This is a genomic window from Arthrobacter sp. zg-Y1219, from assembly GCF_030125545.1.
In the GTDB taxonomy this organism is placed as follows: domain Bacteria; phylum Actinomycetota; class Actinomycetes; order Actinomycetales; family Micrococcaceae; genus Arthrobacter_B.
Window position 1 is genome coordinate 230,269 of the sequence record NZ_JASKLY010000003.1, and the last position, 57,671, is coordinate 287,939.

A 57,671-nucleotide genomic window follows, 5' to 3' on the forward strand; every position below is an offset into this window, starting at 1 on the left:
CTGTGCTGGTGGCGGGTTTAGCGGCTGCGGCGGCCGCGGCTCTTGCCGCGCGAGGAAAGGGCCGAACGGACTCCGTAGCTGAAGGCCGAAACCTTGATCAGCGGAGACCCGACTGTTGCAGCCACCAGGGAGGACAGCGCGGAAATGTTGGCCGTGGCGTCCGAGACGTTGGAGGAAATGCCGTCCACCTTCTGCAGCTGCAGGTTGGTGGAGGACACCGTGGTGGTGACTTCCTCGATCAGCGGGGTGGTCTCGTTGCTGATGGTGCGAATGGCGCCGCGCAGTTCATCAAACACCTTGCCCAGCTTCCAGATCGGGACGGCCAGCAGCACTACCAGCACTGCGAACACACCGGCAGCAATCAGACCGGCAATATCTCCACCCGACATGGCACTCCTCTTGGGGTTGAATCTTGGGGTTGTAACTTGGACTTTCCGCTATGTACCTTACCTACTTCGCGGCTGCAGCACTTACTCGCCCCTGCGGGGCGTGCGCGGCCGGCAAAGGGGCCGCATAACCGAACAGCCCGCGGCGGGGGCCGCGGGCTGTTGCGATAAATCGAGAAAAACTCGAGATTAGCGTGCGTAGTATTCCACGACGAGCTGCTCTTCACAGGTCACGGGAACTTCCGAGCGCTTCGGGCGGCGCACAAGGCGGGCCTGCAGCTTGTCCAGGGAAACATCCAGGTAACCGGGAACGGCGGGCAGGACGTCGCGGTGGGCGCCGGCAGCGGCAACCTGGAACGGCGTCATGGTCTCGCTGCGCATGTGCACATGGATGAGCTGGCCTTCGGAAACGCGGAACGACGGGCGGTCCACGCGGGCGCCGTCAACCATGATGTGACGGTGCACAACAAGCTGGCGGGCCTGGGCGATCGTACGGGCGAAGCCCGAGCGCAGCACGAGGGCGTCGAGACGCATCTCGAGCAGCTCGATCAGGTTTTCACCGGTCAGACCGGCGGTGCGGCGGGCTTCCTCGAAGACACGGGTCATCTGTGCTTCGCGGATGCCGTACTGGGCGCGCAGACGCTGCTTTTCACGCAGGCGTACCGCGTAGTCGCTGTCCTGCTTGCGACGTGCGCGGCCGTGCTCACCCGGGGGGTAAGGACGACGCTCGAAGTACTTGGCTGCCTTGGGGGTCAAAGCAATGCCGAGGGCGCGCGAAGCGCGGGCCTGACGGCGTGCACGTGTGTTGTTAGCCACGTTCACCTTTCACTGTTTTGGCGGTTTGGCCACCGCAGCCCTGGTTTTCACCGGATACCGTGATGACTGATATGTAAGTACTGGCCTCCATTAGGGAGAGCTCGGGCCAACCGCTGCCTTCTGCTACAGACACGGCACCGGGCACAACTCCGCCGCTATCAGCTTCGAAGGGGGGTCCGGCGTCGCGCTTGCCAGTCAACCATCAATCCTAGCACGCTCACCGGGGGCGTTACTTTCCCCGGATGATCCCGCGCAGCCGTTCCAGCCGCGCCGAGATGTCCCGTTCAACACCGTTGCCCGTGGGCTCGTAGTAGTTGCGGCCCACCAGGTCATCCGGCGGATACTGCTGCCGGGCAACGCCGTGCGGTTCGTCGTGGGAGTAGACGTATCCCTTGCCGTGGCCGAGCTGCTTTGCTCCGGGATAGTGGGCATCCCGCAGGTGTGCGGGTATCCCCTGCCCGCGCCCCGCGCGCACGTCGGCGATGGCCGCATTGATGCCGTTGTAGGCGGCGTTGGACTTGGGGGCGGTGGCAATGTGCACCACTGCCTCGGCCAGGATGATCCTGCCCTCGGGCATGCCGATCAGCTGCACCGCCTGGGCTGCGGCCACCGCTGTCTGCAGCGCCGTGGGATCGGCCATTCCCACGTCTTCGGCGGCGGAAATCACCAGGCGGCGGGCGATGAACCGGGGGTCCTCCCCCGCTTCCACCATTTTGGCCAGGTAGTGCAGGGCGGCGTCCACGTCCGAACCGCGCAGGGACTTGATGAAGGCGCTGGTGACGTCGTAGTGCTGGTCGCCGGCGCGGTCGTAGCGCAGGGCCGCCACATCCAGTGCCTTTTCGGCGTCGCTGAGCGTGACCTCGGGGATGCCTTCGGCGTCGTCCCGTTCGGAATAGGCGACGCCGGCGGCGGCCTCCAGCGCGGTCAGTCCGCGCCGCGCGTCGCCGGCGGCCAGCCGCACCAGGTGCTCCAGCGCTTCATCGCTCAGGGTTACCCGTCCGGCGAGGCCGCGCTCGTCCTCCACGGCCCGCTGCAGCAGGGCGGCAATGTCCTCTTCGGTGAGCGGCTTCAGCGTCAGCAGCAGGGAGCGCGAGAGCAGCGGCGAGACCACCGAGAAGGACGGATTTTCCGTGGTGGCGGCCACCAGCACCACCCAGCGGTTCTCCACCCCGGGCAGCAGCGCGTCCTGCTGCGCCTTGTTGAAGCGATGGATCTCGTCCAGGAACAGCACTGTGGTGATGCGGTGCAGATCACGGTTGGTCAGCGCGTCATCCATCACCCGGCGGACATCCTTCACCCCGGCGGTGATGGCGGAGAGCTCCACGAACTTCCGGCCGGAGCCGCGGGCCACAACGTGGGCCAACGTGGTTTTTCCCGTGCCGGGAGGGCCCCAGAGCATGACCGACGACGGTCCGGCGGGGCCGCGGTCGTCGGCGGATTCCGCCAGGGTGCGCAGCGGGGATCCGGGTCCGAGCAGGTGCTGCTGGCCCACCACCTCATCCAGCGACCGCGGGCGCATCCGCACGGCCAGCGGGCTGCGCGGGCGCTTCCGGCCGTCGTCGCCGGCACCGGCACCAAACCCGCCGCCGTCGTTGTCATCGCGGGTATCGGTGTCGCCGTCACTGTCGCTGCTGAACAAATCACTCACTCCCCAAGGCTACTCGTGCCGTAGCGTTGACCGGGCCCGGCGACTGCCGGCGCTCTGCCCAACCGAACCAGCAGTCCCGCCAGGAGAATCGTCAAAATGCCCGTCACCCGCTCCACCTTTGTCTCCGCCGACCGGCTGCCGGGCTGGCTGGAACGGTTCGCCGCCGGCAACGGCGAACTGACCCTGACTCCGGAGCACGGCGGCCTGCATCTCCTGGCGGCCAACGGCACCGAAGCCGACCTGCTGGCGCCATGGCCGGACGACGGGCGGCCGGGGCGCGGTTCGAACGACGTCGAGCGCCTGGTCTCGCTGGCCGGCCAGTCCCGCACGCTGGGAATCGTGCTGCTGCGCCGCGGCGGTTTCGCCGTGGGGGTCGCCCGCGACGGCGTGCTGCTCGCCTCCAAGGCCGGCAGCCGGTATGTGCAGTCCCGGACGGCGGAGCAGGCGGCCCGGATTTTCGCCGAGCATCCGCCCGAGTACCTGGTGTTCGGCGGCGACCGGCCCCTGCTCGAGGTGCTGGCCCGCGAGCCGGTTTTTCGTCCCTGGAGCGCTCTGGCCCGGCTGCGTTTCCTGGACGTTCAGGATCCCAAAGCGGCGGCGCTGGCCAAGGCCGCGAAGGATGCGGCGTCGGTCTTCATCCGGATTTCGGTGCCGTAAGCTCGGCGCCCTGAACGGCGGCGGAGGCGGCGGCTTGAACAGCGGCGGGGCGGCGGCTCAGGCCGCTGCTGCCTCGTCAGTTCCCGGCGAGCCGGCGGACGATGTCCGCTGCCGGCTGCTCCGTGGCCAGCCGGTACCCCGTGCCGGCCCACAGGCTGACCCCGTCCGGATCCCCCGCCGCTGCTGCGGCGGCCCGCAGCGGAGCCGTGATCTGGTTGACGTACGGATAGGCGTCCGGCGCATCCGGATAGGCGCGCATGAAAGCGTTGGTCAGCCCGCGGGCCGGACGGCCGGAGAACGCCCGGGTCAGTGACGTTTCGGAAAACCGCCCGCCCTGCGCTGCTTCCCGCAGGGCCGCCCGGTGCACCGCGCTGGTGCCCGCTTCGCTGCTGAGCAGCAGCAGGGTTCCCACCTGGACGGCTGCAGCACCGGCGGCAGATGCTGCGGCGGCGTCCGCCGGTGCGGAGATTCCTCCGGCAGCGATCAGGGGCAGGTCGCAGGCCCTCCGGATCCCCCGGAGGAGCAGGTCCAGGGGAAGGTCGCCGGGAACTTTGGCGCTGTCCAGCGTTCCGCGGTGCCCTCCGGCCTCGGGCCCCTGGACACAGAGCACCCGGGCGCCGGCGTCGGCCGCGGCCTGGGCTTCGGCAGTGTCGGTGACGGTGACGACCGTGCAGATGTCCCGCCCGGCGAGTTCCGCCAGGATCTCCGGGTCCGGCAGTCCAAAGGTAAAGGACACCGCCGGCACCCGTTCCTGCAGGACCAGTTCCAGTTTGGCGGGCCAGCCGTCGTCGTCGTCGGGGTCCAGCAGCCCGGGTTCCGCTGCGGTTCCGGCAGCGAGAAGGTTCCGGAAGGCCAGTGCCGCTGCCAGCTTTTCGCCGGCGGTGGTGCCGTCATCGGGGGTGCCGGGAGCGGCGCGGTAGGTGTTGGCGCGGTCCGGAACAAAGAGGTTCACGCCAAACGGCGCCTGGGTGAGTCTCCGGGTGCGGGCGATTTCCGCTGCCACGGCGGCTGAGCTTTTGTAGCCGGCGGCCAGGAACCCCAGCCCGCCGGTGTTGCTGACCGCCGCGGCGAGTTCGGGCGTGGACGGCCCGCCCGCCATGGGCGCACCGATTACGGGCAGGGCAAGAGACTGAAGGCTGAACACGCTGCGCCTAGAGGGTGACGGTGCCGTCGATGGAGGTGACCGTGGACCCGCCCACCCAGATCTTGCCGTCGCGGGTGAACACGCGGACCCGGCCGGACCGCTGCACCGCGGTTCCCTGCGTGACCACATAGCGCTCCGGTGCCAGGGAGGCGCCGATCAGCCATTGGGCGAGGCCGGCGTTGAGGCTTCCGGTCACCGGATCTTCGGTGATGCCCAGGCCGGGAACGAAGGCGCGGACCTCAAAGTCGGTTTCGGCGTCCTCGGGCTGGGCGCCGATGACGCCCACGCGCAGGTTGCCCATGATGGTGGGATCCGGCTTCAGCGCCAGCACCGCAGCGGCGTCGGGCAGCAGAAGTCCGAGCCAGCCGGGGCCGTTGTCGATCCAGTTGGAGGCGAGGATCTGTGTGCGGTCCAGGTTCAGCGCACGCAGTGCCTGGTCCAGGACTTCGTCCTCCAAGGGGCCCGAGCGCAGCAGCGGCGGCGCGGCGAACGCGGCAATGCCTGCGTTGGCGTGAAGCGTTACGAGGCCAATCCCGCATTCCTGCACGACGACGTCGGGATAGCGGCGCTTGTTGCCGGCCTCCAGCCACGCGTGGCAGGTACCCAATGTCGGGTGTCCGGCGAACGGGATTTCTCCGCCGGGGGTGAAGATCCGCACCCGGTAATCGGCGCCGTCGCGGGTGGGAGGCAGCACGAACGTGGTTTCGGACAAATTCGTCCACCGCGCGAAGGACTCCATGTCGGAGTCCGAAAGTCCCTCGGCTTCCAGCACCACGGCGAGGGGATTCCCCAAATACGGCTCGCTGCCAAAAACGTCCACCTGTTTAAACCACCGCTGTTTCATGCCCAAACTCTATCCCTTCACCGTGGGGAGTTTTCATTCGCTGCGGGGAGTTTTGTGAAGCTGAGTTTTACGAACTAAGGCAGGTGTTTGCAGGCGTGCACCCGTGCCGCCTACGTTGGAAGAAGAATCAAGAGTTCCAGCCACGGGCCCTGGCCGGCTGGACGGCAACCCTCTCGCCGTAGCGGGGTGCTCCAGGTGACGATTCGGCCGCCCGGCAAAACTTCCCGGCTGCGGCAAGTACCGCGTTTGTGCCGACCCTGTTGTTAATCGTCGGTCCGGCGCTTAAGGCAGAGGAATCTCTTCGCATGTCTCTTGTTACCGATCTTCAGCCCGCGGCCCTGCGCCGTGCCTATTCGCGTTTCCCCTCCGGCATTGCCGCGTTGTGCGCTGTGGTGGACGGGCAGCCGCAGGGAATTGTTGCGTCATCCTTTACCGTGGGCGTTTCGATGGATCCTCCCTTGGTGATGTTCGCCGTGCAGAACACCTCCCGCACCTGGCCGGTGCTCCGGCCTGCGGCCAGGATCGGGGTGTCGATCCTGGGCTCCGACCACGAGGGGATCTGCAAGCAGATTGCGTCCAAGTCCGGGGACCGTTTTGCGGGCCTGAACCTGCACACCGACGAATCGGGTTCCCTTTTCCTGGACCGGGCAGCCCTGTGGCTCGAGTGCTCAGTGGAGAACGAGGTGCCCGCCGGGGACCACAGCGTCGTGCTGCTCCGCGTCCACGGCCACGCCTCGCATGACGATGCCCACGAGCCGCTGGTGTTCCACGGGTCGGCGTTCCGACACCTCAGCGTCGCGGAGTTTGCCTGAGCCGCGGCGCTGGAAAACCCGCGCTGACGCGTGCGAACTAGGGCCGCTAAAGTGACTGCATGATTGCACTCACGCACGCGCCTCATGACCTCGTGGTCGGAACCAGCGATGGTATCGATGTTCGCTTTGCAGGTGTTGAGTTCAAAGACGCGCCAGGCTTCGTCGGTGTCAGCGCCGGAGAGCCGGGCATCCATGTGCACCTCAGCGGAGTGCGTGGGAAAGAGACAATGTCCCGGGACGGCCGTTTCAACCGAGGACTCGAGGAGTGGTGGAAGCGGCGTGAAGCTGCAGGATCAGACCGATCTGAGAACCCGCCTCCGATGCCTGGCGTCGCCGTTTTTGAGGGGATCACCACGGTTGTATCTGATGATATTGGCACCGAGTACCGGCGGTCAGGAGGCCAGACGGCCGGCAGCGGTATGGAGTGGGACGCGCTCTGGGTCTACACACCGGCTCCACCTGCTGAGGCTCGGACGCTTCGACTCGAGTTCAGCGTCGGCGGGGAACTGACCGGAAAGTACTGCGAGTTCAGTCTCTCGGACCCCATCAGCGCGGACGGGTTAGCGAACCACGCTCCACATTGAGGATCCTCTACCGGATAAATACTTCCCGGGCCTTGGGAACTGGAGCATTTTGGAGAAGAAAAACGGGGGATCATGGACGTTGTCCTTCGAACACCAGGTGTAGACGAGCTCGGGGAGATCTGCAGCGTTTTGGGGAAGTGGCAGCACGACGGGGAACCGCTGCAGCTACACCCAGGCGATCTGGGCTGGTACTCCCTGCGAGGGCCAGCCGCCACTGCCGCTGCGACGCGCGTGTGGTCTCAGGGCGACACGAACCTTGCCATTGCCCTTCTCGACGGTCCCGAGCTGTTGCGGTTCGCCATTGATCCGACGCGGCGCCAAGACGCAGCCCTTGCCCTTCGCATCGTTGTTGACGTCAACAACCCGATGGCCGGAATCCTCGGCGCAGGAGCAGCAACTATCGAGGCGCGCGGTGCGGTTGCCTTGATTGAGCAGCTTGCGCAGAACGATTGGGCGCCCCACGAACCGTGGACACCGCTCCACCACGATCTGGCCGCATCTCCCAAGGCGTCGGGCTTCGTCATTGAGACCGTGGAACCAGGTCACACCGCTGAGTGGGTGGCTGTGCACTGGTCGGCCTTCCGAGGTACACCGATCCCGGACGGGCGCATCCAACATTTCGTGGACGGATGGCGTCTAGCTGCGGAAAGCCCCTTTCTCGACTTCGGGCGCATACTGTCCCTGCGATGCCGTGACGGTCAGGTCGTCGCCGTCGCCGCGGTGTGGTCGGCTGGCGAAGGGCGTCCTGGACTTATCGAACCGCTGGCAGTACATCAGGAACACCGCGGTCGCGGATACGGCACAGTCATGACAAAGGCGGCAGTCGACGAGCTCCGGCAAATGGGATCATCCAGCGCCGTTGTTTGCGCGGAGACCTCTAACGCGGGAGCCGTCGCCACCTACCTGGCGGCAGGATTCACAGCGCACCCGGAAGTCACCGACTGGCACCGAAGTGTCTGACGCCTGAGCGATGCCACCCAGAATAGCCCTGCCGCCCGGCCAGCCGGTCGCCGGTCCTTCACTGGGACAGGTCTTACGCTGACCACTAAGATCACTGTGACTTCCGGCGTGAACGCACATGAACCCGATGTGAGATGCTCATCTCCATGATTGTCCCGACACGCCTTCGACTCGCGGAAGTAAGCGACCTGCCTTTCATTTTCCGCCAGGAGCGCGAGTACATCGAGGCCATTGAACCGGATGCGTACCAGGGGTGGCTGGCAGCCCTGGACCTGAACCTCGCGTTCTGGATCGAGTACCTTCCCCAGACGCTCTTCTGCGTCGATGCAGACGGACATCCCCTCGGGTATGCGATGTGGAGCCTCGATGGTGACACCGCGACCCTGGTCTCGATCAATGTCATCGGCAGCCGTCGTCGCCAAGGACTCGGCCGGCTCCTCCTGGATGCGTTCGAACGGAGGGTCTGCCCAAGCGGAGCTCGCGTTGCGGAGCTCGGTGTTCACCGCACCAACCAGGCACGCCTGCTCTACCAGGGCGCGGGCTATGAGACCACGGGCCAGGACGGCGAGTATGTGTTGTTCAGCAAAATCCTCAGAGAATTCTGACTCCAGCAAAATACGGTTTAAATGCGGCTATCTGCGTTCGAGGGCTTCGGCGGCAAGTACCTCGCGGCGGCATACTTCCATTTCAAGCGCATCCTGATTGTCGTTAACGCGGAAGCTCACGCCGGTTTCCTGGAACCCAAGGCTGGCGTAGAGGCAGCGGGCCGGGGTGTTGTGAGCGTAGACGTGCAGTTTCATTTTCGGCAGGCCGGTGAGCCGGAAGCCAGCCCGTGTGGTGTGCTGCACCAGTTCTCGTCCCAGGCTTTGGCCCCTGCGCTGTGGATCCACAATGATGTAGCCCAATCTCATCATTCGGGCAGGCTGGTCCTCCACCAGCAGCGATGCATGGCCAGTCATCTCACCACTGTCAGGATCCACCGCGGACCAGTACCGTCGTTGCGGATTGCCCAGATAAGTGCGCAGTTGCTGGTCCGTGAGAGGCCAGGTGAACGTTGGCCCCGACCACAGCATCATTTCTTCCTTGGTACTTACCCAGGCGCGGAGCTGTGCAAGGTCATCGAAGGATGTCGGTCGAAACTTCACAACTTGATCGTAGGGGCAACCCGCATCCCTTCTGGCTCTTTGGTCCGCGAACCACGCTTCGTGTTCTCCAACCCCTTCCATATGAGGGGTCCCAATACATCCCATCCGGCTCCCCGTAGACGCTTAACGGTCCCCGCACCACCGGTCTGAACGGCATACCGGCAGAGACGCCCTCACAAATGGACTTAATGGACCGAAAATCCTCCGTCAACGGTGACCAACTGCCCGACGACGTAAGCCGACGCAGCGCTGGCCAGGAACACGGCCGCACCTGCGAAGTCCTCCGGCACACCATTTCGCCCGACGAGTGTACGCCGAGCCAGAGCTTGGACGGCAGCTGGGTCCGAGCTGAGCCGCTTATTCAAAGGGGTTTCCACGAAGCCGGGCACCAGTACGTTTGCGGTGACACCGTATGGTGCCCAAGCCTCGGATTGTGATCGGGCCAAAGCCTCGACTGCTGCTTTCGATACTCCGTAGGCACCACTTGACGCGAACGCTCGATGTGCCTGCTGAGAGCTGATGTGAATGATCCGGCCGAAACCGCGTTCCGCCATTCCGGGCGCCAGGCGCTGGCCGAGGATGAACGGCGCCTCGAGGTTTACCTGCATGGTCTCATCCCAGGTAACCTCGTCGAGCTCGGGCATCAGCGGGCGAAGATTGATACCGGCTGAGTTGACCAGGATGTCGACAGCACCGGCGGTATCGGCAAGAGTGCGTGCCCCCTTGCGGGTTGAGAGGTCCACGACGACGCCGTCGGCGGAGCCTCCTGCCCCGCGTATTTCCTCTACTGTCGCGTCGATCGCAGCGGCGGTCCGGGCCGCGATGAGTACGTGTGCGCCCGCTGCGCTGAGCGCGAGTGCAATTGCTTTGCCAATGCCTGAACTTCCTCCCGTCACGAGTGCCACTCGCTCATGCAGGCCGAAGAGACCACGGAGATACGTTGATGAGTCCATCGCATGAGCGTAGCGCCGGAGCATCGTGCTCTATGGACGTGGCCCCTTACCTGGCCCTGCCTGCCGGGCTGCTACCGGCGTCGCGAGTAGGGGTCTTAGCGCGGCGACCGATGAGGAACCATAGAAACGGACCGATTACAGGGAAGGCAAGCACCACGAGCACCCACACCGCCTGCGCGAGGCCGGTGAGATGGTGAGAGCGCGCAATGCCGATGAGAGCCATGACAAAGAGGAGCAGCGCGAGCACCCCAATTCCGAGAACGGTGAACTCCCACTGAGTGGGAACGACCGGGTTTGCGCCTTGAGCTGTCCATGCCAGCATTGCAGTCCCCCTTGTGTCCCGCGAGATACGGACGCCACCTCCACCCTAAGCACTGATCTCGAGCTTCTTAAGGGATCCTTCACCTCGTTGTACTCAGCGTGGGCTGCGTCCGGGGATTACTCTCGTTAAGCCCGGATACGTCTCCCCCCTGAGGCTCAGCGGCCAGCCTGTCCGCGCACGCGTACCGACTGTTGAGCATTGTCATCCCCAGATCGAACTCTTCTTCCCTGCCCTCCACAATTCGTGAACGGCTCAATTGCAGTTGACCCTCGGATCGGCCTTGTTCTGTGTGCCGGGATGAGCCGCCGGCATGACGATTCCGGTCACACGCCGATGACCATGGCCTCGGCAGGGAAACGACAAAAGGGCAAATTGAGTTAATGTGCTCATGACTCCCCCAAAGCACCTGTGGGCGATCCCCCTGGTTGCCAGAACCAAAACCGGATCACCCCCTGAGGGGCGATCCGGTTTTACGATATTCACGAAATAAAGCAGTGCACCGCAGGCGCGGCAGACCGAACTTACACGCGGTGCGTGCTGGCCAGTGGGCATGCCCACGTATCGACCCCGCCGCGGCCCACCTTGTTGATATAGGCGGTGACGTCCTTCAAGGATTGGCCAAACGCGGTTTCGGTATACCGCACCCCCAGCTGATCACAGTGCTGGCGGACCAGCGGGGCGACTTTTCGCAGATTCGGGCGGGACATGGAGGGAAACAGGTGGTGTTCAACCTGGAAGTTCAGTCCTCCCATAAAGGTATCCACCCACCGGCCTCCGGTGATGTTGCGGCTCATCAATACCTGACGCCGCAGGAAATCGATGCCCGCGTCCCGCGGCGCGATCGGCATGCCGATGTGGTTCGGCGCGAAGGCAATCCCCATATACAGCCCGAAAACGGCGAGTTGGACGCCGATGAACGCTGCGCCCTTGCCCGGTGAAAGCACGAGGAAGACCAGCACCGCATAACTGACCAGACGCACAGCGATGAAGCTAAGTTCCACCCACCGCCGCTTGATCCGACCCTTTCCCAGTACCCGCTTGATGCCCTGCACATGCAGGTTGACTCCCTCAAGCAGGAGTAGCGGGAAGAAAAAATAACCCTGTTTGGTGGCAAGCCAGCGCGTCAAACGGTTCGTGCGCGCTTCGGCCGCCTCGGGGGTGAATGCCAGCACGCCGGGAGCGATGTCCGGATCCACGCCGATTTTGTTCGGTGCAGCGTGATGCTTGCTGTGTTTTGCATTCCACCAGCCAAGGCCCATGCCGGCGAAGAGATTAACCACGATCAGTGAGACCCACTCATTCCACTTCGGTGACACGAAGATCTGCCGGTGTGCGGCGTCGTGGCCCAGAAACGCGATCTGTGTCATCAACAACGCCAGCACCACCGCTGTCACCATCTGCCACCACGTGTCACCGAGCAGGATAAAAGCCAGGGCCAGCACCAGGCCCATCAGGGTTAATCCGATCAGCTTGGCCCAGTAATAGCCGTAGTTCCGGCGCATATAGCCGGCTTCCTGAACCTGCCGGGTCAAAGCGGTGAAGTCGCTGAGATGCCGCTGGCGGGCCGGGCCAGCTGGCCGGTGTTTGCCTTTCGCACTCGAATCCACGCTGGTACCCGTCATAAGGGCGTCTTCCATAATTCACTCTCATATCGGCGGACAAAGTCCATGTCATATTAACGAACATCACCGGATCCGATCCTCCGCCTTTGGCTGGGAGCAGTCCGCATTCCGGCTGTTGTCCGGTCAGTCCTAAGCGTGCTTATCATATATGGAAGACGGCTTCCCCGTTTCATTGCCGGGGCAGAACGGTGTGCCGCGTCAGTTCATTTCAGTTCAATGCGTCAGTTCATTTCAGTTCAATTCAGCCGGAAGGACGCGTCTTTCGCTGCAGCGAGTTCGCTCTGGACCTGCGGCCAGCACGGTCCCTCCTGGCAGGCAGAAGATCGCCGTCGAACTCCACCGCTCCCCTTTGAATCCCCAGCAGTGGGCGTGCCGCGACTTAGCTGGCGCTCAACCGTTGCTCGCGTTTGCGTCCGGCCCGGGCAGCGAGGAACAACAAGGATCCGACCACTATGTAGGCGGCGGCGCCGAGCCAGATGGTCCCGGTTTGTTGTGTGAGGAGGGCGACGCTCGCAATGATCGCGAGGATCGGCACGAATCGGGGGGCTGTGAAGTGGTCGTGATCGACTTTGTCCTTTTTGAGGACGAGGACGCTGACGTTGGCAGAAAGGAACACCAGGAGCAGGAGCAGCACGGTGGTTTCGGCCAATGAGGAGACATTTCCGGTGAGGGTAAGGACGATCGTCAATGCGGCAACGACAACAATGGAGACCCAGGGGGTGCGACGGCCCGGCAGCACGCGGGCAAAGGCCCGAGGGAGCAGTTCCGCTTCCGCCAATCCGTAGCCCACACGGCTGGCCATCACCATGAACAGCAGTGCTCCGTTGGCAATGGCGACCAGGGCGATGAGGCTGAATAGTCCCGGCGGGATTCCGACTTCGCTGGCGGCAACAACCTCGAGGAGAGGTCCGGTGGACTCGGCCAAGTCACCCGGGGGCATGACGATGACCGCCCCGAGAGCGATGAGGAGATAGACGACCCCTGCGGTGCAGATGGCGCCGAACAGTGCGCGGGGGTATGCCTTGGACGGGTTGCGCACTTCCTCGGCCATGTTTGCTGCCGCCTCGAAGCCGAGGAAAGAGAAAAAGGCGACGATCGATGCGGCGAAGGCGCCTTGGAACGGCGGTACGTCCGGTGCGAACTCAAGCAGCCGGGATGGGTCTCCGTTGCCGGAGGCGAGGACGATGGCGGCGACGACGATGACGATGACGAGACCGGTTACCTCGATGATGGAAGCTACGAGGTTTGCGGTGAGGGACTCTCGGACGCCGCGAAGGTTGATCAAGGTCAGCAAGATGATGAACACGACCGCTGCGGGGGCGGCTGGCACGTCGAGGAGCACCGTCAGGTAATCGCCCGCGAAGGCGTTCGCCAGGGCAGCGGCCGTGGTGATTCCGGAGGCCATCATCAGGAAGCCGACGAGGAATGACACGTAGGGGATGCCAAAAGCCCGGTCGGCGTAGCGCGCGGCTCCTCCGGCGTGCGGGTACTTGGTGATCAGTTCCGCGTATGTCGCGGCGGTGAGCAGCGCGACGACCAGTGCGATCAGCAGGGGTATCCAGATCGCGCCACCGACATCGGCCGCCATGGTACCCACGAGGGTGTAGATGCCGGCGCCGAGGGTGTCGCCCACGATAAACGCGAACAGCAGCGGTGTACCAATTGCCCGCTTCAGCCCGGTTGGTGGTTTTGATGTGGTCGTGCCGGGATCTTTCGTCATTGGGCTATTGGATTCCGTTTGCCGTCCCTGCGCAACTACTTGGGCGAAATCAAGTGCACCAAAGGGCTACTTGGGCGAAATCAAGTGCACCAAAGGGCGTTGAGGGCAGGTAGGCGACCAGCATTTACCGGATCGCATGCCTAGAGTCGTTCACCCAGGAAGTGTTTCCGACAAGCCGGTGCCGGGTGAGTCGGACGCGGAGAGCCTCCGCCAAACAACCGATGTTGGTCGGAACTTCCGTGCCGGTGGGGATCCCTTGGCGGACACTTTCTCGGCCAGGACACCAGGCCTTGTTTTAAGAAGCGGGTGACTCGTGGGCGGCAAGTTCCTGGACCAATTCCATGCAACGCAGGCGGGCCGGAGAGAAGTCGTAGGGCATCATTCCAATGGCCTCGATGAGGCTCACGCGCTTTTCCCCTCTGCCGGCGCCTTGGCCGACCTCGTCCTCACCTTCATCAGCGGTAGCGGGGCGCAATGCCTCCCAAGAGTCGAAGAGCGCTTCGTCGCTCTGCGCCAGGCCGGAGTCCTCGATGACGGCTTGCAGCACCAGCTCGAAGGCGTGCCGTCTGGCAGCCACCTGTGCCACGCGGGGGTCATCGACGGCGACCGTGTCATCGAGTGCCTCTTCGGCGGCATCAACGCGGTCGGATTCCTCCCGCAGACCCGGGTGGGTGGCAAAGGCGATGTAACGGCCGGCATTGACGGCCGCACCGAGCGGGCCGAAGATCCGCTCCATGACCAGCAGGTTGTCCAGGTCCGCCTGGCGCAGCGACCCATCGGGCAGGCCCTTGAGGCGGCCGGTGACGAAGTCGGAGAGGAGACCCATCCTGCCATCCGGGGTGCGAATGCACTGCACGACCGTGTCGTCGTGGCCGCTGGCGGCACCGGCAAGAGCCGTGTCAGCAAAGGCGTCACGGATGTCGTCCAAGGCGATCCCGGCGTCGGCCATCTTCTGGATCCACAGCAGCCGGATCATGTCTTCGTAGCCGTATCGGCGGCGGTCGTCGCCGTCCCGCTCGGGGAGCAGGCCAATCTCGTGGTAGTCACGAATCACCCCCGGCGTGGTGCCAACGAACGATGCCGCATCATCGATCTTGACCTGACGCGGCGGAATAAGGGAGCCATGCATGAGCGGGCCTTCCTCAGTGGGACGGGACGTGAGTCCATCGAACCACATAATGCGACGGACGGCGCAACCCCAAATACCTCACCGCCGGAAGCTCAACCGCTCGGCTGATCCCCGGGGAAACATGATTGTTCTTTTTGCTCCTAGACGCAGAGGCCGACGATGTCCGTGGATTGGCGGACTGCCTTAGCAGGTAGGGTGCACTCGTGAACAAGTTCATTCCAAAGAATCCGGTTGGGGTGATCGCCGCAGGGCGGCGGCACTCAGCCGGCGTGAATTCAGATGGCCCAGTGGTGGCCTAAACCGCACCAGGATTTGAGCAACTGAGTTTTCGGGCGGACCACACGAGTCAACTCGGTTTATTCGTGGTCCACCTCGGCGGCGGTGATTGCCTTGTCCGTGAGGATCGGCATCATCACCAATAGGGCGAGGGTGAGTACTCCCATAATGCCAAACATGGCTTGGAGGCCCAGCCATTGGGCCAGCAGTCCCCCGGCAGCTGCCCCGATGGGCATGGTTCCCCAGGCTAAAAGACGGTAAGCACTGTTTACTCGGCCGAGTAGTCGGTTTGGGGCGATGCGTTGACGCAGCGACACTGTGATGACATTCCACACCACAATCAGTGTCCCGCCCACAAGGAGAATGGGCCCAAGTATGTAGGGGTTGTTGGTTAGTGCTGGTGCTCCGACGAACAGTGCGCAGCCGAGGATGGTGAGTGCCAGGGATTTGGATCGGCCCAGTTTCTCTTCCACTGATTCGGAGATGAACGAGCCGATGAAGGCACCGACGGCGGACGTCGTCAGAAGTAATCCGAAACCAACTTCGGATAGCCCCATTTCTGAACTAGGCCCTACGGCGAACAGAACGAGGACGGCGAAGGCCGCGCTGGACGCAAAGTTGAGGACGCCGGTCATTACTGCGAGTGTGCGAAGGATTTTCTGATTCCAGAGAAACCTCAGGCCTTCCCTGATATCGAACCGTAGTGTCGTCTTTTGTTCTCGTTCTACCCGAAAGCTGCCCGGCAATAGGAGTAGCCCGCCTACCGCTGCAAGCCACAGGGCTGCCGGGACAGCGAAACCTGCAACCACACCGATACCTATCAGCAGCCCGCCTAGTGGAGGGCCTATGAATTGGTTGGCGGTGAGTTCAGCGGCATAGAGCCGTCCGTTGGCGCGTGAAAGCTGACCTTTGGTCACAATTTGGGGCAGGATCGATTGCGCCGAGGTGTCGTACAGGGTTTCCGCCACCCCAACCGTTAAGGCGACCACGTACAGGGCCCAGATGGACCCGAGGTCGAGAAGGATCACAGCTATCAGCAAAGCGGGCAGGACAGCGCGGCTCAAGTTGGCCCACAGCATGAGCTTTCGTCGATCTACCCGGTCTGCCAGTGCTCCGGCAGTCAACGCGAAGAAAAGCCAAGGAAGCGTTGCGGTGACAGTGAGTCCGGCGATCAGCGTCGGAGATTGCGTGAGCTGAATCGCCATGAGCGGTAGCGCAATCTTGAACACCCCATCCGCGAGGTTGGAGAGTCCCGATGACGTCCAAAGCTTCCAGTAAGAAGCTCCGAGAGGTAAGCCGTCCGTCGTTCGCACTGGCGCTGCGTTAGGGGTCATGCTCTGAACCATCGCACGGTAATTTAGAAAGTTCAAGGGGGTTGATTTTGCTAAACAGCCCCTAGGATGAGTCCATGACCGACTCGAAGCGCCCGGACGCGAAACAGCAGAATCCCGCTGCCAACGCCCAAGAGATCAAGGCGCTGGCTCATCCGCTGCGCCTGAGAATACTTCGCTTATGCGGGCTCCATGAACTGACCAATAAACAACTCGCCGACCGTTTAGGCCACGACCCGGGAACCGTCCTTTACCACGTGCGGCAGTTGCTCGCCTCAGGATTCCTCGAACCCGCCGGCGTCCGCACAGGCGTAAGCGGTGCGCTGGAAAAGCCATATCGCTCGTCGGGGCGATCCTGGAGTCTGGACAGGGCGCTGCATGATGCAGGTCCGGACGACCCCCTCGCACCGCTCGACGCGGTGCGGGAAGAACTGACCGAAGCAGGTCCGGACGCACTCGCCAATCTATCTCGCTTCGTCCTGCACCTTTCGCCACAAGACGCCGAGGACCTCATCACACGGGTCTACACCGTGCTTAGCGAATACACGGACACCGATCAGCAGCGTTCCGATCAGCCTTCGTACGGAGGCATCTTCATCCTTCACAGAACAGCGGATCAGGCTGACGAGCAAAGCGAAGCAGGGAACGAAGCCTAAAACGGATTACACGAAACCTGCCCCGTAAGCCGATCCTCCAATGGGATGAGTGTGGTCGGCAGCCGACGGCCGTCATGAGGTCATACAATCGGCAGAATGACTGCTCTCACCCTTACGAAAGACCAGTACGACAGCGCCGTTTCCCTGTGGACGGCTACAGGTCTCACACGCCCGTGGAACGATCCAATGGACGACCTCCTCCGAGCGATGAACGGTGCGACGTCGACGGTCCTTGGGTACTCCCTAGATGGCGACTTGGTGGCCACCGCGATGGTAGGGCACGACGGTCACCGCGGCTGGGTCTATTACCTTGCGGTCGCACCAGACAGGCAGGAATCCGGCTTGGGGCGCATGATGATGGAGGCCTGTGAGCAATGGTTGGTTGAACGCGGCGCTGTAAAGGTGCAGCTCATGATCCGCACCAACAACAGTCCGGTTATCGACTTCTACAACCAGCTTGGATACGAGCTCTCAGACGTTCAGGTGAGGGCTAAGTGGCTGAACACAGATCATCCTGCCAACACAGATTCAGCTGCCCACTGAAGGAGATCCGTCAGCGGACGTAGGGATTCAGGGTTCTTGGCCGTAGTGGTTGGCCCTTGGGCGAACGAGCATTACTCCCGTGACGCAAATGATCGGCATAACAATCGCCAAAATGACGTGATCTCTTGTCGGTTCCTGCAGCACGACCAACATTATGGGTATGACGACAGCCGCGATGGATGCAGTGACAATCTGGACGAAAAAAATAGATTCTGGTGCGTCTCTGTTGTGCATGAATCCAGGGCTCTGGTTGGCGTACCGTCTGACTATGGTTGCCAGTTCTCGCTGAAGTTCCTTCGCCTGGTCGCGGGTGAGCCGCCAATCAAATCCGGCAGTAAACACCGGAAATACGGTCTAGTCGTTGCCGATGGGAGCACGGGTGGCCTTTGTCGGACCCGAGACCATTAGGTCGGCGACAGCAAGGTAATGTCTGCACTGTTTGTCTGCTTACAATCCGCAGACCAATTCTCTACACTGTAGACTCCAGGCGTAGACTTGCTGTCAAGCGAGGCTGCTTGTCATTCGATGAGCAGGCCCGATGCAAACGACCAGGACGGATCCTCGATGGCATCCCCGAAAGAACAACCCACCTCGACCGGGCCGCGGAAGGTACGGCTGAGCCGGGAGCTTGTACTCAAGACCGCCCTGGAACTGGTGGATGCCAACGGCCTGGAGGCCTTGAGCATGCGCCGGCTCGGCCAGGAACTGGGGTGCGATCCGATGAGCCTGTACCGGTACGCAGCGAACCGGGCAGCCCTGCTGGATGGTGTCACCGAGGCCGTAATGAATGAACTGTCCCTCTCTGCGGACGATCCAGACTGGCAGGTCCAGCTGCGCCGGATTGCCCATGACCTCCGGCTCCTGGCCCTGCGTCACCCCAATACGGTGCCGCTTCTGGTCACCCGGCCCCTGTCAACCCCGCTGGGCCTGCGCCCGCTGGGAACCCTGCGGCCGCTGGAGCAGATTCTGGGGCTGCTGATTGAGGCCGGCTTCGAACCAACCGATGCGCTGCACGTTTACCGCGCCTTCCATGGGTTCGTCTACGGGCATATTCTGAATGATTTTCAGGAACTGGTCGTGGACGCTGACGAAAACGAAGCAACCCTGCGCCTGGGCCTGCACCACTTGCCGGTGAAAGAGTTTCCTCGTCTGCGGGCGCTGGGGCCTGTCCTTGCCGAGTACGACGGCGCTGCGGAGCTCGATCAAGGACTGACTATCCTGCTCTCGGGCTTGGCGGAACAGCTCAAGGTCTGCGGGTCTGATGCAGTGCCGGCGGCTTCACAGCTGTGAGTCAAAACCAGATGTCACAGATCGCAGCTGACCTGCTGCGCGGCAGATAAGGAGCCCACCCGGTGGTTGCCCATCAGAGAACCGCAGCGGGCATGAACATTGCCGCCGCACGCTACCGTTTCAAGGAAAGCCTGTTCCTCTTTCCGGCCTTGGTTATGCTGGCCGGAATCGCGCTGGCACTTAGCGCCGCTGCCCTGGACAGAGCCCTCGGCCATGACACCGGTCTGCCGTTGACGCTGGCGATGAGCAGCAACGCCGCGACCTGGCTGCTGGCCACCGTGGCCGGTGCCATGATCACCACCGTAGGCGTCGTTTTCTCGCTGACCGTGGTCAGTCTGCAGCTGGCCAGCGACCAGTTTTCCCCGCGTGTGATGCGCTCGTTCATCCGTGACCGGTTGAGCCAGGGGGTTATCGGGCTTCTGGTGGGCACGTTCTTTTACTGCATCCTGATCCTGCCGACCCTCAGCGGGGAGCCCACCGACCCCGCACCGCGCATTTCCCTGACGGTGGCGGTTGTTCTGACGGTGGTGACCGTGGCAGGCATCATCGTGCATCTGGATCATCTGGCCAGGGGGCTGCAGGTCGGCAACCTGGCGCGGGTCATTGCCGCCGAAGGCCAATCCGTCGTTGCATCCCTGGACCGTGCGCCCGCCGGACTGCGTCCCGCGGACCCTGAAGATTTCCCTGTCCCGGAAGACGCCGCTGTCATCCCCTGCCCGGTCAGCGGATGGGTGAGCCAGCTATCGGCCGGCGGGTTGCTCAGGGCAGTTCCGGCCGGGACCAGGATCCGGGTGGAGACCCGGGTGGGCGCTTACATCCATGCGGGCGAGCCGTTGCTGACCGTGTGGCCGGCGCCGTCGGAACGCAGCCGGGAACACCTTGCCCGGTCCGTTGATGTCACCGATGCTCGGACCATGCTCCAGGACGTCGACTTCTCTGTTCGGCAGCTCGTGGACATTGGCCTTCGAGCCCTGAGCCAGGCCGTCAATGACCCCACCACGGCCGTGGAGGTTCTGCTCAGGCTGGGAAGCCTGCTGCGGGTGGTCCTGACTGCGCCGCTTGCGCCTCAGGCACTGACCGATGACGCCGGGCGGGTCCTGGTGCAGCCGTGGAACCTTGACCATAACGAATACATCGACCACGCCTTTGACCAGCTCCGCCAGAAATGCCTGGACCAGCCCGAGGTGGCCGGGGCCATGCTGCGGGTCCTGCGGATGCTCACCGCCCACGTTCAGGAACAGGGCTGCCCGGAACATGGGCCGGCCCTACAGCGGCAAATGCGGTTGCTTCTGGAATCTGTCCGAGACCAGCCGGGACTGCACCCCGAAGACCTCCGGCGCCTGGAGTCGCTGTCCTCGGACGAAACCGACCCCGCCGACCACAGCCGCTAGGCTGCCCCGCCGCTTTACCGGGTGCTCAAGCGAAGACGCCGCGATGGGCTTCTGCGGCATCGCACGGTCTTGACGGTGCCCGTGGAGCAGGTCACAGAGACACATCATGAGGATGCACCTCGTCCCTGATGCCCGTAAGCCGCTCCCCCCAACGGGACAACCAAAGCGATGACTTGGACAACAGCCTCGCCAGCGCCCCAATGGCTCTCCCCCACACACCACCAAAGCATCCGAGCAAGGAGCTCCAAGCCGCTTCGATGCGAGTCATTCTTCGGCAAACGGGTCGCTCGCCGTCGCGCTCGTGAGGTGTCAGTCGGCCGGAGAGCAGGCGGCTGCCTTCACCGGAAGTCAATCGCCGCGGCAAAACTACTTGTATTGATCCGGGCCGGGTCTTATATGACGCAGAGCATTCTTCAAACCCGTGCGTGGACTGGCCTGATTATGGTCCGCGGCTAAGGGATATGAGGCAGGAAATACGAGTACATGCAAATCAATATGTATTTTTCGTTTACCAAACCTTTACCTCCCGGATGAAAGCGACTAACGTCTTTCGGATTACTTCGAAAGGAAGTCGCCGAAATGATGAGACCGAGCAATGTCCGCGATCCTCCAGACACCGTCCGATCCGCTGGGACGCATGCGGGTTTTTCGATTCCACGGGCAGCGGTCCTACCCGCAATGGCACTGGCCCTGGTACTCGCAGGATGCAGCTCCCTGGACCAGCCCGGCGTTGCCGCCGGCAGCGACTCCCCCTCACCGGCTCCGGGAAATTCGGCGCCGGAGGCCGGGACGAACACACCCGCAAGCGGCGATCCCGACAAAGCGGAGCTTTTTCGAGCGGAAGACCCGGTCAGCATCGAGACCTATTTTCAAACGGAACCCCAGCTTCGACCGGAGAACGGAAGCGTCCTGCTTGAGGAATCCGCGACCGGGCCCAGCACCTTTGAGTTGCCGGACATGGAGCCAGGAACAACTTTCAAGACCTTCCTCACCTGCAACGAGGCGGAGGCCTATAAAGTCCAGTTCCTGGATGCTGAAGGTAAGCCCGTAACGTCAACCGGCGGGGACCGCTGCAATAGCCCGAACCTGGCATCCTACGAATATCCGGTGACCGCAGAGAGCATTCCGTCGACCGTGACCGTAAACGATGTGAATTCCGCTGAGTACTGGCTTGTGGTCTACAACATTACCGAACCTGAATAATCATTTGGATCAATAACCTGTCTGGAGATTGAACGATGAAAATTATTCCGAAAACTCTGATTGTCCTCGACCGCGGCTTTCATCTCGGCGGCAGCAGCACCGATGGCTTCCGCGGATGAGGGGCAGGCGCAACAAACGGGGCCGGCTTCGGAGCTGCCCCCGCGGTCAGTCCCGCCGTGTGCACCGCGGGCAGCGAAACCGCGGATGCATCGGCTGAGTACCAGGTTCAGGCCTATGAAACCTACGTGTCCAATCCGAATCAGCGTGTTTACGGAGCCGCGGGCGGGACGCTGCCCTTCGAGGTAGGCCAGCAGTCGAGCACCAGCATTGAAGTCAACGGTTCCACTACGGCCGAGGCCGGCGCTGTTTTCGCCAAGGCTTCAGCCACCTTGGGTATCGCCGTCAGCGCGTCATCCACCACCACCACACAGCAGGGATACTCCTGGCAGGTTCCTGCCGATCAGGCCCAGGGCTGGCTCGAGATGGGCGCCATGGGGTATCAGCTTGACTGGCAGCGGGGACATTACAACTCGCCGTGCATCTGGGTCCAGGATGCCAGCGGAAGCACCCTGAGCACGTCCAGCAATACCGCTTTCAGCCACAGCTAGTTCCGGCTTCCCCGAACGCAACCAGGAGCCGTACCGGACACACAAGCCGGCAGAACAAGAAAGTGCCCGGCCGCAACAGCGGCCGGGCACTTCTCATGTCACTGGACTCTTGGTCGGAAGACCTTAGGCGACGTCCTTCTTGGCTTCGGGCTTCTTGGCCTCAGGCTTGAAGTCCACGCCGGCTTCCTTGCGCTGCTGAGCAGTGATCGGAGCCGGTGCCGCGGTCAGCGGGTCGTAGCCGCCGCCGGACTTCGGGAAGGCAATGACGTCGCGGATGGACTCGGTGCCGGCCAGCAGGGCCACCACACGGTCCCAGCCGAAGGCAATGCCGCCGTGGGGCGGAGCGCCGTACTTGAAGCCCTCGAGCAGGAAGCCGAACTTCTCCTGCGCGTCCTCCTGCGAAAGGCCCATGACCTGGAAGACGCGCTCCTGCACGTCGCGCTGGTGGATACGGATCGAGCCGCCGCCGATTTCGTTGCCGTTGCAGACAATGTCGTAGGCGTAGGCCAGGGCCGATTCCGGATCCGTGTCGAAGGTGTCCATGAACTCGGGCTTGGGGGACGTGAACGCGTGGTGCACGGCCGTCCAGGCGCCGCCGCCCACTGCCACGTCACCGGCGGCGACTGCGGCCGATGCCGGCTCGAACATGGGAGCGTCAACGATCCAGACGAAGGCCCACTCGTTGGGATCGATCAGTCCGGTGCGGTGGCCGATCTCCACGCGGGCGGCGCCGAGCAGGGCACGCGAGGTGCTCTTGTCGCCGGCTCCGAAGAAGATGCAGTCGCCGGGCTTGGCGCCGACCTTCTCCGCGAGGTTTTCGCGCTCGAAGTCGGTGAGGTTCTTGGCGACGGGACCGGTCAGGGTTCCGTCCTCCTGGACCAGCACGTAGGCCAGGCCCTTCGCGCCGCGCTGCTTGGCCCATTCCTGCCAGGCGTCCAGGGTGCGGCGGGGCTGCGAGGCACCGCCGGGCATGACGACGGCGCCCACGTAGGGAGCCTGGAAGACACGGAACGTGGTGTCCTTGAAGAAGTCGGTCAGCTCGGTCAGCTCCAGGCCGAAGCGCAGGTCCGGCTTGTCCGAACCGAAGCGCGCCATGGCGTCGGCGTAGGTCATGCGCTGGATCGGGGTGGGGATCTCGACGTCAATCAGCTTCCACAGCGCCTTCACCACGGATTCGCCGAGCGCGATGATGTCATCTTCCTCGACGAAGCTGGCTTCAATGTCCAGCTGCGTGAATTCCGGCTGGCGGTCCGCGCGGAAGTCCTCATCGCGGTAGCAGCGGGCGATCTGGTAGTACTTTTCGAATCCGCCCACCTGCAGCAGCTGCTTGAACAGCTGCGGGGACTGCGGCAGCGCGTACCAGGAACCCGGAGCCAGGCGTGCCGGCACCACGAAGTCGCGGGCGCCCTCAGGGGTGGAGCGGGTCAGCGTGGGGGTTTCGATTTCAACGAAGCCCTCGTCGTGCAGCAGGTTGCGGGCGATCCGGTTTGCCTCGGAGCGCAGGCGCATGTTGCGGGCAGGAGCCGGGCGGCGCAGATCGAGGTAGCGGTGCTTCAGGCGTGCTTCCTCGCCAACTTCAACGTGCTCGTCGATCTGGAAGGGCAGCGGGTCTGAGGTGTTCAGCACAACCACCTTGTCCGCCATGACTTCCACTTCACCGGTGGCCAGCGACGGGTTCTCGTTGCCCTCCGGCCGCTTCTGCACAGTGCCGGTGATCTGCAGGACGTATTCGTTGCGCAGGCTGTGGAAGACGTCCTCTTCACGAACCACTACCTGGGCTACGCCGGAGGCATCGCGGAGGTCAAGGAAGGCAACCCCGCCGTGGTCCCGCCGTCGGGCCACCCAGCCAGCGAGAGTGACGGTCTGTCCAATATGCTCGGCCCTCAGGGAACCAAGGGCATGAGTGCGCAGCACAGCAGTCCTTTCAAGATTGCTTGCGGAAAACACTGTTCCCGCTCATTGTGAATACAAGGTCTCTTCATGAGTTTACCGGTGTTCACATCCTTTCCCAGCCAAGGGCACTGCCGCGCAGCCGTTCTGCGGTCGAGGCATGTCCCGGGCCCGACCGATCGGAGGGGCACGTGTCCGGAAGCTCCGCAGACAAACAGCCGTTGGGTGGCTTCGACGCCACGACCGTGGGAATCGGCTGCATGGTGGGCGGCGGTATTTTCGTTGTTCTGCCACCAGTTGCGGATGCCGCCGGCTTCGCCCTTTCCGCGTCGCTGGCCCTGGCCGCCCTGGTGGCCTACTGCTCGGCGGCCTCAACGTTCCTGCTCAGCGCCGGGCTGCGCAACGCCGGGCACCGCAATGAAGGCGGCACGGCGCGTTCGGCGGCGCGGGTCCTGATGGGTCCGCAGATGGGGTTTTTCACCGGCTGGACGCTGGTGTGCGCATTGGTTCCGTCGGCGGCGGTGCTGGCGCTGACCTTTGGCCTGTATGTGCTGCCCGAGTACGCCCGGCCGGCCGCCGCCGGAGCAGCTGTCGCGGCGACCGCCCTGAATCTTTTCGGCCTGGACCGCGGCACCTGGATCATCCGTTTCGTGCTGGCCTTCGTCCTGGGCGTGCTGGGCTTCGGCGTCGTGGTCGCCTTCAACGAGGCCGGCGGACAGGCCCCGGACCCCGGGGTGCTGGAGGAGGCGACGTCGACTGCCGGGCTGCTGCAGGGCGCGGGCTTCGCGTACTTTGCCTTCGCCGGCTATGCCCGGATGGCTGCCATGGGCTTCCGTGTCCGGGAGCCGGACCGCATCGTTCCCCGCGTCCTTCCGGCCATGGTCCTGGTGGCTCTGGGCCTGTACATCCTGGTGGGGCAGTCGCTGCTCGCCTGGTTCTCCGGGCCGGAGGCCCTGGCGGCCGCACTCACGCCGCTGCGCGACCCGGTGGCCGCGGTGGGGCTGGGCATCGGCACCGGCGCGGTGGCCATTGCCGCGGGTGCCGCCAGCCTCTCAGGAGCGTGGGTGCTGATTGAGGGAAGCGCACGCACCGCAGCGGCAATGGCCGACGACGGCGACCTCCCCCGCCCGTTCGGACACACCGGACGCTCCCGTCACGTCCCCTGGCCCGCTGCCGCGGTGGCCGGCGCCGTCGTCGTGCTCCTGGTGCTCACCGCGAGCCTGACGACGCTGCTGGGCCTGGCCTGTTTCGCCCTGCTGCTGCACGCCGCGATTACGAACATGTGCGGTTATGCCCTGGAGCAGCGGCGCTGGTACACCCCGCGGGCCGTGAACCTGGTGGGTTTGGCCGGTGCCCTGGTCACGGCGCTGAGCCTGCCGCCGCTGGTGATCCTGCTCATGCTGATCGTGCTGGGGTTCGGACTGGTGGTGCGGCTGACGATCCCCCGCGCCGCGGCACCCTAGGCGTCAGCCGAGTCCCGCGCCCTCCGCCAGGCCCGGATCAGGTCCAGCAATTCCACCTGGCGGGCCGGCGGGGCGAATGACGCTTCCACCGAGTTGACCGCCAGTTCCTGGAGCTGGTCCGTGGAAAGGTTGAACGTGTGCTCCAGCAGGCGGAAATTGTCGTCAACGTAGCCGCCGAAATACGCCGGATCATCAGAATTCACCGACACATTGAGCCCGCGGGCCAGCATCTGCGGCAGCGGATGGTCGGCCAGGGTGTCGACCGACCGCAGCCGGACGTTGGACAGCGGGCAGATGGTCAGGGGAATCCGTTCCCGCACCAGGCGGTCCACCAGGTCGGAATCGTCCAGGCAGCGGATCCCGTGGTCGATCCGGTCCACCAGAAGAAGGTCCAGGGCCTGGTCAATATAGTGCGACGGCCCTTCTTCCCCGGCGTGGGCCACACATTTCAGGCCGGCGTCCCGGGCCATCCGGTAGAGCTCGATGAAGCCCTCGGGCGGGTTGCCCAGTTCGGCCGAGTCCAGGCCGATTCCCAAAATGGGAGCGTCCAGGGCGAGCAGCCGGCGCAGGACGTCTTCGGCTTCGGCAGCCGGATGGTCCCGCAGGAACGCGGCGATCAGTCCCGATGAGACACCGAACTCCTCCATGCTTCCGGCCAGCACTCCGGCGACACCGTTGATGCAGGTTTCCAGCGGAACTCCGCGGAGCAGGTGCGCCTGCGGATCAACCATCATCTCCACATGGCGCACCCCGGCGGCCGCGGCCCGGCGCAGATAGGAACGGGTCATGTCGGCAAAATCGGCCTCGGTCCGCAGCACCTCCATGTTGGCGTAGTAGAGGTCCAAAAAGGACTGCAGGTCGGTGAACTCATACCGGCTCCGCAGCTCGGCGAGATCGGCATAGGGCAACCGGATGCCGTTGCGCTCGGCCAGCTCGAAAATCAGCTCGGGTTCAAGCGTGCCTTCGATGTGCAGGTGGAGTTCGGCGCAGGGCAGCGGGGCGGCGGAGGGGGAAAGCGACATGGTGCAACCCTAAAACAGATCAGGCCGGCGGTCGCCAGCTGCTGGCCTCAGGCGGACGGGACCCGGGTGACCTGCGCGGAAAGGTCCTCGGCAGGCGGCGTCCAGGTCTGCGGATCGGCCGGCACCTGGTCCCCGGAACGGATGTCCTTGACCTCGTGGGTGCCGTCCTCGCGGGTGAACCAGACAAATGGGATGCCGCGGCGGTCGGCATATTTGATCTGCTTGCCGAACTTTTCCGCTTTCGCGGCCACCTCTACCGAAATTCCGCGGCCCCGCAGGTCAGCGGCGATGTCCTGAGCGGCTGACCAGGAATCGTCATCCGCCAGGGTCACCAGGACGGCGGTGGGCACGCTGCGGTTCGCTTCGGCGAAGTTCTGGCTCAGGATGCGCATGACCAGGCGCGTCACCCCGATCGACAGGCCGACGCCGGGGAAGGTCCGGCTGCCCTTGGCCGCCAGCGAATCGTAGCGGCCGCCGGAGCAGATGGAGCCCAGGGCTTCATGGCCGACCAGCACCGTTTCATACACGGTGCCCGTGTAGTAGTCCAGGCCCCGGGCGATGCTCAGGTCCGCCACCACGCGGCCCGGAGCCCTCTTGACGGCTTCGGCGATGACCTGGGACAGCTCGTCCAGGCCCTCTTCGAGCAGGTCGTTGGAGACACCCAGCGCACGGACCTGCTCCACGAACGACATGTCCTCGGTGCGGATGGAGGCCAGATTCAGGGCGGCGGCGGCCTGTTCGGCGCTGGCACCCAGTTCCTCCTGCAGCAGCTCGGAGACCCGCGCGGCACCGATCTTCTCCAGCTTGTCGATGCTGCGCAGCACACCGGCGGTGTCCTGCAGGCCGATCCCCCGGTAGAAGCCCTCGGCCAGCTTGCGGTTGTTCACCCGGATCTTGAAGTCCGGGATGGGCAGGGCGCCGAGGGCTTCGGCAATCACCAGCGCCAGCTCGACGTCGTACCGGAACGGCAGGTCGCCGTCGCCGACGACGTCGATGTCCGCCTGCGTGAATTCGCGGGCGCGGCCCTCCTGCGGACGCTCTCCGCGCCAAACCTTCTGGATCTGGTACCGGCGGAACGGAAAGGCCAGGTGTCCGGCGTTCTCCACCACATACCGGGCAAAGGGCACGGTGAGGTCGAAGTGCAGCGCCAGCTGGTTCGGGTCTTGCTTGCCGGCGGCCTCGCCTTCTTCGGCCTGCAGCCGGCTCAGTGCATAAACTTCCTTGTCGATCTCACCCTTGCGCAGCAGCTGGCCCACGGTTTCCACCGCACGCGTTTCGATATTGGTGAAGCCGTGCAGTTCAAAGGTGCGCCGCAGGACGTCCAGGACGTGGAGTTCGACAAGGCGCTCCTGCGGCAGCCATTCGGGGAAACCGGACAGTGAGGCCTTGCGTGCCATGCGGGCGAGCTCCTTCTACGGATTTGGGGCGGCCTGCTGCAGGGAAATCGCCTGCCGGCGTGCCTAAACTAAGTGCGGCACTCATTTTAGGTCTTCCGCGCGCACCAAGGCGAACCGGACCGACTGCCACCGCCGGGCCGGCGCCGCCGGCACGGCCGCCGATGTTTCACCGTTCCGTCAGGAGAATCCGTGGCCGCCACCCGCCAAGACCGCGAAACCCGCCGGCGCATCGCCAGGATGCAGGCCAGACGCAACCTGCAGCAAAGCCACGGCAGGCGCCGCACCCGGGACAACCTCTTCGCCGGTGCGGCCGGCGCGCTGGTCCTCGCCCTTGCCGTGGCCCTGCAGGTTGCGTGGTTCTCGTCCAATCCGACGCCGGAGGAAACCCGGCTCATCGAGCAGCAGGCAGCCGCCGCAACTGCCGAGCCCACGCCTGAGCCAACCGAAAGCGCCGCGGGCATCCCGGACAAGTCGACCGCCGAGGGCCGGGTCTTTTCCGGAACCCTGGCCACCAGCGCCGGGAACCTCGATGTCGAACTCGACGGCGCCGCCGCCCCTCAGGCCGTGGCCGTCTTTGCGTCCCTGGCTGAGTCGGGGTTCTTCGCCGGCAAGACCTGCCACCGCCTGACCACGGCCGAAACCATGGGGGTGCTCCAGTGCGGTTCGCTCAACGGGGACGGCGCCGGCGACCCCAACTACCAGTGGGGGCCGGTGGAGAACGCGCCGGCCGACGGCGTGTATCCGGCCGGGTCCATCGCAGTGGCCCGCGCGGGTACCACGGACAGCCACGGCACGCAGTTCTTCCTGGTGTACAAGGACTCGATTATTCCGCAGGATACGGGCGGCTACACGATCATGGGTAAGCTAACCTCAGGGCTGGATGTTCTGGAATCGGTCGCCGCACAGGGAGCTGTGGAAAACGGCGCGGAAACCTCGGACGGCCAGCCGAAAACCCCGGTGACGATAGACTCGTTTACCCTGAAGTAAATGGCAGCGCGGGCTCGCACACTGCCAAACCTCGAGTGAAAGACTTTTAGCGGTGACAGACAGTCAGAAATCCGACGAAACAGTTTCCAGGCCCGTCCCGGAGGCTTCCGACACGCAACGGCCCGCAGCGCCCAGTCCGGCAGCCTTCGCCGCCCGGCACCCGGCGCCTGCCGCAGCTGCGGAGGGCGGTCCGGCCGCCGCTCCCAAGCCGATAGTTGCGGCACCACCGGTGCGCTCGACGTCCCTTGAGGAAGCGGCCCGCTTCGCCCGGGTTGAGGAAGACGGCCACGTTTTCCTGATTGTGAACGGCGAAGAGTTCCCGGTGGGCCAGTATCCCGATGCCAGCCGCGATGAGGCCCTCGCCTACTTCGTGCGCAAGTACGACGACGTCGCCAGCCAGCTTGCGCTGCTGGAGGCCCGCGTGCAGGCCAAGGCTCCCACCACCGACATGCTCAAGACGCTGAAGCACCTCGGTGAGCAGGTTGCCGAGCGCAAGATGGTCGGCGACGTGCTGGCCCTCGACGCGCAGATCGAGACCCTGCGGACGAGCATCAAGAAGGCCGAAGCCGCAGAACGGGCCGAGGCCGAAGCCGTCAAGGCCCGTGAGCTTGCCGCCCGCGAAGCGATCGTGGCCGAGGCCGAGGAAATTGCCGCCAAGGATCCCGCCACCATTCAGTGGAAGACCAGCAGCAACCGGATGAACGAATTGTTCGAGTCCTGGAAGGCGGCGCAGAAAAACGGCCCGCGCCTGGGCCGCAGCAACGAAGACAGCCTGTGGAAGCGGTTCCGTTCCGCCCGCACCGTCTTTGACCGCCACCGCCGTGCCTACTTCTCCCAGCTGGACAGCGAAAACACTGCTGCCAAGCGGGCCAAGGAAGCGCTGATTGTCCGTGCCGAAGAGCTGGCCACCTCCACCGACTGGGGCAACACGGCTGCCGAATACCGCCAGCTGATGGATGAGTGGAAAGCCTCCAAGCGCGCCAGCCGCAAGGATGACGATGCCCTGTGGGCGCGGTTCCGCGCCGCCCAGGACACGTTCTTTGCCGCCCGCCAGGCAGCCAACGAGGTCATCGATGAAGAATTCGCTGCGAACCTGACGGTCAAGGAGGAACTGCTCAAGGAAGCCCAGGGCATCCTTCCGGTCCGCGACCTCACCGCTGCCCGCAAGGCGCTGAACTCCATCCGCGACCGCTGGGAGGCGGCCGGCAAGGTTCCGCGTGCCGACATGGGGCGGATGGAAGCCGGAATCCGCAAGATTGAGGAAGCCGTCAAGGCCGCCGAGGATGAGCACTGGCAGAAGAGCAATCCGGAAACCAAGGCGCGGACCAACAGTGCCCTGAGCCAGCTCGAAGCCACGATCGCGTCCCTCGAGGAAGACCTGGCGAAAGCCGAGAAGGCCGGCAACGCGAAGAAGATCGCTGAAGCCCGGGAGGCCCTCGAAGCCCGCCAGCAGTGGCTGGCCATGCTGCAGAAGTCAGCCGAGGACTTCTCCTAGCACCCCCATCAAGGCCCTGCCGACCGTTTTCCACAACGGGCGGCAGGGCCTTTTGTTTTGCACGGACGTCGGCAAGGGTTGGTGCATGCCGGCAACGCTCTTTCCCTACCCCGGTGTGTTGCCGGCCGTCACCTCCACCGGCGGTGCATTGTTTTCAGCCGGAGGTGATTTTTCCAGTGTTGAGCTGCAGGCCATGGAAAAGGACGGTCTGCTGAAGCGGGTCTACGCTGACACCTACGTCCGCTGGGACCTGGAGCCCGACCCGGTGTGCCGCGCCGTCGCGGCGGCCAACTGCCTGTCCGAACGTCTTCGGGCACGAATCATGCTGGGACGCCTCACCGCCGCCTGGGTGTACGGCTGCGCGCCGGCACCGCAGCGGCTGCAGCTGCTGATTGACCACGGCCGCCGCACCACGGCGCTGGCGCCCTTCAGCATCGCCGTCCTGCATGAGGTGCGGCTGGGCCCTGAGGACGGCATGGACATCGCGGGCATCATGGTGACCACTCCCCTGCGCACCGCCATGGACCTTGCCCGCCACGGCCCCCGGGATCAGTCAGTCAGCGCCCTGCTGGCCATCGCTGCGGACCCCGTGCTCCGCTGTCCGCTCGGCCGCGTCCGCAGCGCGGTGGAGGCCGTTGCCCGGCTGCCGGGCAAGTCAACGGCGCTGCACCGCCTGGATGCCGCCATCGCGCTGGCGGCGTCGGGCCAGGTGCCGGAGCCCCGGTTGGCACCGCCGCCGGATCAGACGCGGCGCTGAGACCCGGTCGTGCGGTAGACGTCGAACACGCCGTCGATCTTCCGGACCGCACTCAGGATGTGGTCGAGATACTTGGGGTCGCCCATCTCGAACACAAACTTGGACATGGCCACCCTGTCACTGGAGGTGTTCACGCTGGCCGAGAGAATGTTCACGTGGTTTTCGGAGAGCACCCGGGTGACGTCCGACAACAGGCTCTTGCGGTCCAGGGCTTCCACCTGGATTTCCACCAGGAAGACCGAGGACTGCGTGGGAGCCCAGTCCACCGGAACAATGCGGTCCGGCTGGTCCCGAAGTTCGGACACGTTGCGGCAGTCGCTGCGGTGCACCGAGACGCCTGAACCGCGGGTGACAAAGCCAATGATCGGGTCCGGCGGCACCGGCGTGCAGCAGCGGGCCAGCTTCACCCAGACGTCGCCAACACCGCGCACCGTCACGCCGGAGTCGGAGAACTTGGGCCGGCGGGCGGCCGTTGAGACCGGGGTTTCCGCGAGGTCCTCTTCGGCGCCCTGATGCCCGCCCATGAGCGAGACCAGGTGTTCGATGACGTTCTGCGCCGAGGTGTGCCCGTCGCCGACCGCCGCGTAGAGAGCGGAGATGTCCTGGTGGTGCAGTTCCTGTGCCACCGTGACCAGGGCGTCGTGGGTCATCAGCCGCTGCAGCGGCAGGTTCTGCTTGCGCATGCCGCGCGTGAGCAGGTCCTTGCCCTTGTCGATGGCCTCTTCCCGGCGTTCCTTGGTGAACCACTGCCGGATCTTGTTCCGGGCCCGGGGGCTCTTGACGAAGCCCTGCCAGTCCTGGCTGGGTCCGGCGCCTTCCGCCTTGGAGGTGAAGATTTCCACCCAGTCACCGTGCTCGAGCTCGCTGTTCAGCGGCACCAGCTTTCCGTTGACGCGGGCTCCGATGGTCCGGTGGCCCACCTCGGTGTGAACGGCATAGGCAAAGTCCACCGGTGTGGAGCCGGCGGGCAGGGCCATCACCTCGCCCTTGGGGGTGAAGACAAACACTTCGCGGGCGTTGATCTCGAAGCGCAGCGAATCCAGGAACTCGTCCGGGTCCGAGGTTTCCTGCTGCCAGTCGACCAGCGACCGGAGCCAGCCCATGTCATTGTTTTCGGAACCGGCCGGCGTCTTGGAGCCGTCCTTGTACTTCCAGTGCGCGGCAACACCGTACTCGGCGCGGCGGTGCATGTCGTGCGTGCGGATCTGGATTTCCACCGGCTTTCCGCCGGGACCGATCACCGTGGTGTGCAGCGACTGGTACATGTTGAACTTCGGCATGGCGATGTAGTCCTTGAAACGCCCCGGCAGGGGGTTCCACCGCGCATGCAGGGCGCCAAGGGTCGCGTAACAGTCGCGCACCGAGTCAACGAGGACGCGCACGCCCATCAGATCATGGATATCGTCGAAGTCTTTGCCCCGGACGATCATCTTTTGGTAGATCGAGTAATAGTGCTTGGGCCGGCCGGTGATGGTGGCCTTGATCTTTACCGCGTGCAGGTCATCGGCGATCTGGGTGCGGACGGTGGAGAGGTACTTCTCGCGTTCCGGGGTGCGGTCCCCGACCATGCGCACAATCTCGTCGTACACCTTCGGATGCAGGGCGGCGAAGGAGAGGTCCTCGAGCTCCCACTTGATGGTGTTCATGCCGAGGCGGTGGGCCAGCGGTGCGAAAATTTCCAGCGTCTCGCGCGCCTTGCGGGCCGAGGATTCCTGCGAGACAAACCGCCAGGTGCGGGCGTTGTGCAGCCGGTCGGCAAGTTTGATGACCAGGACCCGAATGTCCTTGGCCATGGCCACAACCATCTTGCGCACCGTTTCGGACTGCGCGGCGTCACCGAACGTCACCTTGTCCAGCTTGGTGACGCCGTCCACGAGCATGGCCACTTCGGGACCGAAGTCGCGGCGCAGCTCGTCCAGGGTGTAGCTGGTGTCTTCCACCGTGTCGTGCAGCAGGGCCGCGGCCAGGGTGGTGCCGGTCATGCCCAGCTCGGCGAGGATGGTCGCCACCGCCACCGGGTGGGTGATGTAGGGATCGCCGCTCTTGCGCTTCTGCCCCTCATGGCTGCGTTCGGCCACCAGATAGGCCCGCTGGATCAGATCCAGGTCCTCTTTGGGATTGTTGACCCGGACTGTGCGGAGCAGCGGCTCGAGCATGGGCGAATACCCCGGACTGCTGCGGCCGGCCAGCCGGGCCAGCCGGGCACGCGTTGACGTCCGGCGCGCGGGCGCGGGGGCGGGCCGGGCGGCTGGAGCCTTGTCCGCGGACCCGGAACCGGCCGTCGGCTTGCCGGCAGCCGGCTGTCCGTCGGCAGCCGTGCCGGGCTTGGACGCCGGCGCTGTCTTGGGTGCCCGCGCCGGTTCCGGCGCGCGGGGCTGCCGGGGTGCAGCCGGAACCGGGGCTCCGGATCCTGCCGCGGCAGGTGTTCCCGGGGCCCTTCCTGCGCCAGCCTTGTCGGCTGGTGTCGCGCTCTCGCCCACTGCTGCCCCTTCTGTGACGTGTTCGACCTTTTCCACCCTAAGCGCTCCCGTTCCCCCACGTCACGGCGACGTCCGGCAAACTAGTCTTCGGCACAAGTCTATGCCCGTGCCGGTCACCGGTTAAACCACCGGTTCCGCACCCCGCCGCGAAAATGGGGGTACGGAACCGGTGTGCGGAACGGAGAATGCGGTCAGCTGCCGGCGGTCACTGCCGAGGCACCCGCGGGTGCTGCGGCAGCGGCTTCCTTGGCTTCCTGCGCGCGGCGTTCTTTCACGCGTTTGGCCTGCCGGACAATCTCCGGCTCGTTGCGGCGCAGCCAGGCATACATCGGAGCGGCAATGAAGACGGTTGCCACAGTGCCCAGGATGATGCCGATAAACAGCGCGAGGGACAGGTCCTTCAGCGTGCCGGCACCTAGCAGGAACGCGCCGATGAACAGCACCGAGGCCACGGGCAGAACCGCCACCACCGACGTGTTGATGGACCGCACCAGGGTTTGGTTCACCGCGAGGTTCACCTGTTCCATGAAGGTGCGCTTGGTGCTCTTGTCCAGGTTCTTGGTGTTTTCCCGAACCTTGTCAAAGACCACCACTGTGTCGTACAGCGAATAGCTGAGCACCGTTAGGAACCCGATGATGGCCGACGGCGTCACCTCGAAACCGCTGAGGGAGTACAGGCCCGCCGTGGTCACCATGACCACCAGCAGTGCGGTGATGGCGGCGACGGACATCTTCCAGGTCTTGAAGTACAGCCCCATCAGCACGGCAGCCAGGGCGACGAAAACCACCAAGCCGATCAGTGCCTGCCGGCTGACGTCCTCGCCCCAGCGCGGGCCGATGAACGTCGAGGTGACCTGGTCATCCTCCACGCCGTAGGCCTCGGCCAGGTTGTCCTTGACCTCCAGCGTCTGGTCGTCGGTGAGCTGCTCGGTCTGCACGCGCATGGTGCCCGGGGCGATGTTGATGATGCGTGCCTCGCTGGCAATATCGCCAACAGCCTCTTCGCCGGTGGCAATTTCGGTGTTCGCGGCCCCGGAGACGGTGAATTCGGATCCGCCGCGGAAGTCAATGCCGAGGTTGAAGCCGCCCTTCACGACCGGAATCAGGATCGAGAGGACAACGGCGACGGCTGCGATCAGGAACCAGAGCTTGGCCTTGGGCACAAACGGGTAGGAACGCTTGCCGGTGTAAAGCTCGTTGCCGAAGGTGGCAAAGCTGGGGAGCTTGCTCATTCCTAGCCCTCCTTTTCTGTGCTGGGGCCGGATCCGGCCAGTGATTCCTGTTTCTCGGCCTGCCGGCGTTCGGCGATGGTCATGCGGCGCTCGGCTTCCTTGCTGGCAGCCTTGTTCTTGGTGCGGACCGGAACCGTGCCCGGTTCGCGGATCCGTCCGGCGCCGCGGTACAGCGGAACGGCACCCAGGCGGGTCGTGTCCAGCCCGGACCACTTGTGGCCCTCGCCGAAGAACTTGGTCTTCGCCAGCAGCACCATCGTGGGATGCGTGAACATGAACACGACGATGAGGTCGGCGATGGCCGTCAGGCCAAGGGTGAAGGCGAATCCGCGGACGTTGCCGACAGCCACGAAGTACAGCACGACGGCGGCAAGCACGTTGACTGCCTTGGAGGCCAGGACGGTGCGCTTGGCCCGCTTCCAGCCGTTGTCCACGGCGGCGACCAGCCCGCGCCCGTCGCGCAGTTCATCACGGATGCGTTCGAAGTAGACGATGAAGGAGTCGGCCGTCTGGCCGATGGCCACGATCAGGCCGGCCACGCCGGCCAGAGACAGCCGGTAGTTCTGCGACCAGCCCAACAGGCAGATGGCGAGGTAGGTCAGGACGCCGGCCACCACCAGCGAGACGATGGTGACAAAACCCAGGGCGCGGTACTGGAACAGCGAGTAGACGGCCACCAGGGCCAGGCCGATGAGGCCGGCGATGAGGCCCATCTTGAGCTGGTCGGCGCCGAGGGTTGCCGAAACCTGCTGTTCGCTCTGGATGTCGAAGCTGATCGGCAGCGCGCCGTACTTCAGCTGCTCGGACAGAGCCTGCGCGGATTCCTGCGTGAAGTTGCCGGTGATGCGGGGCTTGCCGTCAGTAATGACACCCTGCACTGTGGGAGCCGAGATGACCTGGCCGTCCAGCACGATGGCGAACTGGTTGTGCGGATCGCCCTGCTGGAAGGCAAAGAGCCGTTCGGTCACGGCACGGAAGGTGTCGGTGCCCTCGCCGTTGAACTCGATGTTCACGCCCCACTCGTTGATCGAGGCGCCCTGGCCGCTCTGGGACATGCCGAAGGTGGCATCTGCGATGTTGGAGCCCGGAACTTCCACCGGACCGAGGATGTACTTGGCGCCGGTTCCCGGTTCGCAGGTGATCAGCGGCTGGTCGGCCGGAGCCACTTCAGTGGATGCTTCCAGCGTGGCCGGATCCAGGCAGTTGGTGCTCTCAAATTCGCGGTACAGCTCCGGCGTGATCCAGTTGTCGTCCGAGGCGTTCGCCGGCTCAGCGGCGGGCTTCGGAAGCTGCTCTTCGGGCAGCGGCGTTTCAACCGGCCCGCCGGCGGCGATGGCCAGAACCGGCCGGAACTCCATCTGGGCGGAAGCCTGGATCAGCTCACGGGTTTCAGCGGACGGAACGCCGGGCAGCGAAACCACGACGTTGCGGTTGGACTGCGTGGTGATCTCGGCTTCGGAAACACCGCTGCCGTCCACCCGCTGGCGGATGATCTCCACGGCCTGGTCCAGCTGTTCCTGGGTGATCTCGGATCCGCCCTGCACCTGGGGCGCGAGGATCATTTCGGTGCCGCCCTCAAGGTCGAGGGCAAGTTTGGGGGTCCAACTGGCGTTGCTCCACATGGAACCACCGCCGAGCAAAAGGGCCATGGCAGCAAAAATGACGCCCAACCAGAGGAGCGTCTTTTTCGCGGCCGAGCCGGGGCCGGTACGAGGCATAGGGGATAGTCCTTATAGGGGTGAGACACCGGAGGCGTTGTTGACCCCGGCCAGCCTGCGGAGACTCTTCCCCCGCAGGCCCGTGGGAAGTCTAGTTCTCTTTCTTGTTTTCGCGGTTCAGCCGATCAAGTGTTTCCTCGGGAGTCTCATCGGCGTGGGCCGCAGACTCATCGCGGCGGACCGTTTCGCCGGCGGGTGCGGCGTCGGTGCGGTCAGCGGCAGTGATCGACGAAGCGTCGTCCGGGACAACCGGGCTCTCGTCAGCTGCGGGCTCGCTGGTGACTACCTTGGTCAGCGCCTGCATGTGGACGGTGGCCGTGTTACCGGGGGAAAGCTCCAGAACTGCCTTGTTCTCTTCCGCGTTGATCGACACGATGGTTCCGAACAGCCCGAACTGGGTCATGACTTCGGTTCCGGGAACCATCTGGGTCCGCTGCTCCTGGACCGTCTTCTGCGTCTTCTTCTGCTTGCGGAACATCATGAAGATGAACACTGCCAGCAGGACCGGCAGCAGCAGGCTGGAGAACGAGAAGCCGGTGGTCTGTTCCGGATTGGTTTGGGCCATGATGTTTAAGAACACAGAGTGGTTCCGTTTCTGTTGGAGAAGAGTGTGCAGATGTCACTGGAACGGCCGGCACCGGCGTCGGCACTGCCGTCGAGTTGTTCTCGCAGCCGGGCACACAGCCCGGCCAATGAATGACCAGTCTAAAGGTAAACGTGTACGGGAGCGCATAAGTTGCGGCACACGCTGTACTTTTCCGGTATTCTCCCCGATCATTTTGGCTCGCCGGGTCCCCGGGACTCAAGCCGGCCGGGAGGCTACCCGGCATCCGACTCCGGAGAGGTGTTGGTTCCCGGTCCCGAGAACATGTTCTCGGGCAGCCCGGCGGCAACGTTGTCCGGCATCTGGAGGCCCAAATGTTCCCAAGCGGCGCGGGTGGCAACCCGGCCGCGCGGGGTCCGGCCCAGCAGGCCTTCGCGCACCAGATACGGCTCCGCGACGGTCTCCACGGTTTCCGGTTCCTCGCCGACGGCGATGGCCAGGGTGGACAGGCCCACCGGTCCCCCGTTGAACTTCGTGATGAGCGCCCGCAGCACTGAGCGGTCGAGCCGGTCCAAGCCGCGGGCGTCCACCTCATACATGTCCAGGGCGGCGCCGGCAGTCCGCGCGTCGATCTGGTCCACGCCGTGCACCAGCGCCCAGTCCCGCACCCGGCGCAGCAGCCGGTTGGCGATGCGCGGCGTACCCCGGGAGCGGCCGGCAACTTCAGCGAACCCGGCGGAATTGACCTTCATGTCCATCAGCATTGCCGAGCGGCGCAGCACCAGCTCCAGCTCCGTCGTGGAGTAGAACTCAAGGTGTCCGGTGAAGCCGAAGCGGTCCCGCAGCGGACCGGGCAGCAGGCCGGCCCGCGTGGTGGCGCCCACCAGGGTAAACGGCGGCAGGTCCAGCGGAATGGCCGTGGCGCCGGCGCCCTTGCCCACGATGATGTCCACCCGGAAATCTTCCATGGCCATGTAGAGCATTTCCTCGGCCGGCCGCGACATCCGGTGGATCTCGTCGAGGAACAGCACCTCCCCCTCGGTGAGGGAGGACAGGATGGCGGCCAGGTCACCGGCGTGCTGGATGGCCGGGCCGGACGAAATGCGCAGCGGCGCGTTCATTTCGGCAGCGATAATCATCGACAGGGTGGTCTTGCCCAGCCCGGGAGGCCCGGACAGCAGCACGTGGTCGGCGCTGCGGCCCCGCAGCCGGGAGGCTTCCAGGACGAGGGAGAGCTGCTCGCGCACGCGTTTCTGGCCGACGAAATCGTCGAGGTTCTTCGGCCGCAGGGCCGCCTCGATCGCCTTGTCGTCCGGGTCACCGGTGGGGGCAACGATACCGTCCCCGGGAAGGGCTGACACCTCAGCTCACCTGCTGGCGCGGTGCGCGGGCACGGGCGCCGTCGGTGCCCAGGCGGCGGAGGGTCAGCTTCAGGATTTCGCCCACGTTGCCGGCGGCGGCGACGTCCGGCGCTTCGGCGACGGCGGCGTCGATGGCCGCTGTGGCGTCCTTCTCCGTCCAGCCCAGTCCGGTCATGGCGGCCAGGACCTGGTCCTGCCAGCGTGCTGTTGCCGGAGCGTCCGCAGTGCCCAGCGGCACCAGCTTGTCGGCCAGTTCCAGCACGATCCGGCGGGCGCCCTTGGGTCCGATGCCGGAAACCTTGCTGAAGGCCTTGTCATCACCGGAGGACGCGGCCACGCGGATTGCTTCCGGGGTGTGGACGGCCAGGACGGCCAGCGCAATGCGCGGGCCGACGCCGCTGACGCTCAGCAGCGTTTCGAAGACTTCCCGCTGGTCGGCGTCGGTGAAGCCGAACAGCGTCATGGAGTCCTCGCGGACAATCATGGCGGTCTGCACCAGTGCTTCACGGCCCACGTGCAGGGAGCTCAGCGTCTGCGGCGTGGCCTGAACCAGCATTCCGAGGCCATTAACGTCGATCACTGCCGAGTGCAGGCCAACGTGCGTTACGGTCCCGCGCAGGGATGCGATCATGACAAAACTCCAGGGGCTGTGTAGAACATATCTACGAATACCCTACTGCGTGCCGGCAGCATTCCCCGGTTCCGGCACGCTGCCGCAGGAGTATCAGCCACGCCGGGCCGGTCAACACAGGGGCCGGTCAACACAGAGCCGGTCAGCGCCGGGCGCGGGCTTCGGCTTCAGCCCAGAGCCGTTGGGCCGGCGTCAGCCCGGCGGTGGGCGGCCGTACCGCCGCCCGCGCCCCGGAGGCCGATCCCGCCGTCGTCTGCCCCGGTCCGGCAACACCGCGCCGCCAAGCGTGCGTGATGGCCAGCGCGAGGGCGTCGGCGGCGTCGGCGGGTTTGGGCGGCGCGTCGAGGCGCAGGATCTTGGTGACCATTTTGCCCACCGCGTCCTTGTTCGCCCCGCCGGACCCGGTGACCGCGGCTTTCACCTCGGTGGGCGTGTGCAGGGCCACCGGAATGCCGCGCCGCGCCGCGGCGGCGATGACGACGCCGGAGGCCTGCGCGGTGCCCATGACGGTGCTGACGTTGAGCTGGCTGAACACCCGTTCCACGGCCAGGACATCGGGCTTGTGGGTGTCCAGCCACAGGTCAATGGCCTCGGCAATCACCAGCAGCCGCGCGTCCAGGGCAGTTCCCGCCTCGGTGCCGACCACTCCCACCGCCACCAGGGTGGCACGGCGGTTGCGTTCGACGTCGACCACGCCCAGGCCGCACCGGGTCAGGCCCGGATCAACACCGAGGACGCGCAGGCTCACCCGGCGCTCAGTCGTCTTCGAGCTGAGCGAAGACCTCGGCGGGGATGTCGGCGTTGGAGTACACGTTCTGGACGTCGTCCAGGTCCTCGACGGCGTCCACGAGCTTCAGGAACTTCCGGGCGTTGTCGGCATCCAGTTCCACGTGCATGGAGGGCAGGAACTCGGCTTCGTCGGTGTCGTACTCGATGCCGGCTTCCTCGAGGGCGGCGACGACGCCGCGCAGGTCGGCAGCTTCCGAGATGATCTCGAAGTTCTCGCCGGATTCCTTGACCTCGTCAGCGCCGGCGTCGAGCACTGCCATCAGGAGGTCGTCCTCGGTGAGGTCCTTCTTCGGCAGGGTGACAACGCCCTTGCGGGTGAACATGTAGGCCACCGACCCGGGGTCGCCCATGTTGCCGCCGTTGCGGGTGACAGCCAGGCGCACCTCGGAGGCGGCGCGGTTCTTGTTGTCGGTGAGGCACTCAATGAGCAGGGCGGTGCCCTGCGGGCCGTAGCCCTCGTACATGATGGTCTGGTAGTCGACGGCGTCGCCCAGGAGACCGGCACCGCGCTTGACGGCGCGGTTGATGTTGTCGATGGGGACAGAGGTCTTCTTGGCCTTGGAAACGGCGAGTTCCAGGCCGGGGTTGCCGGCCATGTCGGCGCCGCCTGCGCGGGCCGCAACTTCGATGTTCTTGATCAGCTTGGCGAAGGACTTCGCACGCTTGGCGTCAACGACTGCCTTTTTGTGCTTAGTGGTTGCCCATTTAGAGTGGCCCGACATGCTCTACGCTTCTCCTCTGATCACTGGATAAAAAGTTCGTGGACCCCCAGTCTCTCCCCCGCTGCCTCCTGATGGAAACAAGTGGAAAACAGGGTGGCCGGCAGGATTCCCGAACGCACTGCCCCAATTCTAGCTACTGAATCGTTCGCAGGCGCATGACCGCCGCCCCGAAGTCGGAAGGTGCGGGCGTTCCGGGTGTCCCAGCGCCGGCCGTCAGGTCACTTGTCCGAGGTCGCACGGGGCGTGACCTGCGCACCGCCCATCCTTCGTGCAGATCAGGTTCTCCGGAAAAATCCTTCGTGCAGATGCGGTTCTCAAAACGAGGAAAAAGGCCCTTTAGCGTGCATGATCTGCACGAAGGATTTCCGCACGGCCCCAAAGAGTCCATGATCTGCACGAGAGATCTCCGCGCCGGGCGCCGGGCAGGCGCCGGTGAAGGCCCTCCGCGGCTGCCGGGGAAGGCCGAAAGGGCTCCTTACGATATATTCATAAACCATGAGTTCTTTCTCCGTCCTGACAGGCAAGCTGGTCCGCAGTGCCTCCAAACTGCGCGGCGGCGGCTCCGCACTGCCCGGTCTGGTGGTGGAGAAAATCGACCCCGATTTCATTCGCCGCACCTTGGCCGACCTTCCGCTGGGTGTCGCCGTGGTCTCCGGCACCAACGGCAAAACCACAACCACCAAGATGGTTGTCGAACTTCTCGAATCCCAGGGCCTGAAGGTGTTCACCAACCGCACCGGCAGCAACTTCACCCGCGGTGTCGCCGCGGCCCTGCTTGGCGAGGTCGACTGGCGCGGGCGCCTGGATGCCGACGTCGCCGTCCTGGAACTGGACGAGGCGCACGCCGTGCACTTCGTGAAGCTGATCCAGCCCCGCTATTCGCTGCTGCTGAACGTTCTCCGCGACCAGCTGGACCGCTTCGGCGAGATCGACAAAACCACCCGGCTGCTGGAGGCCATCGCGAAGGCCACCACCGGAACCGTGGTCCTGAACCGCGAGGATCCGCGCGTCGCCGGCATTGCCGCGTCGCTGGACAAGCAGGAGGTCCGCTACTTTGGCCTCGACGCGTCGCTGCGCAGCACCTTCCCGAATGACGACGAGATGCGCGGGTCCAAGGCCGAGGCCCTGGCCGCCGTGCTGCCCGCCGACGTCGTCCTGGAGCGCGTGGCCGAAACCGATGCCGACTTCCGCGTGGACGACGCCGTCGTGACCACCGGCCTGAAGCTGCGCGGGGTCTACAACATCTTCAACGCAGCGGCCGCCCTGGCGCTGGCCCGCGTGATTTCCGGACCGCAGGCCAATTCCGAGGCCCTGTTCACCGCGCTGTCCAATGTGGAGCCGGCGTTTGGCCGCGGCGAGTCGCTGGTGGTCAACGGGCAGCCGCTGGAACTGGTGCTGGTGAAGAATCCCAGCGGTTTCCGGCTCGGCCTGAAGTCCTTTGCCGCCCACGGCTACTCGACCATGATCGCGATCAATGACAACTACGCCGACGGCCGGGACATGTCCTGGCTGTGGGACGTCGATTTCGAGACGCTCGCCGAGAACGGTGTGAACATGGTCACCGGCGTGCGCGCCTACGACATGGCGCTGCGGCTGAAGTACGACGACGTGCCGGTGGCGGACATGGACCCGGACATCACCGATGCCCTGAAGAAATTCATCACAGTCTCCGGCCAGCGCCCGATGCGTATTTTCTGCACCTACACGGCCATGCTGGCCGTGCGGCGCGAACTTTCCAAGATCACGACAGTAGAGGTGGTCTCATGAGCGAGGACCTGTCAGCGGCGCAAGACCGGACCATCAATGTCCTGCAGCTGTATCCGGGGGAAATGAACATTTACGGCGACTGGGGCAACGTCCTGGTGCTGAAGCAGCGCCTGAAATGGTACGGATACAAGGCCAACGTCCTGGAATACAACGTGGGCGACGAGTTCCCCGCGGGCGTTGACCTGCTGGTCGGCGGCGGCGGACAGGACAGCGGGCAGGTCGTCATTCAGGACGATCTGCAGGCACTGGCCCCCACGCTGCGCGCCATGGCCGAGGACGACGTGCCGATGCTGGCGATCTGCGGGCTGTACCAGCTGTTCGGCCGGTTCTTCAAGACGCACACCGGCACCGTGATTCCCGGCATCGGGCTGCTGGACCTGGAAACGCACGGCGGCACCGAGCGGCTGATCGGCAACGTGCTCTCGGTCAGCGAGGAGTTCGGCGAGATTCACGGCTATGAAAACCACAGCGGCCAGACCTTCCTGGGCCCGGGCGTGAAGCCGCTGGCCGAGGTGCGCAAGGGCGAGGGCAACAACACCAAGGACAGCTACGAGGGCGCCCGTTACCGCAATGTGGTGGCCAGCTACCTGCACGGCTCGCTGCTGCCGAAGAACCCGGCCATCGCCGACTTCCTGATTCAGCAGGCCGTGATCCGCAAGTTCGGCTCCTTTGATCCGGTGCCGCCGTCGGTGCAGGACCTGGAGGAGCTGGCGAAGCTCTCCGAGCTGGCGCGGCAGCACGCCGGGCAGCGCCCGCGGTAACCCGCCGCAGTCAGGGCGCCGGCTCCGCGCTGACCAGCCACTCGCGGGCACCGGCCTCGGCCGCGCCCATGGACTCGACGACGCCGATGGTCCGGGCCCGCACCGCCGCCGCCTGGCTTTCCGAAGCGCACGCGCCCTGCGGCCGGTCAGCCGCCACGGAGCACCAGCGGTAGGGGTCACTGACAATCACCGACGGAGCCCAGGCCAGATCCGTGACGCTCCAGCCGCCGACGTCGTCCTGGCCGAACTGCGCGCGCAGGATCAGTCCTTCATTGTTCACGTCATACCAGGGCGAGAGTTCGGTGACGGCGTTGCCCAGCCCGTATGCAATCCAGGTGCCGTTGTAGTTTTCGATCGGCAGCACCGAGTGGCTGTGGTGACCGTAGATGAAGTCGAACTCGCCGCTGTCGGCCAGGGCATGCGCCGTTTCAATCTGCTGCGCGTTGGGCACCGACGCGTATTCATCGCCGGCGTGGACCGCCCCCACCACGACGTCGGCGCCGGCGGCCCGGGCGGCCTGCGCCCGGGCGATCATGTCCGCCGGATCCAGCAGATCCACCTGCCAGTCGAACTCGGCGCTCATGCCGTTCAACCCGTAGGTCGCCTCGATCACCGAGACCTTCGCCGCCGGGGCCTCCAGGATCATCGGCTCCGCCGCGTCCGCCTCCGAGGCGTAGGAACCGGTGTGTTCCAGCCCCAGGGCATCCAGTTCGGCCAGGGTGCGGTTCAGGCCCGCGGTCCCGGCATCGACGGTGTGGTTGCTGGCCGTGGTGCAGGCGTCATACCCCACGTCCTGAGCGGCGGACAGGATCTGTGGCGGAACGTTGAACAGCGGATAACCGGCGTAGGGCCCCTGCGCCTCCGCAACGGGGGTTTCCATGTGGCAGATGCCCAGGTCAGCGCGGTCGAGGTAGGCCCGCTTGCCTTCGAGCAGCGGCCTGAAGTCCAGCGGCTTGCGTCCGGAGGCCGCCGCGTCGGTCTCGGCCTGTGCCCACAGCTGCGGATGCACCAGCAGATCTCCGGCCAGCATCATCGAAAAGCACCGCACGGCCGCACAACCCGCGCCCAGGCCGGGAGTGGGTTCGGGAACCGCAGCGGGCGACGGTGCCGCGGTCCCCGCCGCGGCGTCCGAAGAGATGCGCGGTTCCGAGGACTGCGCCGGGTCGGAGGGCACCGGGTCGGAGGTTCCCGGGGAGCATCCGGCCGCCAGTACCAGCAGCAGTACAGCCGTGAACCCAAACCTGCGTGCACCCATGATCGCTCCCGCCCTCCCGAAGACCGCACCGCGCAGCCGGAGCAAGCGTACGACGGCGTTTCGGTTGTTCGCCTCACCGCGCATGTGCGAGTCTTGACCCTTATGAGTAACCCTTTCCTGAGCACCAGTACGCTGCCCTATCAGTTGCCGCCGTGGAAGGAGATCACCCCTGATGATTTCCTGCCCGCCTTCAAAGCCGGCTTCGAGGAACAGCTTGCCGAGATCGATGCGATTCTGGCCAACCCGCAGGCACCCGATTTCACCAACACGGTAGCCGCGATGGAGCTGGCCGGCCAGACGCTGGCGCGGACGGCCTCTGCGTTCTTCACCCTCACCGCGGCGGACGCCACGGACCAGGTGCAGGCCATCCAGCAGGAAGTGGGACCGCAGCTGGCCGCCCACGAGGACAGCATCTACCTCAACAAAGCCCTCTGGGCGCGGCTTGAAGCAGTATCCCCCGAAGGTTTGGACGCCGAATCGGCGCGGCTCCTGGACGAGTACCGCCGCAGCTTCATCCGCGCCGGAGCCCGGCTCGACGACGACGGCCAGGCCCGCATGCGCGAACTGAACTCCCGCCTGTCGGTGCTGGGCACCGACTATGCCCAGAAACTGCTTCGGGACACCAACGATTCGGCGCTGCTCCTGGCAGACGCTGCCGAACTGGACGGGCTTTCCGCTGATGACGTTGCCTCAGCCGCCGCGGCCGCCGCCGAAGCCGGCGCCGAGGGCAGCTACCTGCTGTCCCTGGTCCTGCCTACCTCGCAGCCAGCCCTTGCCTCGCTGACGAACCGGGAAACCCGCCGCCGGCTCCTCGAGGCGTCGCTGAACCGCGGATTCCGCGACAACGACGACAACACTCTGGCCCTCGCCTCCGAAATGGCGGCCCTGCGTGCCGAACGGGCCGCCCTGCTGGGTTTCGCCAACCTCGCCGAGTTCGCCACCGATAACCAGACCGCTCCGTCACTGGACGCCATCCACTCAATGCTCGACCAGCTGGGTCCGCCGGCGGTCCGCAATGCCCGCGCCGAAGCGGAGCTGCTGCGCGAGGCCGCCCGCCGGGACGGCATTGACGAGCTCGCCGCCTGGGACTGGTCCTACTATTCCGAACAGGTCCGCCGCGAGAAGTTCAGCGTGGACCGCTCGGCGCTCCGTCCCTACTTTGAACTGGAACGGGTGCTGAACGACGGCGTCTTTTATGCCGCCAACCGGCTCTACGGGCTGACCTTCACCGAACGGCCGGACCTCACCGGCTACCATCCGGATGTCCGCGTCTGGGAAGTGAAGAACGACGACGGTTCAGCCCTCGGCCTGTTCCTGGGCGACTACTACACCCGCGACACCAAGGCCGGCGGCGCCTGGATGAACTCCCTCGTGCACCAGTCGGCGCTGCTGGGAACGCAGGCTGTGGTGATAAACAACCTGAATATTCCCAAGCCGCCCGCCGGCGAACCGACGCTGCTGTCCTTCGACGAGGTCGTCACGGCCTTCCACGAATTTGGCCATGCGCTGCACGGCCTGTTCTCCGACGTCACCTATCCGCAGTTCTCCGGCACCGCCGTCCCCCGGGACTTTGTCGAATACCCCTCGCAGGTCAATGAGATGTGGATGCTCTGGCCCGAGGTCGTGGCCAACTTTGCCAGGCACCACGTCACCGGGGAGCCGCTGCCGCAGGAAACGATCGACAGGATTGAAGCTGCGTCCACCTGGGGCGAGGGTTTCGGCACCACCGAGTACCTCGGCGCGGCCCTGCTGGACCTGGCCTGGCACGAGCTTGCCCCCGGAGAGACGGTGGCCGATCCGCAGCAGTTCGAGGCCGACGCCCTGAGCCGGGCCGGCGTTGCCCTGGACCTGGTGCCGCCGCGCTACCGGTCCGGCTATTTCAAGCACATTTTCGCCGGCGGCTACGCGGCCTCGTACTACGCCTACATCTGGAGCGAGGTCCTGGATGCCGACACGGTGGAGTGGTTTAAGGAGAACGGCGGGCTGACCCGCGAAAACGGCGACCGGTTCCGCCGTGAGCTGCTCGCGCGGGGCAACAGCATCGACCCGCTGCAGGCTTTCCGGAACTTCCGGGGCCGCGAAGCCGCCATTGAGCCGCTGCTGCACCGCCGCGGGCTGGCCTGATCCGCGATGGTGACCATTGCTGCCTGTCAGGACCTTCACCAGGACTGGCTTAAGAAGCTGGCCGGCGTCACCGGCGGCCGGACCTTCTCCACGCATGAAGCGGAGTGGGTCTGGCTGCCGGCACGGCGGCAGCTGGTGCTGCTGTATCCGCAGCGGATTTCCCCTGCCGGGATCCGTCCCGGCCTGACCGAAGGCATGCGGCTGGGCGCCCAGAGTGTGTCCGTCTGGCTGAACAACGCGGTGGGTTACGCACCGCTGGAGGCCTTCGGTTTCCGCCGCGGCCCGCAGCCGCTGTGGATGAGCGCCCCGGTTGACGCGCCGCAGCAGTACAGCGCAGCGGCTGCAACAATCGATCCGGAGCCCGCCGAGGTGTCAGGGCCCGACGCCGAAGAACTCGCCGCCGGGCGCGGCCATCCCCGCACCGCTTGGCACCTGACCACGCGCGGTGAGGGGAAACTCACCGGCCGGGCCTGGGTGTACGTGCCCGCCGCGGAGGAGCCGGGAAAATCTCTGGGAGGCATCTTTGGCCTGGCCGTGGGCCCGTCCAGCCGTCGCCAGGGCTACGGAACGGCGCTGTTGAGCCGGGCCGCCACTGTTGCGGCCACCGCCGGCGCGAACCGGCTGGCGATCAATGCCGCTCCGCTGGGCGCCGAACTCTGTGCAGCCCGGGGCTTCGAGCTGATTGGCCGCGGCCAGCAGCTGACCCTGGACCTGCGCTGACACTGCAGGCCTTCCCGGAAGATCCGGCGGCAGCCGCCGTCCGTAGTACAGGCAACGGTCTTATCAGCTCGGAATGAGCCCGTTATCTGTACAACGGATGGAGCGGGCTGCCGGAACTGGTGCGGCTAGGCGGCCGGGTTGCCCAGCTGGGCCTGCCGGTGCACGGCGCTCATGCGCTGGATGATCGTCACGCAGCTGGCCGCACACAGCGCCACCAGGACCACAAGCAGCAGGACTTCGGGAACGCCCAGCCCCACCAGGCCGGTGGCGACCAGCAGCGAGACCAGGCGTTCAGCGCGTTCGGCGATGCCGACGTTGGCGTTGAACCCCAGGGACTCGGCCTTGGCGCGGATGTAGGAGACCAGCATGCCCAGGACCAGGCAGATGATGGCTGCAACGCCGATCGCGTCGTTGTCGCCGCCGGTAAAGAACCAGATGCTGACACCGGCAAACAGGGCCCCGTCGGCAAACCGGTCCAGGGTGGAATCGAGGAACCCGCCCCATTTCCCGGTGCGCTCCTGCTGCCGCGCCATGATGCCGTCAATCACGTCGGAGAAGATGAACGCCGTGATGAACAGGGTTCCCCAGAACAGCTCGCCCAGCGGATAGAAGACCAGCCCGCCGATCATCACGCCCAGGGTGCCCAGGATCGTCACGGCGTCGGGAGTGACGCCCCGCTTCAGCAGCCAGGCAGCCAGCGGCGTGAACAGTCCGGTGAAGAAGCCGCGGGCGTATTTGTTCAGCACCGCTCAGTCCTCACTTGCCGCGGCCTGCGGCCAGGCGTCGGCCACCTGCCGGCGGACATCGCCGAGGGTCTGGGTGATGGCCTTGGTCTGCGCGATGATCGGCAGGAAGTTGCCGTCTCCACCCCAGCGCGGCACGATGTGCTGGTGCAGGTGCGCGGCGATGCCCGCTCCCCCGGTGACGCCCTGGTTCATGCCGAGGTTGAAACCGCTGGGATTGGACACCTTCCGCAGCACGCGCATGGCGGTCTGGGTGAGCGCGGCAATTTCAGCGGTTTCCTGCTCGTCGATGTCCGTGTAGTCCGGCACATGCCGGTACGGGCAGACGAGCAGGTGCCCGGCGTTATACGGAAACAGGTTCAGGATGACGAAGGCGTGCTTGCCGCGGTGCACAATCAGCGACTCCTCGTCCGAACGGGACGGAGCGGCGCAGAACGGGCAGTTGTGCTCCGAGGAGACCTGTTCCTGCCCGCCCTTGATGTAGGCCAGCCGGTGCGGAGTCCACAGGCGTGCAAAGGAATCCGGCACCCCGGGAAGCTCGAATGAATCCGTGACGCCGGCGTCGCCCGGGTAGGGACTGCCGCCGTCGTCCTGGCTGCTGTTATCCATCTGCACTCCTGCTCCCCCGCCGCTTCGCCCGGGACCGCTTACTTGTCCCGGTTCCGAACGGCCTCGACGATCCGCTTCACCGCTTCTTCAACCGGCACGCCGTTGTCCTGGCTGCCGTCCCGGAAGCGGAAGGACACGGCGCCGGCATCGGCGTCGTCGCCCCCGGCGATCAGGACAAACGGGATCTTGTCCTTGGACGCGGTGCGGATCTTCTTGGGGAACCGATCGGTGCCGGTGTCCACCTGGGCGCGGATGCCCTGGGCCTTGAGCTTGTCGACGACGTCGAACATGTAGTCGTTGAACGCCTCAGCCACGGGGATGCCGACCACCTGGACCGGAGCCAGCCAGGCCGGGAACGCGCCGGCGTAGTGCTCGGTGAGCACCGCCATGAAGCGTTCCACGGAACCGAACAGGGCGCGGTGGATCATGACCGGGCGCTGGCGGCTGCCGTCGGCGGCCTGGTACTCGAGCTCGAAGCGCTCGGGCAGGTTGAAGTCCAGCTGGATGGTGGACATCTGCCAGGTGCGGCCGATGGCGTCGCGGGCCTGGACGGAGATCTTCGGGCCGTAGAAGGCCGCTCCGCCCGGATCCGGGACCAGGTCCAGGCCGGAGGCTTCGGCAACCTCGGCGAGGGTGCGGGTGGCTTCGTCCCACACGTCGTCGGAGCCCACGTACTTCTCCGGGTCCTTGGTGGACAGTTCCAGGTAGAAGTCATCCAGGCCGTAATCCTTGAGCAGGTCAAGGACGAACTTCAGCGTGCTGGTGAGCTCGTCCTTCATCTGGTCGCGGGTGCAGTAGATGTGGGCGTCGTCCTGGGTCATGCCCCGCACGCGGGTCAGGCCGTGGATGACGCCGGACTTCTCGTAGCGGTACACGGAACCGAATTCGAACAGGCGCAGCGGCAGTTCGCGGTAGGACCGTCCGCGGGAGCGGAAGATCAGGTTGTGCATGGGGCAGTTCATCGGCTTCAGGTAGTAGTCCTGGCCGGGCTTGATGACCGCGCCGGTTTCCGGATCGGTGACCTCGTCCACGTGCATCGGAGGGAACATGCCGTCGCGGTACCAGTCCAGGTGGCCGGAGACCTCGTACAGGTGGCCCTTGGTGATGTGCGGGGTGTAGACGAACTCGTAGCCGGCCTCGGTGTGCCGCTGGCGGGAGTAGTCCTCCATCGCCTTGCGGATGATGCCGCCCTTGGGGTGGAACACCGGCAGGCCGGAACCCAGCTCGTCCGGGAAGGAGAACAGGTCCAGTTCGGTGCCCAGCTTGCGGTGGTCGCGGCGCTCGGCCTCGGCCAGCCGTTCCTGGTAGGCCTTCAGCGCGTCCTTGGTGGGCCAGGCGGTGCCGTAGATGCGCTGCAGCTGCTGGTTCTTCTGGTCGCCCAGCCAGTAGGCGGCGGAGGAACGGGTCAGCGCGAAGGCGTTGGAGATGAGCTTGGTGTTGGGCAGGTGCGGGCCGCGGCAAAGGTCGCACCAGACGACGTCGCCGGACTTGCGGTCAACGTTGTCGTAGATGGTGATCTCGCCGGCACCGACCTCGATGTTCGCGCCCTCGCCGGCTTCGTCGGCGCCGTCCTTCTTGCCCAGCAGCTCAAGCTTGTACGGCTCGTTGGCCATGGCTTCGCGGGCTTCGTCTTCGGACACCACGCGGCGGGCGAACTTCTGGTTCGAGTTGATGATCTTCTGCATCATCTTCTCGAGGGTCTTCAGGTCCTCCGGCGTGAACGCCTCGGCAACGTCGAAGTCGAAGTAGAAGCCGTCCTTGATGTACGGGCCGATGCCCAGCTTGGCGTCCGGGCGCAGCTGCTGCACGGCCTGGGCCATGACGTGCGCGGTGGAGTGGCGCAGCACGTTCAGTCCGTCTTCGGAGTCGATGGTCACGGACTCCACGGAAGCACCCGGGGCCAGCTCGGTGTCCAGGTCCTTCAGGACGCCGTCCACGCGCATGACGACGACGTCGCGGCGGTCGAAGAACAGCTGTGCACCTGTGGTGCCAGTATCCACCGTGGTCTCTTCGCCGTCGACGATGAGGGTGAACTGTTCTGGCACTGACACGGTTGTCTCCTAGATTTGGTTTGTACGGCGTCTGCGGGCCGGTCAAGAGGTGACCGGCTCCTTCTGCGCCCCTTCGATGTTATCCGCTGTAGTTGGGCCCCACCAACCTGCCGCGCTGGAGACGGGGCAGGTTGGCGGTGTCATTCAGGTCCCAGGCCTCCAGCGCCTGCATGCTGATCCCGCGCGGCCCGGTGCGGCGGGTCAGGCCGCGAACGAGCATCAGCTGCGTTCCGAAGAGCAGCGGACCGGTTTTTTCCTGCGCCTCGGTGAAGAACGTGCAGTCGACGCAGCCGGTGCCGTCGTCGAGGCTGATGAACACCACCCGGCGGCCGCCGCGCATGGGCGGCGTCTGCGTGGCCACCCGGATCCCGGCCACCAGCACCTCGGTACCGTTGCGCAGCTCCATCAGGTCCCGGGCCTTGGTCACGCCCAGCTTCGCCAGCAGCGGGCCATAGCTGTCGATCAGGTGGGCGCTGACGTCCACTGACAGGAGGTCCAGTTCGGTGCGCACCTTTTCGCGCAGCGTCGGTTCGGGCAGTTCGGCGGGCAGGTTCTCCAGTTCGGTGTCGCCCAGCGGCAGCGCGAGCTGGCCGGGAATCGGATCGTATTTCCGCGGTGCGCTCCGCGGCGGAGCCAGGTCCAGGTGGTGCAGCAGATCGGCCCGGGAGGCCGCTGTACCGGTGCCTTTCGCCAGGGAGTCGAAGGCGCCCAGGGCGGCCAGCCGGATCAGGGTTCTCCGTCCGACCTTGGCGCGGGCGCGCAGATCGGCCAGCGAATCATAGGGCTGGCCGGCGGCGATGCGCCGCAGTTCAGCGGCCGAGAGTCCGTAGATCCCGGCCAGGCTCAGCCGGATGCCCAGTTTTTCCGGCCGGGCCGGATGCCCGGGCGAGGCCGGAACCGCCGGCACCCGTTCCACCCGGTACTGGGCACCGCTGCGGTTGATGTCCAGCGGCAGGATGGGGATGCCCATCCGGCGGGCTTCCGCCACCAGCAACCGCCGCGGATACATTCCCGGATCGTGTTCAAAGATGCCGGCAAGGAACGCCTCGGGATGGTGTGCCTTCAGCCAGGCCGACTGGTAGGTGGGCACGGCAAACGCGGCTCCGTGCGCCTTGCAGAAACCGAAGCTGCCGAAAGCCTTCAGCGTGTCCCAGACCTTCCCGATGACCTGATCGCCGTAGCCGCGCTTGGCTGCCTCGGTCCGGAAGAAGTCCTCCACCGAGGCTTCGGCGTCCTCATTTCCCAGCAGCCGGCGCAGCACATCGGCCTTGGCCAGGCCGCAGCCGGTGAACACGTCGAAGGTCCGCAGCACCTGTTCGTGGAACACTGTCACGCCGTGGGTTTCGGCCAGGACCGGGCGCAGCGCCTCGTGCGGATACACCTCCGGTGACCAGCCGTGCCGGTGTTCCAGGAACGGGCGGACCATGTTGGATTTCATCGGCCCGGGCCGGAACAGCGAGATGTCGATGATCAGGTCGTTGAACTCCCGGGGGGCGAGCTTGCCGATCAGCTCGCGCTGGCCCGGGGACTCGATCTGGAAGCAGCCCAGGGTGTAGGTGCTGCAGATCAGGTCGTAGGTGGGCGCATCGTCCAGCGGCACGGCGTCGAGGTCGATGGAGCCGTCCTCGTGCACGTAGTCCGGGCCCTGCCCGTCCGGCCCGGCCGGATGGGCACCGGCGGCGACGGTGTCCGCCTTGGTCGGATGCAGCCGCCGCACCTCCTGCAGGGCGTACGCCATGGCGCTTTGCATCCGCACGCCCAGCACGTCGAGCTTGAGCATGCCCATCGGATCCATGTCGTGTTTGTCGAACTGGGACATGGGCAGGCCCAGGCCGGACGGCTGCACCGGCGTGCGGTCCAGCAGTGACGCATCCCCCAGGATTACTCCGCACGGGTGCATGGAAATGTGCCGGGGCAACCGGTCCAGGCGTTCGGTCAGATCCACCAGCAGATCCAGCTGCCGGTTGCCCTCGACCCGTTCCGCGACCTCCCGCAGCTCGGGCTTTTCCGCGAGCGCCTCCCGGAACTTCCGGGCGGAGAAGCGCCACAGCTGTTTGGCCACGGCTCCGATGTCTTCTTCGGGCAGCCCCAGCGCCATGCCGGCGTCGCGCACCGCCCCGCGGGCACGATAGCCGTTCTGCATGCTCATCAGGGTGACGCGTTCGGCGCCGAACCGTTCGAAGATGCGGTGATACACGTTGTGCCGCTGCGCGCTTTCGACGTCAATGTCGATGTCCGGCAGGGTGGAGCGGTCCTGCGAGAGGAAGCGTTCGAAGATCAGGTCATGGGCCAGCGGGTTCACGTGGCTGACGCCGAGGAGATAGTTCACCAGCGAGGAGGCTCCCGAGCCGCGGGCCGCGGCGCGCACCCCCATGCCGGTGATCATTGACGAGACCTCGGCGACGGTCAGGAAGTAGGCGGCGAAGCCCAGCCGTTCAATGATGCCCAGTTCGTGGGCCAGCCGGTTGCGCAGGCGCGCATCGGCGGCCGCGCCGGCGGCCGGGAACCTGCGCCCAATGCCCGCCTCGCAGCGGCGGACCAGCTCGGCCATGGGTTCGGATTCGATCCCGATCACCGATGCCTCCGGAACCACCGGCTGTTTCCAGCCCATGTCCGCCACCGGGTCCATTCGGCAGGCATCGGCGAGCGCCTCGGTGTCGCGGAGCAGGCGGGCCGCCCCCGCTCCCCCGTAGCCGGCCTCGGCGCTGATTTCCCGGGCGAGCGCCTTCATCTGTCCGGCGCTCTTCAGCCAGCCCTGCCCGTTGGGCTGCAGGTCCGCCAGCCGGGCCATGGACGTCAGCGCCCGTGCGGCGTCCAAGACGTCGGCGGTGGCGGCGCCGTCGGCGTCGACGTAGCGCACGGCGTTGGTGAGGACGGCCGGCAGCTGCAGTTCATCGGCCAGCCGGAACATCCGCACCGCGTGGGCGAGGCAGAGGTTGGCGCCCGGCGCGCTGAGGTGCGTCACCACCTCCACGGCAAGCGCCCGGCGCGGCAGCACCGCCTGCCAGCGGGAGAAGAGCGTGCGGGCGACGGCGTAGCTGCGGCTGCGCATGGCGATGCCGACGTCGGACCAGGGGCCAACGAGCACGGTCAGGACCGGGTCCTCCGGGTCGGTCCCGCCGGCGTGTGCGGCCAGCTGCTGCAGCGTCACCCCCACCGGCTGGCTGCCTTTGCGGGCCGCGGACGCCGAGGTGCCGGCATGGGCGTCCGAGATCAGCCGGCACAGCGCCCGGTAACCGGCGCCGCCGCGGCGGCCGTGCGCGAGGACCACCACCCGCCCGGTGACGGCGGGCCCCCCGTCCGGCCCCGGTTCGCCGAGCACCGCCAGGTCCACGCCGACAATCGGATCAATTCCGGCGTCCATGCAGGCCCGCAGGTGCTTGACGGTTCCGTACAGCCCGTCCCGGTCGGTGCAGGCCAGCGCGTCGGCGCCGTCGGCGGCGGCCGCTGCCGCAAGGTCCTGCGGCCAGGACACCCCGTAGTGGGCGCTGAAGGCTGTGGCGGCGTGCAGATGGGAAAAGCTCATGGCGGACGGACTCTAGGCGCTTTCCCGCAGGGCGTCATGGATCCGGATCAGGCGCCAGCGGCCGGTGGAAATGTCGTGCGAGACATCCAACGTGCGCAGCGGCGAGCGCGCGTTTAACCGGGTCTGGATGCGCCAGATCTCCGAATCCACCAGTCCGGCACCGTGCCCGCGTTCGGCCCGCGCTTCTTCGTCCCACCAGTTCCGGCGTTCGTACCAGCGCACCGGGTCCGCCGCCACCTTGTAGGTGTGCCCCTGCCAGGACAACCGCAGCGGCTGTCCGGCCGGCGAACACACCACCTCTACTGCTTCGCTGAAGACACCCACTTCAGTTCACTCTCCCGCCGATGCGGACTGCAGGACTTGATCCTGCATCCTCCATGGTTGGCCCGCCACACCAGCGGACCCTGTTGTCCGGACAGTAGTTGTCCGGAGAGATAATCTTCGAACATATATTCGATTAACACCAGTGTACGGCCCTCCCCTGACAACGGCCGCGGCTGCCCGGCCGGGCAGCACCTGCCGGCTACGCCGCCCCGTCCCCGCCAGTTTTCACGCGTGAAGTTTTGGACAGCGGAATCTCCTGGATAAACAGGGCCACCCCCAGGGCCGCAGCGGCCACCGGGACTGACAGCAGGAAGATCGGCGGCAGGGCCTGGCCGAACGCCTCGGCAATGAAGTCCCGTACCGGCGGCGGCAGCGTCCGGAGCAGGGCCGGGCTCAGCGAGTTAATGCCGCCGGCCGCCACGTCCACGGCGCCGGGCGGGGCTGCAGCCATCTGATCGGACAGCCGGCTGATGAAGATCGAGCCAAACAGGGCGATGCCGAAGGACGCCCCGAGCTGGCGGAAGAAGTTGGCGGCGGAAATGGCGGTGCCCATGTCCCGGATCGGCACGCTGTTCTGCACGATCAGCACCAGGTTCTGCAGCAGGCAGCCGATGCCCAGACCCATCACCAGCATCCCGGCGGCTGTGAAGGAATACGGTGTGGCCGCCGATATCCGGGAGAGCATCACCAACCCTGCGATGATTACAGCGCAGCCGATCACCGGATAGATCTTGTACTTCCCGGTCCGGGAAATCAGCTGTCCGGTGCCGATCGAGGCGACCAGCAGCCCGCCCATCATCGGCAGCATCATCAGCCCGGAGACTGTGGCGGAGGCGCCGTTGACCATCTGCAGGAACGTGGGCAGATAGGAAATAGTGGAGAACATGGTGATGCCGACGGCGATGCCCACCAGGACCGGCAGCACGAAGTTCCGGATCCGGAACAGACGCGGAGGCATGATCGGTTCCGGCGCCCGCAGTTCCACCGGGATGATTGCGGCCGCGGCCACCGCAGCAACGGCGGCCAGCCCCAGGATCTGCGGCGAGGACCAGGCGTAGGTGGTCCCGCCCCAGCTGGTCAGAAGCACCACTGCGGCGCCGGCCACGGCCAGCAGGGCAGCTCCGGCGTAGTCAAGCCTCGGCTTGGCGCCGGCAGGTTTGGGCAGGTGCAGGGAGGAAACGATGACGGCGAGCGCCACGGCACCGATGGGCAGGTTGATGTAAAACACCCACCGCCAGGAGAAGTAGTCGGTGATCCAGCCGCCCAGCAGCGGCCCGCCCACCGAGGCCAGGCCAAAGGAGGCGCCGATCAGGCCCATGTATTTGCCGCGTTCGCGCGGAGACACGATATCGCCGATGATCGCCTGGGCGCCGATCATGAGCCCGCCGCCGCCCACGCCCTGCAGTGCGCGGAAGGCAATCAGCTGGCCCATGTTCTGCGCCAGGCCGGAGAGCACGGAACCCAGCAGGAAGACGACAATGGCGAAAATGAAGATCGTCCGCCGTCCGTACAGGTCACCGAGCTTTCCGTAGACGGGCAGCCCGATGGTGGCGGCCAGGATATAGGCCGTCACCACCCAGGACAGGTGCTCGAGCCCGTTGAGCTCCCCCACGATCGTGGGCAGGGCGGTGGCCACGATGGTCTGGTCCAGTGCCGCCAGCAGCACGGCCAGCATCAGGCCGGCAAAAACCAGGCCCATCCCGCGGGGCTGGCCGACCTCTTCAGGCGGTGCTTTGCGGATCATGGCCTCCCGGCCCTCCCGGCCGTTCTGCGGCCGGAGCATCAGATGCCGGGGCGTTCTTTGCCTAGACATTTTCCTCCACTTCCACCCGGGAGGTTTCCGAGAGCGGGATCTGCCGGATGAACAGGGTCAGGATCAGGCCCGCGGCCAGCGCCGGAATGCCCAGCAGGAAGATCGGCGGCAGGGCGTCTCCGAAGGCGCGGGCAATAAAGTCCTGCACGGGCGCCGGCAATGCCTTCAGTTCCGAGGGGCTGATCGAGTTCACTCCGTTGCGGAGCGCGCCGGCGGCCTGTTCCGGGGCGTCGGCCACCTGGTCGTTCAGCCGCTGGATAAAAACGGATCCATAAACGGCGATCCCCAGCGAGCCGCCCATCTGCCGGAAGTAGTTTGCCGAGGACACGCCGGTGCCCATGTCCCGGGCGGGCACGCTGTTCTGCACAATCAGCACCAGGTTCTGCATCAGCGCGCCGATGCCCAGCCCCAGCACGAACATGCCCAGGGCGGTGAACCCGTACGGCGTGGTGTTGGAGATCCGCGAGAGGAGCAGGAGCCCGACAATCATGACGGCGGCGCCGAGGACGGGATAGATCTTGTACTTTCCGGTCCGCGAGATCAACTGGCCGGTGCCAATGGAGGTGAGCAGCAGGCCGGCTGTCATCGGCAGCATCATCAGCCCGGACACGGTGGCGGAGGCTCCGTTGACCATTTGCAGGAAGGTGGGCAGATAGGAGATGCTGCCGAACATCGCCAGCCCCACTGACAACCCCACCAGGGTGCAGACCAGGAAGTTGCGGTTGCTGAACAGCCGCAGCGGCAGGACCGGTTCGGCGGCCCGCAGTTCCACCGGAATGAAAACTGCCACGCCGACGGCGGCGGCGGCCCCCAGCCCCAGGATGGTCGGGGAGGTCCAGGCATAGGTGGTCCCGCCCCAGCTGGTCAGCATCACCAGCGCGGCGCTGATCACGGCCAGCAGCACGGCACCGAGGTAGTCCAGCGGCGGCCGCGGGCCGGATCGCGTCGGAAGGTGCAGCGAGGTGATGATGACGGCCAGCGCGACGGCGCCCAGCGGAAGGTTGATGTAAAACACCCACCGCCAGGACCAGTACTCCGTCAGGTAGCCGCCGAGCAGCGGCCCGCTCACCGAGGCCAGCCCGAACGCAGCCCCGATCAGCCCCATGTACCGGCCGCGCTGGCGGGCGGGCACGATGTCCCCGATGATGGCCTGGGCGCCGATGATCAGGCCGCCGCCGCCCACGCCCTGCAGTGCCCGGTAGCTGATCAGCTCGGTCATGCTGCGGGCCTGTCCGGACAGCGCCGAACCGATCAGGAACACAGCGATCGCGAAGATGAAGATGTTCTTGCGCCCGAGCAGGTCACCGAGCTTGCCGTAGATCGGCAGTCCGATGGTGGAGGTGAGCAGGTAGGCGGTGATGACCCAGGACAGGTGGTCAAGTCCCTGCAGATCTCCCACGATGGTGGGCAGAGCGGTGGACACGATGGTTTGGTCGAGGGCGGAGATCAG

General features: G+C 65.5%; 50 protein-coding genes and 1 riboswitch (1 of these 51 running past the window's edge). Of the genes, 19 read left to right on the forward strand and 31 right to left on the reverse strand.

The window, feature by feature from the left end:
- Positions 1–17: 17 nt before the first annotated feature.
- From QNO00_RS02235 to QNO00_RS02245, 3 genes are all read right to left on the reverse strand, one after another.
- The gene (locus QNO00_RS02235; RefSeq protein WP_229965539.1) at positions 18–389 is read right to left on the reverse strand and encodes a DUF948 domain-containing protein; all 372 of its coding nucleotides are present in this window, start codon (positions 387–389) and stop codon (positions 18–20) included.
- A 186-nt stretch (positions 390–575) separates the two neighbouring features.
- The gene (gene rpsD / locus QNO00_RS02240) at positions 576–1,202 is read right to left on the reverse strand and encodes a 30S ribosomal protein S4 (protein ID WP_229965537.1); all 627 of its coding nucleotides are present in this window, start codon (positions 1,200–1,202) and stop codon (positions 576–578) included.
- Positions 1,203–1,431: 229 nt separating this feature from the next.
- Complete coding sequence (locus tag QNO00_RS02245; protein WP_284023479.1) at positions 1,432–2,850, reverse strand: replication-associated recombination protein A; 1,419 nt, start codon at positions 2,848–2,850, stop codon at positions 1,432–1,434.
- A gap of 96 nt (positions 2,851–2,946) precedes the next feature.
- On the opposite strand from QNO00_RS02245, the gene QNO00_RS02250 reads away from it, so the two are divergent.
- Positions 2,947–3,507: a Vms1/Ankzf1 family peptidyl-tRNA hydrolase gene (locus QNO00_RS02250; protein ID WP_229965535.1), complete on the forward strand. Its 561-nt coding sequence runs from the start codon at positions 2,947–2,949 to the stop codon at positions 3,505–3,507.
- Between the two features lie 76 nt (positions 3,508–3,583).
- Here the strand turns inward: QNO00_RS02250 and QNO00_RS02255 are convergent, their stop codons facing one another.
- Together QNO00_RS02255 and QNO00_RS02260 are read right to left on the reverse strand one after the other, a co-directional pair.
- Positions 3,584–4,651 (reverse strand): nitronate monooxygenase, encoded by a 1,068-nt coding sequence (locus QNO00_RS02255; RefSeq protein WP_284023480.1) that lies wholly within the window; start codon positions 4,649–4,651, stop codon positions 3,584–3,586.
- A gap of 7 nt (positions 4,652–4,658) precedes the next feature.
- Complete coding sequence (locus QNO00_RS02260) at positions 4,659–5,495, reverse strand: PhzF family phenazine biosynthesis protein (RefSeq protein ID WP_229965533.1); 837 nt, start codon at positions 5,493–5,495, stop codon at positions 4,659–4,661.
- Positions 5,496–5,620: 125 nt separating this feature from the next.
- Positions 5,621–5,741, forward strand: a riboswitch (SAM riboswitch).
- A 59-nt stretch (positions 5,742–5,800) separates the two neighbouring features.
- Between QNO00_RS02260 and QNO00_RS02265 the strand changes: the two genes are divergently transcribed.
- The 4 genes from QNO00_RS02265 to QNO00_RS02280 all read left to right on the forward strand — a co-directional run bounded on the left by QNO00_RS02265 (position 5,801) and on the right by QNO00_RS02280 (position 8,456).
- Complete coding sequence (locus QNO00_RS02265) at positions 5,801–6,307, forward strand: flavin reductase family protein (RefSeq protein WP_229965531.1); 507 nt, start codon at positions 5,801–5,803, stop codon at positions 6,305–6,307.
- A 59-nt stretch (positions 6,308–6,366) separates the two neighbouring features.
- Complete coding sequence (locus QNO00_RS02270) at positions 6,367–6,891, forward strand: hypothetical protein (protein WP_284023481.1); 525 nt, start codon at positions 6,367–6,369, stop codon at positions 6,889–6,891.
- A gap of 72 nt (positions 6,892–6,963) precedes the next feature.
- Positions 6,964–7,851 (forward strand): GNAT family N-acetyltransferase, encoded by an 888-nt coding sequence (locus QNO00_RS02275; RefSeq protein ID WP_284023482.1) that lies wholly within the window; start codon positions 6,964–6,966, stop codon positions 7,849–7,851.
- 146 nt (positions 7,852–7,997) lie between these two features.
- Positions 7,998–8,456 (forward strand): GNAT family N-acetyltransferase, encoded by a 459-nt coding sequence (locus QNO00_RS02280; RefSeq protein WP_284023483.1) that lies wholly within the window; start codon positions 7,998–8,000, stop codon positions 8,454–8,456.
- A 27-nt stretch (positions 8,457–8,483) separates the two neighbouring features.
- Here the strand turns inward: QNO00_RS02280 and QNO00_RS02285 are convergent, their stop codons facing one another.
- From QNO00_RS02285 to QNO00_RS02310, 7 genes are all read right to left on the reverse strand, one after another.
- Positions 8,484–8,996, reverse strand: a complete 513-nt coding sequence (locus QNO00_RS02285; RefSeq protein ID WP_284023484.1) for a GNAT family N-acetyltransferase — start codon at positions 8,994–8,996, stop codon at positions 8,484–8,486.
- Positions 8,997–9,181: 185 nt separating this feature from the next.
- Complete coding sequence (locus tag QNO00_RS02290) at positions 9,182–9,949, reverse strand: SDR family NAD(P)-dependent oxidoreductase (RefSeq protein WP_284023485.1); 768 nt, start codon at positions 9,947–9,949, stop codon at positions 9,182–9,184.
- 46 nt (positions 9,950–9,995) lie between these two features.
- Positions 9,996–10,271 (reverse strand): PLDc N-terminal domain-containing protein, encoded by a 276-nt coding sequence (locus tag QNO00_RS17350; protein ID WP_502862984.1) that lies wholly within the window; start codon positions 10,269–10,271, stop codon positions 9,996–9,998.
- Between the two features lie 521 nt (positions 10,272–10,792).
- Positions 10,793–11,893 carry a fatty acid desaturase family protein gene (locus QNO00_RS02295; RefSeq protein WP_229965523.1) on the reverse strand — a complete coding sequence of 367 codons (1,101 nt, stop codon included), beginning with the start codon at positions 11,891–11,893 and terminating at the stop codon, positions 10,793–10,795.
- 379 nt (positions 11,894–12,272) lie between these two features.
- Positions 12,273–13,613, reverse strand: coding sequence for an APC family permease (locus tag QNO00_RS02300; protein ID WP_229965522.1), 1,341 nt, complete (start codon positions 13,611–13,613; stop codon positions 12,273–12,275).
- 295 nt (positions 13,614–13,908) lie between these two features.
- On the reverse strand, positions 13,909–14,742 hold the full coding sequence (locus QNO00_RS02305; protein ID WP_284023486.1) for a MerR family transcriptional regulator: 834 nt from the start codon (positions 14,740–14,742) through the stop codon (positions 13,909–13,911).
- A gap of 356 nt (positions 14,743–15,098) precedes the next feature.
- Positions 15,099–16,364, reverse strand: coding sequence for an MFS transporter (locus tag QNO00_RS02310; protein WP_349643462.1), 1,266 nt, complete (start codon positions 16,362–16,364; stop codon positions 15,099–15,101).
- 62 nt (positions 16,365–16,426) lie between these two features.
- Here QNO00_RS02310 and QNO00_RS02315 point away from each other — a divergent pair, with 62 nt between their 5' ends.
- From QNO00_RS02315 to QNO00_RS02340, 6 genes are all read left to right on the forward strand, one after another.
- Positions 16,427–17,005: an ArsR/SmtB family transcription factor gene (locus QNO00_RS02315; RefSeq protein ID WP_284023488.1), complete on the forward strand. Its 579-nt coding sequence runs from the start codon at positions 16,427–16,429 to the stop codon at positions 17,003–17,005.
- 96 nt (positions 17,006–17,101) lie between these two features.
- Positions 17,102–17,548: a GNAT family acetyltransferase gene (locus tag QNO00_RS02320; RefSeq protein WP_284023489.1), complete on the forward strand. Its 447-nt coding sequence runs from the start codon at positions 17,102–17,104 to the stop codon at positions 17,546–17,548.
- A gap of 564 nt (positions 17,549–18,112) precedes the next feature.
- Positions 18,113–18,838 (forward strand): TetR/AcrR family transcriptional regulator C-terminal domain-containing protein, encoded by a 726-nt coding sequence (locus QNO00_RS02325; protein WP_284023490.1) that lies wholly within the window; start codon positions 18,113–18,115, stop codon positions 18,836–18,838.
- Positions 18,839–18,900: 62 nt separating this feature from the next.
- Complete coding sequence (locus QNO00_RS02330; protein WP_284023491.1) at positions 18,901–20,229, forward strand: DUF2254 domain-containing protein; 1,329 nt, start codon at positions 18,901–18,903, stop codon at positions 20,227–20,229.
- 678 nt (positions 20,230–20,907) lie between these two features.
- A complete protein-coding gene (locus tag QNO00_RS02335) occupies positions 20,908–21,432 on the forward strand; it encodes a hypothetical protein (RefSeq protein WP_284023492.1) in 525 nt (174 codons plus the stop codon).
- A 245-nt stretch (positions 21,433–21,677) separates the two neighbouring features.
- Positions 21,678–22,040 carry a hypothetical protein gene (locus tag QNO00_RS02340; protein WP_284023493.1) on the forward strand — a complete coding sequence of 121 codons (363 nt, stop codon included), beginning with the start codon at positions 21,678–21,680 and terminating at the stop codon, positions 22,038–22,040.
- Positions 22,041–22,163: 123 nt separating this feature from the next.
- Here the strand turns inward: QNO00_RS02340 and aspS are convergent, their stop codons facing one another.
- Complete coding sequence (gene aspS / locus QNO00_RS02345; protein WP_284023494.1) at positions 22,164–23,954, reverse strand: aspartate--tRNA ligase; 1,791 nt, start codon at positions 23,952–23,954, stop codon at positions 22,164–22,166.
- 167 nt (positions 23,955–24,121) lie between these two features.
- Between aspS and QNO00_RS02350 the strand changes: the two genes are divergently transcribed.
- On the forward strand, positions 24,122–25,393 hold the full coding sequence (locus QNO00_RS02350) for an APC family permease (RefSeq protein WP_229965510.1): 1,272 nt from the start codon (positions 24,122–24,124) through the stop codon (positions 25,391–25,393).
- Here the strand turns inward: QNO00_RS02350 and QNO00_RS02355 are convergent.
- Together QNO00_RS02355 and hisS are read right to left on the reverse strand one after the other, a co-directional pair.
- Positions 25,390–26,415, reverse strand: coding sequence for an adenosine deaminase (locus QNO00_RS02355; RefSeq protein ID WP_284023495.1), 1,026 nt, complete (start codon positions 26,413–26,415; stop codon positions 25,390–25,392). The two genes, QNO00_RS02350 and QNO00_RS02355, sit on opposite strands and share 4 nt — an antisense overlap.
- A 47-nt stretch (positions 26,416–26,462) precedes the next feature.
- Positions 26,463–27,812 carry a histidine--tRNA ligase gene (hisS, locus tag QNO00_RS02360; protein WP_284023496.1) on the reverse strand — a complete coding sequence of 450 codons (1,350 nt, stop codon included), beginning with the start codon at positions 27,810–27,812 and terminating at the stop codon, positions 26,463–26,465.
- Between the two features lie 189 nt (positions 27,813–28,001).
- On the opposite strand from hisS, the gene QNO00_RS02365 reads away from it, so the two are divergent.
- From QNO00_RS02365 to QNO00_RS02375, 3 genes are all read left to right on the forward strand, one after another.
- On the forward strand, positions 28,002–28,799 hold the full coding sequence (locus QNO00_RS02365; protein ID WP_229965506.1) for a peptidylprolyl isomerase: 798 nt from the start codon (positions 28,002–28,004) through the stop codon (positions 28,797–28,799).
- 52 nt (positions 28,800–28,851) lie between these two features.
- Positions 28,852–30,294, forward strand: a complete 1,443-nt coding sequence (locus QNO00_RS02370) for a DUF349 domain-containing protein (protein WP_284023497.1) — start codon at positions 28,852–28,854, stop codon at positions 30,292–30,294.
- 85 nt (positions 30,295–30,379) lie between these two features.
- Positions 30,380–31,051 carry a hypothetical protein gene (locus QNO00_RS02375; RefSeq protein ID WP_284023498.1) on the forward strand — a complete coding sequence of 224 codons (672 nt, stop codon included), beginning with the start codon at positions 30,380–30,382 and terminating at the stop codon, positions 31,049–31,051.
- On the opposite strand, the gene QNO00_RS02380 is transcribed toward QNO00_RS02375, so the two are convergent.
- The 8 genes from QNO00_RS02380 to QNO00_RS02415 all read right to left on the reverse strand — a co-directional run bounded on the left by QNO00_RS02380 (position 31,036) and on the right by QNO00_RS02415 (position 40,528).
- On the reverse strand, positions 31,036–33,531 hold the full coding sequence (locus QNO00_RS02380; protein WP_502862990.1) for a RelA/SpoT family protein: 2,496 nt from the start codon (positions 33,529–33,531) through the stop codon (positions 31,036–31,038). The genes QNO00_RS02375 and QNO00_RS02380 overlap by 16 nt on opposite strands.
- 191 nt (positions 33,532–33,722) lie before the next feature.
- On the reverse strand, positions 33,723–34,763 hold the full coding sequence (gene secF, locus QNO00_RS02385) for a protein translocase subunit SecF (RefSeq protein ID WP_229965503.1): 1,041 nt from the start codon (positions 34,761–34,763) through the stop codon (positions 33,723–33,725).
- Between the two features lie 2 nt (positions 34,764–34,765).
- Positions 34,766–36,481, reverse strand: coding sequence for a protein translocase subunit SecD (secD, locus tag QNO00_RS02390; RefSeq protein ID WP_229965501.1), 1,716 nt, complete (start codon positions 36,479–36,481; stop codon positions 34,766–34,768).
- Between the two features lie 91 nt (positions 36,482–36,572).
- Positions 36,573–37,061 (reverse strand): preprotein translocase subunit YajC, encoded by a 489-nt coding sequence (gene yajC / locus QNO00_RS02395; protein ID WP_442860484.1) that lies wholly within the window; start codon positions 37,059–37,061, stop codon positions 36,573–36,575.
- Between the two features lie 239 nt (positions 37,062–37,300).
- Positions 37,301–38,362: a Holliday junction branch migration DNA helicase RuvB gene (gene ruvB, locus QNO00_RS02400; RefSeq protein ID WP_284023550.1), complete on the reverse strand. Its 1,062-nt coding sequence runs from the start codon at positions 38,360–38,362 to the stop codon at positions 37,301–37,303.
- 25 nt (positions 38,363–38,387) lie between these two features.
- The gene (gene ruvA, locus QNO00_RS02405) at positions 38,388–39,017 is read right to left on the reverse strand and encodes a Holliday junction branch migration protein RuvA (protein WP_229965500.1); all 630 of its coding nucleotides are present in this window, start codon (positions 39,015–39,017) and stop codon (positions 38,388–38,390) included.
- A 142-nt stretch (positions 39,018–39,159) separates the two neighbouring features.
- A complete protein-coding gene (ruvC, locus tag QNO00_RS02410) occupies positions 39,160–39,765 on the reverse strand; it encodes a crossover junction endodeoxyribonuclease RuvC (protein ID WP_229965498.1) in 606 nt (201 codons plus the stop codon).
- A gap of 7 nt (positions 39,766–39,772) precedes the next feature.
- Entirely contained in the window at positions 39,773–40,528 is a 756-nt protein-coding gene (locus QNO00_RS02415; RefSeq protein ID WP_284023499.1) for a YebC/PmpR family DNA-binding transcriptional regulator, read from the reverse strand.
- Positions 40,529–41,023: 495 nt separating this feature from the next.
- On the opposite strand from QNO00_RS02415, the gene QNO00_RS02420 reads away from it, so the two are divergent.
- Both QNO00_RS02420 and QNO00_RS02425 read left to right on the forward strand, forming a co-directional pair.
- A complete protein-coding gene (locus QNO00_RS02420) occupies positions 41,024–42,295 on the forward strand; it encodes a Mur ligase family protein (protein WP_229965495.1) in 1,272 nt (423 codons plus the stop codon).
- Entirely contained in the window at positions 42,292–43,056 is a 765-nt protein-coding gene (locus tag QNO00_RS02425; protein WP_284023500.1) for a type 1 glutamine amidotransferase, read from the forward strand. Before QNO00_RS02420 ends, QNO00_RS02425 begins: the two co-directional genes overlap by 4 nt.
- A 10-nt stretch (positions 43,057–43,066) precedes the next feature.
- On the opposite strand, the gene QNO00_RS02430 is transcribed toward QNO00_RS02425, so the two are convergent.
- The gene (locus QNO00_RS02430) at positions 43,067–44,311 is read right to left on the reverse strand and encodes a CapA family protein (RefSeq protein WP_284023501.1); all 1,245 of its coding nucleotides are present in this window, start codon (positions 44,309–44,311) and stop codon (positions 43,067–43,069) included.
- A 102-nt stretch (positions 44,312–44,413) separates the two neighbouring features.
- Here QNO00_RS02430 and QNO00_RS02435 point away from each other — a divergent pair, with 102 nt between their 5' ends.
- Both QNO00_RS02435 and QNO00_RS02440 read left to right on the forward strand, forming a co-directional pair.
- Positions 44,414–46,435, forward strand: coding sequence for a M3 family metallopeptidase (locus tag QNO00_RS02435; RefSeq protein ID WP_284023502.1), 2,022 nt, complete (start codon positions 44,414–44,416; stop codon positions 46,433–46,435).
- Between the two features lie 6 nt (positions 46,436–46,441).
- Positions 46,442–47,155: a GNAT family N-acetyltransferase gene (locus tag QNO00_RS02440; protein WP_284023503.1), complete on the forward strand. Its 714-nt coding sequence runs from the start codon at positions 46,442–46,444 to the stop codon at positions 47,153–47,155.
- 125 nt (positions 47,156–47,280) lie between these two features.
- Here the strand turns inward: QNO00_RS02440 and pgsA are convergent, their stop codons facing one another.
- The 7 genes from pgsA to QNO00_RS02475 form a co-directional block, all read right to left on the reverse strand.
- Positions 47,281–47,901: a phosphatidylinositol phosphate synthase gene (gene pgsA, locus QNO00_RS02445; RefSeq protein WP_229965489.1), complete on the reverse strand. Its 621-nt coding sequence runs from the start codon at positions 47,899–47,901 to the stop codon at positions 47,281–47,283.
- Positions 47,902–47,904: 3 nt separating this feature from the next.
- Complete coding sequence (locus QNO00_RS02450) at positions 47,905–48,507, reverse strand: HIT family protein (protein WP_229965487.1); 603 nt, start codon at positions 48,505–48,507, stop codon at positions 47,905–47,907.
- Positions 48,508–48,545: 38 nt separating this feature from the next.
- Positions 48,546–50,558 carry a threonine--tRNA ligase gene (thrS, locus tag QNO00_RS02455; protein WP_229965485.1) on the reverse strand — a complete coding sequence of 671 codons (2,013 nt, stop codon included), beginning with the start codon at positions 50,556–50,558 and terminating at the stop codon, positions 48,546–48,548.
- A 79-nt stretch (positions 50,559–50,637) separates the two neighbouring features.
- Complete coding sequence (locus tag QNO00_RS02460) at positions 50,638–54,084, reverse strand: DNA polymerase III subunit alpha (RefSeq protein ID WP_284023504.1); 3,447 nt, start codon at positions 54,082–54,084, stop codon at positions 50,638–50,640.
- A gap of 12 nt (positions 54,085–54,096) precedes the next feature.
- Positions 54,097–54,408 (reverse strand): DUF6504 family protein, encoded by a 312-nt coding sequence (locus QNO00_RS02465; protein ID WP_229965483.1) that lies wholly within the window; start codon positions 54,406–54,408, stop codon positions 54,097–54,099.
- Between the two features lie 199 nt (positions 54,409–54,607).
- Positions 54,608–56,221: an MDR family MFS transporter gene (locus QNO00_RS02470; protein ID WP_284023505.1), complete on the reverse strand. Its 1,614-nt coding sequence runs from the start codon at positions 56,219–56,221 to the stop codon at positions 54,608–54,610.
- Positions 56,214–57,671, reverse strand: the 3' portion of a protein-coding gene (locus tag QNO00_RS02475) for an MDR family MFS transporter (RefSeq protein ID WP_284023506.1). The gene runs 312 nt beyond the window's last position; the window shows 1,458 of its 1,770 coding nt (coding positions 313–1,770); its start codon lies off the right edge, out of view; its stop codon occupies positions 56,214–56,216. Before QNO00_RS02475 ends, QNO00_RS02470 begins: the two co-directional genes overlap by 8 nt.

Bases quoted from the DNA above. Each gene is read 5' to 3' on its own strand.
- QNO00_RS02275 (WP_284023482.1), top strand. From the start codon at position 6,964: ATGGACGTTGTCCTTCGAACACCAGGTGTAGACGAGCTCGGGGAGATC.
- QNO00_RS02320 (WP_284023489.1), top strand. From the start codon at position 17,102: ATGACTGCTCTCACCCTTACGAAAGACCAGTACGACAGCGCCGTTTCC.
- QNO00_RS02355 (WP_284023495.1), bottom strand. From the start codon at position 26,415: ATGTCGCTTTCCCCCTCCGCCGCCCCGCTGCCCTGCGCCGAACTCCAC.
- QNO00_RS17350 (WP_502862984.1), bottom strand. From the start codon at position 10,271: ATGCTGGCATGGACAGCTCAAGGCGCAAACCCGGTCGTTCCCACTCAG.
- QNO00_RS02310 (WP_349643462.1), bottom strand. From the start codon at position 16,364: ATGGTTCAGAGCATGACCCCTAACGCAGCGCCAGTGCGAACGACGGAC.
- secF (WP_229965503.1), bottom strand. From the start codon at position 34,763: ATGAGCAAGCTCCCCAGCTTTGCCACCTTCGGCAACGAGCTTTACACC.
- QNO00_RS02280 (WP_284023483.1), top strand. From the start codon at position 7,998: ATGATTGTCCCGACACGCCTTCGACTCGCGGAAGTAAGCGACCTGCCT.
- QNO00_RS02300 (WP_229965522.1), bottom strand. From the start codon at position 13,613: ATGACGAAAGATCCCGGCACGACCACATCAAAACCACCAACCGGGCTG.
- QNO00_RS02435 (WP_284023502.1), top strand. From the start codon at position 44,414: ATGAGTAACCCTTTCCTGAGCACCAGTACGCTGCCCTATCAGTTGCCG.
- QNO00_RS02290 (WP_284023485.1), bottom strand. From the start codon at position 9,949: ATGGACTCATCAACGTATCTCCGTGGTCTCTTCGGCCTGCATGAGCGA.
- QNO00_RS02270 (WP_284023481.1), top strand. From the start codon at position 6,367: ATGATTGCACTCACGCACGCGCCTCATGACCTCGTGGTCGGAACCAGC.
- QNO00_RS02430 (WP_284023501.1), bottom strand. From the start codon at position 44,311: ATGGGTGCACGCAGGTTTGGGTTCACGGCTGTACTGCTGCTGGTACTG.
- hisS (WP_284023496.1), bottom strand. From the start codon at position 27,812: ATGGCACGCAAGGCCTCACTGTCCGGTTTCCCCGAATGGCTGCCGCAG.
- QNO00_RS02420 (WP_229965495.1), top strand. From the start codon at position 41,024: ATGAGTTCTTTCTCCGTCCTGACAGGCAAGCTGGTCCGCAGTGCCTCC.
- QNO00_RS02470 (WP_284023505.1), bottom strand. From the start codon at position 56,221: ATGTCTAGGCAAAGAACGCCCCGGCATCTGATGCTCCGGCCGCAGAAC.
- QNO00_RS02460 (WP_284023504.1), bottom strand. From the start codon at position 54,084: ATGAGCTTTTCCCATCTGCACGCCGCCACAGCCTTCAGCGCCCACTAC.
- QNO00_RS02295 (WP_229965523.1), bottom strand. From the start codon at position 11,893: ATGACGGGTACCAGCGTGGATTCGAGTGCGAAAGGCAAACACCGGCCA.
- QNO00_RS02235 (WP_229965539.1), bottom strand. From the start codon at position 389: ATGTCGGGTGGAGATATTGCCGGTCTGATTGCTGCCGGTGTGTTCGCA.
- QNO00_RS02250 (WP_229965535.1), top strand. From the start codon at position 2,947: ATGCCCGTCACCCGCTCCACCTTTGTCTCCGCCGACCGGCTGCCGGGC.
- QNO00_RS02335 (WP_284023492.1), top strand. From the start codon at position 20,908: ATGGCACTGGCCCTGGTACTCGCAGGATGCAGCTCCCTGGACCAGCCC.
- QNO00_RS02450 (WP_229965487.1), bottom strand. From the start codon at position 48,507: ATGGATAACAGCAGCCAGGACGACGGCGGCAGTCCCTACCCGGGCGAC.
- QNO00_RS02415 (WP_284023499.1), bottom strand. From the start codon at position 40,528: ATGTCGGGCCACTCTAAATGGGCAACCACTAAGCACAAAAAGGCAGTC.
- secD (WP_229965501.1), bottom strand. From the start codon at position 36,481: ATGCCTCGTACCGGCCCCGGCTCGGCCGCGAAAAAGACGCTCCTCTGG.
- QNO00_RS02305 (WP_284023486.1), bottom strand. From the start codon at position 14,742: ATGCATGGCTCCCTTATTCCGCCGCGTCAGGTCAAGATCGATGATGCG.
- QNO00_RS02375 (WP_284023498.1), top strand. From the start codon at position 30,380: ATGCCGGCAACGCTCTTTCCCTACCCCGGTGTGTTGCCGGCCGTCACC.
- ruvA (WP_229965500.1), bottom strand. From the start codon at position 39,017: ATGATCGCATCCCTGCGCGGGACCGTAACGCACGTTGGCCTGCACTCG.
- QNO00_RS02260 (WP_229965533.1), bottom strand. From the start codon at position 5,495: ATGAAACAGCGGTGGTTTAAACAGGTGGACGTTTTTGGCAGCGAGCCG.
- QNO00_RS02315 (WP_284023488.1), top strand. From the start codon at position 16,427: ATGACCGACTCGAAGCGCCCGGACGCGAAACAGCAGAATCCCGCTGCC.
- QNO00_RS02325 (WP_284023490.1), top strand. From the start codon at position 18,113: ATGGCATCCCCGAAAGAACAACCCACCTCGACCGGGCCGCGGAAGGTA.
- QNO00_RS02440 (WP_284023503.1), top strand. From the start codon at position 46,442: ATGGTGACCATTGCTGCCTGTCAGGACCTTCACCAGGACTGGCTTAAG.
- QNO00_RS02425 (WP_284023500.1), top strand. From the start codon at position 42,292: ATGAGCGAGGACCTGTCAGCGGCGCAAGACCGGACCATCAATGTCCTG.
- QNO00_RS02265 (WP_229965531.1), top strand. From the start codon at position 5,801: ATGTCTCTTGTTACCGATCTTCAGCCCGCGGCCCTGCGCCGTGCCTAT.